General features: G+C 47.9%; 49 protein-coding genes, 1 tRNA gene, 7 pseudogenes and 1 riboswitch (2 of these 58 running past the window's edge). Of the genes and pseudogenes, 34 read left to right on the forward strand and 23 right to left on the reverse strand.

All coding sequences use genetic code 11. From position 1 onward, the window contains the following. Both JCM23214_RS26465 and JCM23214_RS04050 read left to right on the forward strand, forming a co-directional pair. Positions 1-81: pseudogene (locus JCM23214_RS26465) on the forward strand (electron transfer flavoprotein subunit alpha/FixB family protein); it begins 848 nt to the left of the window's first position. A 67-nt stretch (positions 82-148) separates the two neighbouring features. Next, a complete protein-coding gene (locus tag JCM23214_RS04050) occupies positions 149-1,021 on the forward strand; it encodes a 3-hydroxybutyryl-CoA dehydrogenase (protein ID WP_025897704.1) in 873 nt (290 codons plus the stop codon). Between the two features lie 54 nt (positions 1,022-1,075). Here JCM23214_RS04050 and JCM23214_RS04055 read toward each other — a convergent pair whose 3' ends face one another. The 3 genes from JCM23214_RS04055 to arsC form a co-directional block, all read right to left on the reverse strand. Beyond that, positions 1,076-1,996, reverse strand: a complete 921-nt coding sequence (locus JCM23214_RS04055) for a DMT family transporter (protein WP_025897706.1) — start codon at positions 1,994-1,996, stop codon at positions 1,076-1,078. A 169-nt stretch (positions 1,997-2,165) separates the two neighbouring features. Continuing rightward, positions 2,166-3,350, reverse strand: coding sequence for an acetyl-CoA C-acyltransferase (locus tag JCM23214_RS04060; RefSeq protein WP_025897708.1), 1,185 nt, complete (start codon positions 3,348-3,350; stop codon positions 2,166-2,168). 152 nt (positions 3,351-3,502) lie between these two features. After that, entirely contained in the window at positions 3,503-3,850 is a 348-nt protein-coding gene (gene arsC / locus JCM23214_RS04065; RefSeq protein WP_025897710.1) for an arsenate reductase (glutaredoxin), read from the reverse strand. Positions 3,851-4,007: 157 nt separating this feature from the next. On the opposite strand from arsC, the gene JCM23214_RS04070 reads away from it, so the two are divergent. The 9 genes and pseudogenes from JCM23214_RS04070 to JCM23214_RS18970 all read left to right on the forward strand — a co-directional run bounded on the left by JCM23214_RS04070 (position 4,008) and on the right by JCM23214_RS18970 (position 15,298). Continuing rightward, the gene (locus JCM23214_RS04070) at positions 4,008-4,787 is read left to right on the forward strand and encodes an ABC transporter permease (RefSeq protein ID WP_025897711.1); all 780 of its coding nucleotides are present in this window, start codon (positions 4,008-4,010) and stop codon (positions 4,785-4,787) included. A gap of 143 nt (positions 4,788-4,930) precedes the next feature. Further along, complete coding sequence (locus tag JCM23214_RS04075) at positions 4,931-6,100, forward strand: aspartate aminotransferase family protein (RefSeq protein WP_025897712.1); 1,170 nt, start codon at positions 4,931-4,933, stop codon at positions 6,098-6,100. Further along, positions 6,100-7,034 (forward strand): annotated as a pseudogene (gene argF, locus JCM23214_RS18965) (ornithine carbamoyltransferase). Before JCM23214_RS04075 ends, argF begins: the two are co-directional and overlap by 1 nt. Positions 7,035-7,056: 22 nt before the next feature. After that, the gene (locus JCM23214_RS04085; protein WP_025897713.1) at positions 7,057-7,974 is read left to right on the forward strand and encodes an Hsp33 family molecular chaperone HslO; all 918 of its coding nucleotides are present in this window, start codon (positions 7,057-7,059) and stop codon (positions 7,972-7,974) included. A gap of 68 nt (positions 7,975-8,042) precedes the next feature. Then, positions 8,043-8,639 carry a hypothetical protein gene (locus tag JCM23214_RS04090; protein ID WP_025897714.1) on the forward strand — a complete coding sequence of 199 codons (597 nt, stop codon included), beginning with the start codon at positions 8,043-8,045 and terminating at the stop codon, positions 8,637-8,639. 190 nt (positions 8,640-8,829) lie between these two features. Continuing rightward, entirely contained in the window at positions 8,830-10,056 is a 1,227-nt protein-coding gene (locus tag JCM23214_RS04095) for an eCIS core domain-containing protein (RefSeq protein WP_025897715.1), read from the forward strand. Positions 10,057-10,259: 203 nt separating this feature from the next. Continuing rightward, entirely contained in the window at positions 10,260-10,919 is a 660-nt protein-coding gene (locus JCM23214_RS04100) for a TetR/AcrR family transcriptional regulator (RefSeq protein WP_025897716.1), read from the forward strand. Between the two features lies 1 nt (position 10,920). Further along, positions 10,921-12,180: an efflux RND transporter periplasmic adaptor subunit gene (locus tag JCM23214_RS04105; protein ID WP_025897717.1), complete on the forward strand. Its 1,260-nt coding sequence runs from the start codon at positions 10,921-10,923 to the stop codon at positions 12,178-12,180. A gap of 68 nt (positions 12,181-12,248) precedes the next feature. Next, positions 12,249-15,298, forward strand: a pseudogene (locus JCM23214_RS18970) (efflux RND transporter permease subunit). A gap of 10 nt (positions 15,299-15,308) precedes the next feature. Here the strand turns inward: JCM23214_RS18970 and folE are convergent. From folE to JCM23214_RS04145, 7 genes and pseudogenes are all read right to left on the reverse strand, one after another. Beyond that, positions 15,309-15,887 carry a GTP cyclohydrolase I FolE gene (gene folE / locus JCM23214_RS04115; RefSeq protein ID WP_025897718.1) on the reverse strand — a complete coding sequence of 193 codons (579 nt, stop codon included), beginning with the start codon at positions 15,885-15,887 and terminating at the stop codon, positions 15,309-15,311. Positions 15,888-15,930: 43 nt separating this feature from the next. Then, positions 15,931-16,338 carry a Co2+/Mg2+ efflux facilitator ApaG/CorD gene (gene apaG / locus JCM23214_RS04120; protein ID WP_025897719.1) on the reverse strand — a complete coding sequence of 136 codons (408 nt, stop codon included), beginning with the start codon at positions 16,336-16,338 and terminating at the stop codon, positions 15,931-15,933. Positions 16,339-16,451: 113 nt separating this feature from the next. After that, positions 16,452-17,270: an OmpA family protein gene (locus tag JCM23214_RS04125; RefSeq protein ID WP_025897720.1), complete on the reverse strand. Its 819-nt coding sequence runs from the start codon at positions 17,268-17,270 to the stop codon at positions 16,452-16,454. Between the two features lie 113 nt (positions 17,271-17,383). Further along, positions 17,384-18,582 (reverse strand): annotated as a pseudogene (gene metZ / locus JCM23214_RS18975) (O-succinylhomoserine sulfhydrylase). 42 nt (positions 18,583-18,624) lie between these two features. After that, positions 18,625-18,702: riboswitch (SAM riboswitch) on the reverse strand. Between the two features lie 69 nt (positions 18,703-18,771). Continuing rightward, entirely contained in the window at positions 18,772-18,942 is a 171-nt protein-coding gene (locus JCM23214_RS23415; RefSeq protein WP_159104296.1) for a hypothetical protein, read from the reverse strand. A 15-nt stretch (positions 18,943-18,957) separates the two neighbouring features. Beyond that, positions 18,958-20,139: a GGDEF domain-containing protein gene (locus JCM23214_RS04140; protein ID WP_025897721.1), complete on the reverse strand. Its 1,182-nt coding sequence runs from the start codon at positions 20,137-20,139 to the stop codon at positions 18,958-18,960. Between the two features lie 137 nt (positions 20,140-20,276). Next, complete coding sequence (locus JCM23214_RS04145) at positions 20,277-21,047, reverse strand: enoyl-CoA hydratase (protein ID WP_025897722.1); 771 nt, start codon at positions 21,045-21,047, stop codon at positions 20,277-20,279. 109 nt (positions 21,048-21,156) lie between these two features. Between JCM23214_RS04145 and JCM23214_RS22060 the strand changes: the two genes are divergently transcribed. Then, positions 21,157-21,972, forward strand: a complete 816-nt coding sequence (locus JCM23214_RS22060; RefSeq protein WP_025897723.1) for a NifU family protein — start codon at positions 21,157-21,159, stop codon at positions 21,970-21,972. A gap of 25 nt (positions 21,973-21,997) precedes the next feature. On the opposite strand, the gene JCM23214_RS04155 is transcribed toward JCM23214_RS22060, so the two are convergent. After that, a complete protein-coding gene (locus JCM23214_RS04155; protein ID WP_025897724.1) occupies positions 21,998-23,728 on the reverse strand; it encodes an adenylate/guanylate cyclase domain-containing protein in 1,731 nt (576 codons plus the stop codon). Between the two features lie 223 nt (positions 23,729-23,951). On the opposite strand from JCM23214_RS04155, the gene JCM23214_RS22065 reads away from it, so the two are divergent. From JCM23214_RS22065 to sigJ, 6 genes are all read left to right on the forward strand, one after another. Beyond that, entirely contained in the window at positions 23,952-24,530 is a 579-nt protein-coding gene (locus JCM23214_RS22065) for a hypothetical protein (RefSeq protein WP_025897725.1), read from the forward strand. 144 nt (positions 24,531-24,674) lie between these two features. Then, positions 24,675-24,896, forward strand: a complete 222-nt coding sequence (locus tag JCM23214_RS04165) for a DUF4170 domain-containing protein (RefSeq protein WP_025897727.1) — start codon at positions 24,675-24,677, stop codon at positions 24,894-24,896. Positions 24,897-25,021: 125 nt separating this feature from the next. Continuing rightward, on the forward strand, positions 25,022-25,627 hold the full coding sequence (locus JCM23214_RS25835; RefSeq protein WP_199899279.1) for a gamma-glutamyltransferase: 606 nt from the start codon (positions 25,022-25,024) through the stop codon (positions 25,625-25,627). An 8-nt stretch (positions 25,628-25,635) separates the two neighbouring features. Beyond that, a complete protein-coding gene (locus tag JCM23214_RS25840) occupies positions 25,636-26,580 on the forward strand; it encodes a gamma-glutamyltransferase family protein (RefSeq protein ID WP_199899280.1) in 945 nt (314 codons plus the stop codon). 181 nt (positions 26,581-26,761) lie between these two features. Continuing rightward, the gene (locus JCM23214_RS04175) at positions 26,762-27,229 is read left to right on the forward strand and encodes a carboxymuconolactone decarboxylase family protein (protein ID WP_025897728.1); all 468 of its coding nucleotides are present in this window, start codon (positions 26,762-26,764) and stop codon (positions 27,227-27,229) included. After that, a complete protein-coding gene (gene sigJ / locus JCM23214_RS04180) occupies positions 27,219-28,106 on the forward strand; it encodes an RNA polymerase sigma factor SigJ (RefSeq protein WP_025897729.1) in 888 nt (295 codons plus the stop codon). Before JCM23214_RS04175 ends, sigJ begins: the two co-directional genes overlap by 11 nt. 4 nt (positions 28,107-28,110) lie before the next feature. Here the strand turns inward: sigJ and argS are convergent. Further along, positions 28,111-29,879: pseudogene (gene argS / locus JCM23214_RS18995) on the reverse strand (arginine--tRNA ligase). A gap of 282 nt (positions 29,880-30,161) precedes the next feature. Between argS and groES the strand changes: the two are divergent. Next, the gene (gene groES / locus JCM23214_RS04190) at positions 30,162-30,449 is read left to right on the forward strand and encodes a co-chaperone GroES (RefSeq protein ID WP_025897730.1); all 288 of its coding nucleotides are present in this window, start codon (positions 30,162-30,164) and stop codon (positions 30,447-30,449) included. Positions 30,450-30,478: 29 nt separating this feature from the next. Next, positions 30,479-32,134, forward strand: a complete 1,656-nt coding sequence (gene groL / locus JCM23214_RS04195; RefSeq protein WP_025897731.1) for a chaperonin GroEL — start codon at positions 30,479-30,481, stop codon at positions 32,132-32,134. Between the two features lie 55 nt (positions 32,135-32,189). On the opposite strand, the gene JCM23214_RS04200 is transcribed toward groL, so the two are convergent. Genes JCM23214_RS04200 through JCM23214_RS04215 form a run of 4 tightly spaced genes read right to left on the reverse strand, consistent with a single transcriptional unit; the run spans position 32,190 to position 34,299 of the window. Next, entirely contained in the window at positions 32,190-32,813 is a 624-nt protein-coding gene (locus JCM23214_RS04200) for a DUF938 domain-containing protein (RefSeq protein WP_025897732.1), read from the reverse strand. Continuing rightward, entirely contained in the window at positions 32,806-33,291 is a 486-nt protein-coding gene (locus tag JCM23214_RS04205; protein ID WP_025897733.1) for a periplasmic heavy metal sensor, read from the reverse strand. Before JCM23214_RS04205 ends, JCM23214_RS04200 begins: the two co-directional genes overlap by 8 nt. Beyond that, positions 33,284-33,733, reverse strand: a complete 450-nt coding sequence (locus tag JCM23214_RS04210) for a hypothetical protein (protein ID WP_025897734.1) — start codon at positions 33,731-33,733, stop codon at positions 33,284-33,286. The genes JCM23214_RS04205 and JCM23214_RS04210 overlap by 8 nt, the downstream gene beginning before the upstream one ends. After that, positions 33,730-34,299, reverse strand: a complete 570-nt coding sequence (locus tag JCM23214_RS04215) for an RNA polymerase sigma factor (protein WP_037492582.1) — start codon at positions 34,297-34,299, stop codon at positions 33,730-33,732. Before JCM23214_RS04215 ends, JCM23214_RS04210 begins: the two co-directional genes overlap by 4 nt. A gap of 151 nt (positions 34,300-34,450) precedes the next feature. On the opposite strand from JCM23214_RS04215, the gene JCM23214_RS04220 reads away from it, so the two are divergent. Continuing rightward, positions 34,451-34,660 carry a DUF2842 domain-containing protein gene (locus tag JCM23214_RS04220; RefSeq protein ID WP_025897738.1) on the forward strand — a complete coding sequence of 70 codons (210 nt, stop codon included), beginning with the start codon at positions 34,451-34,453 and terminating at the stop codon, positions 34,658-34,660. A gap of 266 nt (positions 34,661-34,926) precedes the next feature. On the opposite strand, the gene JCM23214_RS04225 is transcribed toward JCM23214_RS04220, so the two are convergent. Then, positions 34,927-35,754, reverse strand: coding sequence for an alpha/beta fold hydrolase (locus JCM23214_RS04225; RefSeq protein WP_025897739.1), 828 nt, complete (start codon positions 35,752-35,754; stop codon positions 34,927-34,929). Between JCM23214_RS04225 and JCM23214_RS04230 the strand changes: the two genes are divergently transcribed. From JCM23214_RS04230 to lepA, 10 genes and pseudogenes are all read left to right on the forward strand, one after another. Beyond that, positions 35,743-36,915, forward strand: coding sequence for a glycosyltransferase family 4 protein (locus JCM23214_RS04230; protein ID WP_025897740.1), 1,173 nt, complete (start codon positions 35,743-35,745; stop codon positions 36,913-36,915). The genes JCM23214_RS04225 and JCM23214_RS04230 overlap by 12 nt on opposite strands. A 1-nt stretch (position 36,916) precedes the next feature. Beyond that, the gene (locus JCM23214_RS04235) at positions 36,917-37,855 is read left to right on the forward strand and encodes a glycosyltransferase family 9 protein (RefSeq protein WP_037492584.1); all 939 of its coding nucleotides are present in this window, start codon (positions 36,917-36,919) and stop codon (positions 37,853-37,855) included. Between the two features lie 170 nt (positions 37,856-38,025). Next, positions 38,026-39,941, forward strand: a pseudogene (gene thrS / locus JCM23214_RS26470) (threonine--tRNA ligase). Between the two features lie 135 nt (positions 39,942-40,076). Further along, on the forward strand, positions 40,077-40,595 hold the full coding sequence (gene infC, locus JCM23214_RS04245) for a translation initiation factor IF-3 (protein ID WP_025897742.1): 519 nt from the start codon (positions 40,077-40,079) through the stop codon (positions 40,593-40,595). Positions 40,596-40,909: 314 nt separating this feature from the next. Further along, positions 40,910-41,107 carry a 50S ribosomal protein L35 gene (gene rpmI, locus JCM23214_RS04250; protein ID WP_025897743.1) on the forward strand — a complete coding sequence of 66 codons (198 nt, stop codon included), beginning with the start codon at positions 40,910-40,912 and terminating at the stop codon, positions 41,105-41,107. Between the two features lie 13 nt (positions 41,108-41,120). Beyond that, entirely contained in the window at positions 41,121-41,483 is a 363-nt protein-coding gene (gene rplT / locus JCM23214_RS04255) for a 50S ribosomal protein L20 (protein ID WP_025897744.1), read from the forward strand. Positions 41,484-41,595: 112 nt separating this feature from the next. Further along, positions 41,596-42,672 (forward strand): phenylalanine--tRNA ligase subunit alpha, encoded by a 1,077-nt coding sequence (gene pheS / locus JCM23214_RS04260; RefSeq protein WP_025897745.1) that lies wholly within the window; start codon positions 41,596-41,598, stop codon positions 42,670-42,672. Beyond that, positions 42,669-45,076, forward strand: a pseudogene (pheT, locus tag JCM23214_RS19005) (phenylalanine--tRNA ligase subunit beta). The gene pheS and the pseudogene pheT overlap by 4 nt, the downstream one beginning before the upstream one ends. 81 nt (positions 45,077-45,157) lie before the next feature. Next, entirely contained in the window at positions 45,158-45,610 is a 453-nt protein-coding gene (locus JCM23214_RS22070; protein WP_025897747.1) for a PaaI family thioesterase, read from the forward strand. A 56-nt stretch (positions 45,611-45,666) separates the two neighbouring features. Then, the gene (gene lepA, locus JCM23214_RS04275) at positions 45,667-47,469 is read left to right on the forward strand and encodes a translation elongation factor 4 (RefSeq protein ID WP_025897748.1); all 1,803 of its coding nucleotides are present in this window, start codon (positions 45,667-45,669) and stop codon (positions 47,467-47,469) included. Between the two features lie 22 nt (positions 47,470-47,491). Here the strand turns inward: lepA and JCM23214_RS04280 are convergent, their stop codons facing one another. Continuing rightward, positions 47,492-47,812, reverse strand: coding sequence for a hypothetical protein (locus tag JCM23214_RS04280; protein ID WP_199899284.1), 321 nt, complete (start codon positions 47,810-47,812; stop codon positions 47,492-47,494). Positions 47,813-47,990: 178 nt separating this feature from the next. Here JCM23214_RS04280 and JCM23214_RS04285 point away from each other — a divergent pair. From JCM23214_RS04285 to JCM23214_RS04295, 3 genes are all read left to right on the forward strand, one after another. After that, positions 47,991-48,079, forward strand: a tRNA-Ser gene (locus JCM23214_RS04285). A gap of 460 nt (positions 48,080-48,539) precedes the next feature. Then, positions 48,540-48,983, forward strand: a complete 444-nt coding sequence (locus JCM23214_RS04290) for a hypothetical protein (RefSeq protein ID WP_025897751.1) — start codon at positions 48,540-48,542, stop codon at positions 48,981-48,983. Between the two features lie 313 nt (positions 48,984-49,296). Further along, positions 49,297-50,289 (forward strand): acyltransferase family protein, encoded by a 993-nt coding sequence (locus tag JCM23214_RS04295; RefSeq protein ID WP_025897752.1) that lies wholly within the window; start codon positions 49,297-49,299, stop codon positions 50,287-50,289. On the opposite strand, the gene JCM23214_RS04300 is transcribed toward JCM23214_RS04295, so the two are convergent. From JCM23214_RS04300 to JCM23214_RS04320, 5 genes are all read right to left on the reverse strand, one after another. Next, positions 50,270-51,073, reverse strand: a complete 804-nt coding sequence (locus JCM23214_RS04300) for a substrate-binding periplasmic protein (protein WP_025897753.1) — start codon at positions 51,071-51,073, stop codon at positions 50,270-50,272. The two genes, JCM23214_RS04295 and JCM23214_RS04300, sit on opposite strands and share 20 nt — an antisense overlap. Before the next feature lie 183 nt (positions 51,074-51,256). Continuing rightward, entirely contained in the window at positions 51,257-52,060 is an 804-nt protein-coding gene (locus JCM23214_RS19015) for a GGDEF domain-containing protein (protein ID WP_025897754.1), read from the reverse strand. A 110-nt stretch (positions 52,061-52,170) separates the two neighbouring features. Beyond that, positions 52,171-54,978, reverse strand: coding sequence for a phosphoenolpyruvate carboxylase (locus JCM23214_RS04310; protein WP_025897755.1), 2,808 nt, complete (start codon positions 54,976-54,978; stop codon positions 52,171-52,173). A gap of 170 nt (positions 54,979-55,148) precedes the next feature. Further along, positions 55,149-57,080 (reverse strand): PAS domain-containing hybrid sensor histidine kinase/response regulator, encoded by a 1,932-nt coding sequence (locus tag JCM23214_RS04315; protein ID WP_025897756.1) that lies wholly within the window; start codon positions 57,078-57,080, stop codon positions 55,149-55,151. Positions 57,081-57,201: 121 nt separating this feature from the next. Continuing rightward, positions 57,202-57,671 carry the 3' portion of a sensor histidine kinase gene (locus tag JCM23214_RS04320; protein ID WP_025897758.1) on the reverse strand. 325 nt of this gene lie beyond the right edge of the window, so the window shows 470 of its 795 coding nt (coding positions 326-795); its start codon lies off the right edge, out of view; its stop codon occupies positions 57,202-57,204.

Consider the following 57,671-nt stretch of genomic DNA (forward strand, 5'->3'; position numbering starts at 1 on the left):
GCACCGATTTTCCAGGTTGCGGATTATGGTCTTGTTGCCGATCTCTTTAAAGCGTTGCCAGAACTGGAAGAAGCGCTTTAATGACTTGTGTTTGCGGTAATTGCGAAGCTATGATCCTCTGTCTCACTCCAAGGCAGGATGATAAGTGATGATTAACAAAGTTGGCGTTATTGGTGCCGGTCAGATGGGCAATGGTATTGCTCATGTAATGGCAGTTGCGGGCTATGATGTTTTTTTGAAAGACGTGGGAGAGATTCAGCTCGAGCGGGCTTTGTCCGTTATCGATAATAATCTCAAGCGTCAGGTAGGTCGCGGCAAGCTTGAAGATGCGGACAGAGTTGCAGCTCTCGCTCGAATCAAGCCTGTTTTAACCGATGATTATCTGGCTGAAGTTGATCTTGTGATCGAGGCGGCGACAGAGAATGAGGAAATTAAAAAAGCCATTCTTGCGCCGCTGGGTCCACAGCTTAAGCCTGAGGCAATTATCGCAACAAACACATCTTCGATTTCTGTAACCCGCCTCGCGGCGGTGACGGATCGACCCAGTCAATTCATGGGGATGCACTTCATGAATCCGGTTCCCGTGATGAAGCTGGTAGAGCTCATTCGCGGCATTGCGACCAGTGAAGAGACGTTTAATGCTATTCGTGATCTTTCGGTCAATTTGGGAAAAACTCCTACTCCTGCGGAAGACTTCCCGGCCTTTATCGTGAACCGTATTCTGTTGCCGATGATCAATGAGGCGATTTATACCTTGTACGAAGGTGTGGGTTCGGTTCAGGCGATTGATACAGCGATGCGACTTGGTGCCAACCATCCAATGGGCCCCCTGCAGCTTGCCGATTTTATCGGGCTTGATGTGTGTCTTTCCATCATGCAGGTTCTATATGAAGGCCTCGCAGATACGAAATATCGTCCCTGTCCGCTTTTGGTGAAATATGTAGAAGCAGGTTGGCTTGGTCGCAAGTCCAATCGGGGGTTCTATGATTATTCAACGGATACACCGACACCAACGCGATAACACAGGTTACGTATTAGGCATTAAAACCCGCAAACGATTGTTTTGCGGGTTTTTTTACGACTGTTTAAGCGCGGTAATTATTGGTCTCTTGTATTTTTCCTGACTGAAAACTGCAGTTAGAATAATACCGGGAGTCAACAGCAGCAGGCTGATCCAGACCCATAAATTCACTTCTTCACCCAGTATTAAATATCCCAAAATTGCGGCAATACTGGGCACCCCCGACATGAAGGCAGCAGCCGTCGGAGCACCGATATGCCTCACCGCAAATGCGACCAGCAGCAATCCAACAAGCGTTGCGAGAACACCCTGATAAACCCCTTGAAGCAGAATTTCAGACAACGTCGCTTCATGAACGCCAGTGGGGAGAAAAAAGTACCAGACTGGCACCAGAATAACTGCGTTTACGACTGAGCTGCAAAATAGGATTTGACTGGGCGTCAGTAACCACAATTTGGAAAACACCATGTAGAGTGCGAATAACAGGCCGGAAAAAAGAAATAGCAAGTCACCCAACCACATCAGATTTTCGCCCTCCCCTGATCCACTGCTGCCAAAAAGGGTGAGTGCCGCCCCGGTAATTATCAGCGCAGCGCCACCATATTGAACCCGATTGGGATGTTCTTTAAAACAGACCCAGCCAAGAAGCAGTGTAATCGCTGGCAGCGCCCCGTTCATGAAAATACCGCCATGTGCTGCCGGGGCCAGCTCGAACGCCAGGAAAACGGCAAGGATATAGGGAATACCGGCCAGTTGGCTGGTTATGAGAAGACGGGGCAGACTAAGTGTTTTCCAGGGCTTGTAGCGCAGCAGAAATGGAAAGGTAATCAACGCCGATACGCCATATCGTAAGACCGCGATATCATAAATTGTCAGCGGTGATGTCGCACCGGAACGAGACGTCACTATCCATCCCGACCACATGCAAACGACCACCATAATAGCAATATAACCCAGCGTTTTTTGTGTCGGCATGAAGCGTCTTTCGGTTGGTTTTTCGTTATGCGCCTGTTCCAGATAGGTACCAGTATTTGCCCAAAAGGCGCAAGGTTTATTGGTCTGAACTGCGCGTTGAGCGACCTTTATGCATAAAAAAAACCGGCTTCTTGCGAAACCGGTTTTTATTATCTGGTGTCAGGTTGGGTTATACAACTTCAAATAACGCTGCACCGCCCATACCACCGCCAATACACATGGTGCAAACAACATATTTTGCACCGCGGCGTTTGCCTTCGATAAGCGCATGTCCCGCCATACGGGCACCGGACATACCATAAGGATGGCCGATTGAAATAGCACCGCCATCCACATTTAGCAGTTCATTTGGAATGCCGAGTTTGTCACGGCAGTAGATAACCTGTACAGCGAAGGCCTCGTTCAGTTCCCAAAGCCCGATATCATCCATTTTCAGGCCGTGCCGTTTCAGCAGTTTAGGAACAGCAAACACGGGTCCAATGCCCATCTCATCGGGTTCACAACCGGCAACGACCATACCGCGGTAAATTCCCATCGGCTCGATATTGTTTTTCTCAGCGTATTTGGAATCCATGATCACGCTGGCGGAGGCACCATCTGAAAGCTGACTGGCGTTGCCTGCAGTGATAAAGCAGTCTTCACCCAATACTGGTTTCAGTTTTGCAAGATCTTCCAGTGTGGTCTGTGGGCGGTTGCCTTCATCTTTAGTCAGGGTGACTTCCTCTTCGAGGGTTTCTCCTGTCTCCTTGTTGACCAGTATCTTTGTCGTTGTCATCGGAACAATTTCCTGATCAAATCGCCCGGCTTCCTGCGCTGCGGCTGTGCGCTGCTGGCTTTGCAAGGAATATTCATCCTGCTGTTCGCGGCTGATGCCATAACGGGTGGCAACTGTTTCCGCGGTTTTCAGCATAGGGTCATAAATGGCTGGCTTGTTTTGCTCCAGCCATTCGTTGCGACCCCGAAATACGTTCATATGCTCGTTCTGGACAAGGCTGATGCTTTCAAGACCGCCAGCGACCATTACTGGGACCTGGTCTACAACAACGCGTTGTGCAGCCATTGAAATTGTTTGCAATCCGGAAGAGCAGAAGCGGTTTACAGTGGCAGCAGATGTTGTAACCGGCAGGCCAGCACGCAGAACCGCCTGACGGGCAATGTTGCCACCTGTAGCGCCTTCTGGGTTTGCAACACCAATGAGTGCGTCTTCAACCTCAGCGGGATCAATACCAGCCCGTTCAACAGCATGCTTGATTACATGACCACCCATGTCAGCACCGTGGGTGTTGTTAAACGCCCCGCGATAGGCTTTGCCAATTGGTGTTCTTGCAGTGGATACGATGACGGCTTCAGCCATTTTTGTTTTCTCCTGTTATTTGTTTTTAATTGTGGGGCAGGGCCCGCTTATCGGGTTAGCTTATATAGGGATCTGCTATATGAAAAGCGGGAATTGCCCAGTCTCTTTAATTTAGGCCCATTTTGCCGCTTAAAATCTGTCCCGTTCTGATTTTACAGAATTTCCAATACGGACTCCGGTGGGCGCCCAACGCGAGCTTTCCCATTATTTAGAACAATTGGGCGCTCAATCAGTTTTGGGTGTGCGATCATCGCATCAATGAGCTGATCGTCGCTTAAAGATTCGTCCGCAAGGTTATTTTCTTTATATTCAGCCTCTCCTTTACGCATCAATTCTCTAGGGCTTTTTCCAAGCTTTGCAAGTATATCAACCAGTTCCTCGCGGCTTGGCGGTGTTTTTAGATATTCGATAATTTGCGGCTTTATTCCTTTGTCTTCGATAAGTGCCAGTGTCTGGCGGGATTTGCTGCATCTTGGGTTGTGAAAAATCTGTACGCTCATGTGTGTCTCCCCGATGATTTTATTCTGTCAGGCATGCGTAATCACAATTGTGTGACAACGGTGACTTGCCTGTTGCGGACTAAAGGAATATGTAATGGGCCATGAGCATACAGACAACTGAAAATGATCCATCTACATTAATCTCATCCGGCGCGTCTTGGGTGAGATTAAGCATATTCCGGGACTTGGTTTTTATACTCTTTTGAAAAAAGAGATTTTACGGTTCCTGAAAGTGCCGCTGCAAACGGTATTTGCCCCGATGATGACCACGCTGCTGTTTCTGGCGGTATTCACACTGGCCTTCGGCGGAACCAGCCGGTATGTCGGTGATGTGGCTTTTTCAGCTTTCTTGGCACCGGGTCTCATCATGATGTCGGTGATTCAAAACGCTTTCGCCAACACATCGTCGTCGCTGGTGATCTCCAAGGTGCAAGGGAACATTGTAGACGTGTTAATGCCTCCGTTGAGCGCGCTTGAGCTGACACTGGCTTTCGCACTGTCCGGGTTGGCCCGGGGTATCGTAGTTGCCATAGCTGTGGCGACCTGTATGTATTTCTTTATCGATATTCAGATTCACTCCTGGGCGGCTGTCCTGTTTTTTCTGGTCGGCGCTGGGTTGATGTTAGCGCTGCTCGGTGTCATTGGTGGTATTATCTCAGACAAGTTTGATCATATTGCCGCGGTGACAAATTTTGTGGTTATGCCATTATCATTTCTGTCGGGGACATTTTACTCTGTCGAACGATTAACTGGCATCTGGTACGACATCAGCCACGTAAACCCGTTCTTTTACATGATTGACGGGTTCCGTTATGGCTTTATCGGAACGGCAGACAGCTCGCAAATTACAGGGGCTATTGTTGTCGCCAGTCTCAATCTTGTGCTCTTTGGTGTCGTCTGGTTCCTGTTTTCACGCGGGTACAAGTTAAAAGCCTAGAAAAAGAGGGCATATTTGAAGAGTTTGATTGACAGAAAACCTTCTGCTGTCAATACTTCCGCGCTTTCCCGGATCGTTCCTCCCTTGATGAGGAGCGATCTTCTTAGTTATGGCTTTTATTTTGCAACTTGTGGAGAAGGCACATGATACCCGCATTGTTATCGAACTATGCCCCTGCTGATCTTTCCTTTGAAAAAGGAGAGGGTGCGTACCTGTTCGGAAATGACGGGCGACGATATCTTGATTTTTTTGCCGGTATTGCTGTCACTTCTTTGGGCCATAACAACCCGAAAATTGTCGAGGCTGTAAGTAATCAGGCCTCAAACCTGATGCATATTTCAAACCTGTTCCGTATTCCGGGGCAGGAAGAGCTGGCGAAAAAACTGGTTGATGCCACTTTCGCAGACACCGTGTATTTCTGTAATTCAGGCGCGGAAGCCAACGAATGCGGTCTGAAAATGATCCGTAAATACCATAGCGTTAATGGCCAGCCTGAACGCTACCGGGTTATCGGATTTGAAAATTCCTTTCATGGTCGGACTTTGGCAACCATCGCCGCTGCCGGGCAGGAGAAACTGCTGGAAGGTTTTGGCCCGATGGTCGATGGCTTTGATCACGTAAGCGTCGGAGATATCGATGCAGTGAAGGCGGCAATTACTCCTGAGACAGGTGGCATTATTATCGAGCCAATCCTCGGTGAGGGCGGTATTCAGGTGGTGGACCCCGCATTCCTCAAGCAGTTGCGTGCTCTATGTGATGAACATGGCCTGCTTTTGATGTTTGATGAGATTCAAACGGGCATGGGCCGTACCGGTAAACTTTTTGCTTATGAGCATTCAGGCGTTATTCCTGACATCATGAGTTCGGCAAAAGCGCTCGGTAACGGGTTTCCTGTTGGGGCCTGTCTGGCTGTTGAAAAAGTCGCTCAATGCATGAATGTGGGAAGTCACGGGTCGACCTATGGTGGGAACCCGCTTGCTATGGCGGTTGCGACAGTTGTTGTTGATACAATGACTGAAGATGGTTTTATGGATCGGGTAAATCAATTGGCCAATCATTTGCAACAGGCACTTCACGGCGTTGTAGATCGGTATCCAACAGTTCTTGAAGAATTGCGGGGCGTAGGGCTGCATCTTGGATTGAAATGCAAGGTGGAAAACGGGCAATTGATCGATGCTCTGCGTAAACAGGGCGCCTTGACAGCAAAAGGTGGTGATAATGTGGTCCGTCTCTTGCCGCCATTGATCATCGAAGAAGAGCAGATCAGCGAATTTATTGCAGCGCTGGAAGCGGCGTGTGAGGAGTTGGCCTGATGACACAACCAAAGCATTTTCTGGATTTGCATGAAATTTCGGCTCAAGAGTTGCGCGCCATGATTGACGACGCTTTGCGCGTTAAAACAGCTCGCAAAGGCTTGCCCAAAGGAACCCGGGATGAAGGCCGTCCGCTCGAAGGTCATACGCTCGCAACAATTTTCGAGTTTCCCTCAACCCGTACGCGCGTATCCTTTGATATGGGCATGCGACAACTGGGTGGGGATACAATGGTTCTCAATAGTCAGGACATGCAACTTGGCCGGGGGGAGACCATCGCAGATACTGCGCAGGTTCTCTCGCGGATGGTAGACATGATCATGCTCAGAACCGATAGCCATGACAAGCTTTTGGAACTGGCCAAACATGCGACCATACCTGTTATAAATGGCCTTTCCAACTTCAGTCACCCCTGCCAGCTGATGGCGGATGTCCTGACATTTGAAGAGCATAAAGGCTCTATTGCCAACAAGGTCATCGCATGGAGCGGTGATGGCAACAACATGGTTACGTCATGGATACATGCAGCCGGCCAGTTTGGCTTTGAGTTGCGCGTTGCCTGCCCTGAGGAATTGGCACCAAATCCCGTCGCGCTGGATTGGTCGAAACAGGTTGGTGCAAATGTTCATGTCACACGTGACCCGGTTGAGGCCGCAAGCGGTGCTGATTGTCTTGTGACCGATACATGGGTTTCCATGGGCGACGATGTGGGTGCACGGCACAACATGCTGAAACCCTTTCAGATTGACGAAGCTTGATGGAGAAAGCGTCAAGCGATGCGATCTTCATGCATTGTCTGCCTGCCCATCGGGATGAGGAGGCAACGACCGCTGTTATGGATGGTCCGCAATCTGTCATTTTTGACGAAGCAGAAAACCGGCTTCATGCACAAAAAGCGGTGTTGCGCTGGTGTATGGGCCTTGTGAAATCTTAACTGTTAAAGGTAATTCCCCCAAATGACCGAACAGTCAGAACCTAAAGCAATAGCTGATAATCTTATCCAGCCATTTCAGATGGCTGAGGCAGGTGTTCGTGGGCGTATTGTCCGCCTTGGGAAGGTGGTCGATGATATACTAAATCGCCACAAATATCCAGATAGTGTGGCCAGACTTCTGGGCGAAAGCCTTGTTTTGGCTGCGATGTTGGGTGGTTCTTTGAAATTTGATGGTATTTTCACCGTACAATGCAAAGGTGACGGAGCCATCAATCTGTTGGCGGCGGATATGACGACACCGGGAAGCTTGCGCGGATATGCTGGTTTCGATGAAGCAAAGCTGATGGAAGCTGACAAGGCATCAGGTGATAATCTGGTGAACCGCTATCTGGGGACCGGATATGTAGCTTTTACCATTGATACCACCGATACCGGAAAACGTTATCAGGGGATTGTCGAGCTTGAAGGTGACAGTCTGGCGCAATGTATGGAAAATTACTTCGCCCGGTCTGAGCAGATCGAGACACGCCTTAAAGTCGCCGTTGAAAAACAGGATGGAAAATGGCGGGCCGGGGGATTGATGATCCAGCGGCTCCCTGAAGATAGCAAGCTGGCCGCTGATCTGGATGCAGCGAAAGAAGCCTGGGCTAATGCTGAAGCTCTTGTGAACACAGTGATGGAGACAGAGCTAACTCATTCGCGTCTGCGATCATCGGAATTGCTTTACCGCCTTTTTCACGAAGATGGCGTATGGCTATATGATACTCTGGAGTTGCTGGATAATTGTAGCTGCAGTTCTGAAAGGGTGCTCAAAACGCTGATCTCCTTCTCAGATGACAATCTCGCAGAAATGGCGGATGACGGCGTCATAACCGTTGATTGCCAGTTTTGCAGTGCCCAGTATAAACTAACGGTTCAAGAGATTCAGGAAAACCGCTGAGGCTGGTCACGAACTTGCCATAATGGTATGAGAAATCTCGATAAATTTCTGCAGCGGGGTGGCAAGTAATGATGGAAATCAGAAAATTTATAACCGGATTTTCTCTGGCGGCATTGGTTTTGTTGTTAGCTGCCTGTGCGGAGACCCCGCGTGCTCCTGATTATGCGGAAATTACGTTTAGACATCTGCCGTCCATCAAACTCAATGTCGGTGAAATCAGGTTTGTCAGGGAATATGTCTCTCCCCTCAAGTCACCAAATGTTGAGCATGAAATGCCTGTCAAAATAGACTCTTCTATCGAGGAGTGGGTTCAGCAAAGGTTGGTTGCCGCGGGAACGCCTGCTGCATATGCCGTGGTGACTTTGAAAGATGCCAGTGTCATTGAAACTGATCTGGAAAAGTCAACAGGTCTAAGCGCGCTGTGGAAGACGGATCAATCTGAAAAATATGATTTCCGGGTTGAAGTGGAGGTTCAGGTTGTAACCGTCAACGGCTCAAAAGCTTTTGCAACTGCCAATGCCGTGCAATCGACAACCATGCCAGAGGATCGGACCCTGCTGGAACGGGATCAGATGTTCTACGATAAAACCGAGCGTTTGTTGTGGGACTTTAATCGCGAAATGGAAAAGAATATATACAGTTTTCTAAAACCACACCTCCTATAGGTACTTAGAGTGTTGCGTGGCGTTCAATCAAATAATGAACTGACATTGGGGTCAAATTTCTCTATAGTAGTATAAAGTGGTGATGATCCCGATAAGGATTAACTTGCTACTGGCCTTATCAAGTATTTTTCATGATTTAATTTCGGAATTGCTTTCTTGGTACCATGCTCATCAAGTGTGAGGAGGGGCTATGAGCAATACGATAGTATTCAATAAATTGTGCCTTTTTATTGTATTGGGTTTGTTTGTTGTAACCACCTTGGAATCTGCTGGAGCAGCGAAGAAACTAAGTGGCAGTAGATGTGAAGCCGCGAGTGAGTGTTCATCAGGCTATTGCTATCCATATCCAAACAGCTTGAAATATTGCCTTGATAGAGATTTGAACTGCGCAGCTCCAAACTCTAACGGTTTAACCTTTGGTAGCGTTCGCGAAATAGGAGGTGTGCGCTATCAATGTAAATCGGGTTCGGGCTGGGTATTACTAGGTAATAAAAATGGCTCGCTGTGCCAGAATGGAACGCAATGCGAGTCCGGATATTGTTACGATTATGTTGATGGAAATAGGTATTGTTTGCGCGCTGATCTGAATTGTGCGTTACCCAATGCAGATGGTGTGAGTTTTACCACGCGAATAATGCACAATAACCAAAGGTTCGAATGTAAATCCGGGAAGGGATGGGTTCAATTGGCCAAGGCAGATGGGCTGTCTTGTGTTAAGGGAACAGACTGTGCATCAGGGTATTGTTACCCGTATCTAGATGGAAATAGATATTGTTTAAAAGCAGATTTGAACTGTGCTTTCCCTCAATCAACTGGCGTTAAATTTGGGTATAAAATGCTCTTTGGCAATAAGCATTATATCTGTAAGGCAGCTAAAGGATGGGCCGAAAATATTGCTTACCTTGCTAAAGATTTTACGCGCTGGGATGTCAAAATAGGAAAATTTAGAGATTGCTCCGGCTTGAGTTGGTATAAAAAAGCAGATTGTGAACGTTTGAGGGAAACTCAAAAGCTTACAGCAGAACCATATGAAGCCGCAATTCATCGTGCGAATAGATCTTCACGAAGTGGCGGAGTTCGCCCTATACCAGAGCACATAAGAGAAAAACTAAAGCGTTTCTTTGAGCCGGAATTGTTGAATTTGGTGAGGTTTAGGGTGGGTTTCGTTCCTCTTTCATTGATTGGTAGTTGGCAGCTTTTTTCCGAACAGGCTAGCGCAATGACTTTTGGCAATGTAATCGTTTTTAAAGACTCTACCGTAGAAAGAGATGTGTGTCTCTGGGCTCATGAAATTGAACATGTGAAACAATATAATAAACTTGGAATTGATGGATTCGCCCAAAGATATCTCTATGAGGCAGGCACGCTAGAACGCCCTGGAGAAGCGCAGGCTCGATATGTGTGCTCTTTTCATTGAATCATCAAGTGGTTTGGGGGGCAGGTTTCTTTAACATGTTACACGCCTGTTCGTGTTTAACTGAGAGTTATTTCATCAAACTTCGGCAGTTCGGTGCCTTGGGCCGTAACCTTTATTCTGTGACCTGTGTCGCATAATAGGGGCTTGCTATTGTAGAAGATTCAAATATGCTCGTGAATTAGTTCAAACGATTGACCTAATTCATGACTACTGTAACTCCAACATCGGAAAAAATTCTTGAAGTCGCGATGCCCTTATTCGCGGAGCGGCCTTTTGATGCGGTATCAACCCGGCAGATTGCAAAGCTTGCCGGAGTTAATTTATCCGCGATTTCCTATCATTTCGGTGGCAAGGAAGGGCTTTATCAGGCAATTTTTGAGAAAATCGTCGACGAATTGGAGCCTGTGCGGGTCGGGTTTCAGCTATTCGTGGAAAAATCGATCCAGTCTTTGGCAAGTGAAGTTGCTAGCCAGCATGCTTTTGCAAAGCATATCGTGAATTTGATTTTGGAAACTGTTCTGACGCACAAGGATTCTCGGTGGCGGATGCAGTTGATTTTGAGAGAGATACAGACCCACGGCCCGAATTTTGATTTGGTGGTTAAGGGGCATATCCTGAAAATGCAGAACATGATGTGCCGATGTGTTGGTGCGATAATGGATAAAGAGGCAGCAAGTCCGGAAGTGATCCTGACCAGCCAATCCATATTTAACCTGTGCCTTCAATATAGCATGAACGAGGAGCTGCTCAGGCTGCAGTTGCAGGTCAGTCATCATGAAGATCCGGCGATCAATCTGATTAAAAGGATTACCGTCTCACAGATTTGCGGAATGCTTAAAATTCCAGACATAGTGGATACCTAAAATGCGTAACCGATTTTTTACTGTGCTGCTCAAAATTCTTTTGCCGGTTCTGTTGATCGCGCTTGGATTGATTGGGTTTCAGTATTTTGTGGCAACAAAACCGGTCGAAAAACCCAGAGCTGTGGTCGAAAGAAGCTGGAATGTGTCCTCCCTGACAGTTGAGCCTGGGCAAATCATCTCCCGGGTTCGGGCCTTTGGTGAACTGGTATCTGCACGAAAAGTTGATTTGAGGTCGCTTGTGGGGGGTGAAGTTGTTTTTGTTTCCCCTGAGTTGATGGAGGGGGCAAAAGTCTCCGCTGGAGGGATCTTGCTGGAAGTGGACCCGTTTGATTATGAAGCTGCGGTACGTGAGAGAAAAGCCGCGCTGCTGGAGGCCAAATCGCGACTGGACGAGCTTCTGGCATCTGAACGTGCGGACCAGGTTTTGCTTGAGCAGGATCTGGAGATACTGGAAGTTGAAAAACGAAGCCTCAAGCGGGCAGAAACGCTCAAGAAGAGGGGGAATATTTCGGAAAAGGCGCTTGATGATGCTCGCACAGCTTTGAGCCGGCAGCAGCAGCAGGTGGACCAGCGCAAGGCGCAACTTGATATCGAGCGGGCGCGAATAGGACAGCAGCAGGCAATTGTGGAGCGTCAGAAAATTGCGTTGGAAAGAGCCGAAAGAGATTTGAAAAATGTCAGACTGCTTGCCCCTTTTAATGGGTATATTCAGAATGTAGCCGTTGAGCTTGGTAAGAAAATCGATGTTAAGGATCTTGTTGCGACCCTCATAGACGACACACGACTTGAAGTAAAATTTCAGCTCTCTACTGAGCAGTATGGACGTTTGATATCCAGCGCTGAAGGACTGAACGGGCGACAGGTCCGGATTTTCTGGCAGGTTGGCGCGGAAAAAATCGCGTTTCAAGGACAGCTGGAGCGAATTGGCTCTTCCATTCAGGCAGCATCAGGGGGCGTGGAAGTTTTTGCCAGGTTACAGACAAATGAGAATCTTTCCCGGGTTCGCATCGGTGCGTTTGTCGAAGTCGATCTGGATGGGGTCACTTACACGAATGCAATTCGCATTCCCAATCACGCCCTGTTTGAGGGAGATACAGTTTACCTGATAAAGCAGGGACGATTGCAACCGGTTACTGTCCGGGTTCTGGAAGATGAAGGGAGCTCTTTGATCATCGATGCCAGTGTCTTGCAAACTGGTGATCAGCTCTTAACCACGCGATTTGCGGAAGTTGGCCCGGGAATTAAGGTGGAGGTGCGCTAATGGACCTGCCTCGCTTGGTCTCGCTGTTCGTTCGGCATAAAAACGCAGCCAACCTGCTGATGCTGATGATGATTGTTGTCGGCGCTTTTTCTCTTGCACGCCTCAATACCCAATTTTTTCCCAATTTCGGCACGGAAATTGTGAGCGTGAGTATTGTTTGGCCCGGTGCAAGTGCGAATGATGTGGACAGTAATATTACGACGGCTTTGTTGCCTGAGGTGCGGTTTTTAAACGGGGTTAAAAAAGTTCAGTCTTTTTCTGTCGAGGGGAATAGTGTTGTCGTTGTTGAGTTTGAGGCAGGCACCAACATGCAGGAAGCACTTTCTGATGTGGAGCAGGCTGTCGCCCAAATCACAACTTTTCCTGATACAATTGAAACGCCAGTTACACGTCGGATTGAAATCTATGACCCAATTTCCAGAATTTCGATTTCCGGGCCCTTTTCAGAAATTGCACTGAAGAGTATCGCGAAGACTATCCGCGATGATCTTCTTGAACGTGGCATCGATAAAATCACTTTATTTGGTGCCCGCGATGAAGAGCTGTGGGTTGAGGTGCCGGAGCAGGCGCTCCGGCGCTATGAACTGACACTGAATGACATTGCCAGAGTCATTGGGAATAATTCAAGAGATGTACCTCTTGGCACCATGGGTGGAACTTACGAGCGTCAACTGAGATCGCTGGAGGAAAAGACCGATGCGACTGCAATCGGCCGACTTGAAATAAAAGCACTGCCTGACGGGCAGAAGGTGTATTTACGCGATATTGCAACCTGCGGGATAGTTTTGACGAGAATGGCAAAACGGGCCTCATTGACGGGGAACAGGCAGTTGAGCTTTTTGTTCAGCGTTCCCGTGCGACGGATGCCTTGGAAGCGTCGGCAATTGTCTCGGATTATCTGCAAACGGAAAAACATCGCTGGCCTGAAGGGTTGAAGATTGAGCAGTTTGATGTTCAGGCAGGTCTGATTGAGGATCGTATACGATTACTTTTGAGCAATGGATTGAGCGGGCTGGCGCTGGTTCTGATCATTCTGTTTATATTCCTGAATATTCGGGTTGCCTTTTGGGTGGCGGTTGGCATACCCGTTGCCATTCTGGCGACTGCTGGTGTCATGTTGTTCACTGGACAGTCCATAAACATGATCAGCCTGTTTGCGATCATCATGAGTTTGGGAATTATTGTAGATGATGCGATTGTTGTAGGAGAGCATAGCAGCCATCTGAAATCCAAAGGGTATCGGCCGGTGGAAGCGGCAGAAAAAGGGGCGTTGCGAATGCTTGCTCCGGTATTTGCCTCAAGTTTAACAACCATTGCGGCATTCCTGCCAATTTTTATGATCGGTGACATCATTGGTCAGATTATTGTCGCCATACCGTCAGTGGTCGTTGCGGTACTGATCGCCAGTTTGATCGAATGTTTTCTGGTTCTTCCCGGCCATATGCGTTTTGCCCTGCGCCAGGTGGGAAATAATTCGCGCATGCGTAATTGGTTTGATGAACGGTTTTTCCATTTTCAAAGCCACAACTTTAGAAAACTGGTTGGTTTGGCTGTCAGCTACCGATACGCAACGCTTGCAATGGCGATTACGTTTTTTCTGCTGGCCATGGGTTTGATGGCTGGTGGACGGGTCGGATTTACCTTTTTCCCTTCACCAGAGGCGGATGTGGTCAACGCCAATATTGTCTTCACAGCCGGTTCCGAACGTGAGCAAACGCTGGCCATGATGAGGGAGATGCAACGCTCACTGGATCAGGTGGAGGAAGAACTCACCAATGGACAGGGCGGTCTGATCGCAGCGTCTTTCGGACGGGTTGGGGTGAGTGTCGGCGATCAATTCACATCCATTTCCGGAGATCACCGGGCAGGTATGCAGGTAGAGCTGGTGCCCGCTGATCAGCGCAGCGTCAGAACGAAGGATTTCATCAAAGCATGGGAGGCTGAAATCAGGCCGTTACCCGGACTTGTTCGCGTTGCCCTGACCGAGCGAATTGGGGGACCACCGGGCAAGGAGTTGGACATTCGTCTCAAAGGTCCGGATTTAATGGAATTGAAGTTGGCCGCAGAAGATGTGAAAAACCTCCTTCGCCGCTATGACGGGGTTTCTTCGATTGAGGATGATTTGCCTTTTGGTAAGCAGGAGCTGATTTTGCGCTTAACTCCAAAAGGGCGGGCACTAGGCTTTACAACTGAGGATATTTCAAATCAGGTCAGAGCCGCATTTGAAGGTGTTATTGCCCGAAAATTTGCCCGTGGCGATGAAGAAGTGATTATTCGCGTACAGTATGAACGCGACAAAGCAGATGCCAATGCCTTGCATAATTTTTATCTTCGGAGTCAGGATGGCGCGGATATTCCCTTAAGCGAGGTTGTGAGTATCACACAGGAACAGGGCTTTTCGCGTATTAAACGTGAAGATGGTGTTCGAGAGGTCTCGATTACGGCCGAAATTGATGAGAATGTCACCTCTTCAGATAAAATTTTGGCCGCTCTTCCTCAAAATGGGCTTGCGGAGATTGCCAGCTCTTATGGGTTAAAATACAGGTTTGCGGGAAAATCAGAAGAACAGGCAGATACGCTTGCTGATATGCAGCTTGGAGCCATGATCGGGCTTACAGCTATTTATCTAATTCTGGCTTGGGTCTTTGCTTCATATACCCGGCCCATTGTCGTAATGTCCATAATCCCTTTCGGTGTTGTTGGAGCCATTGTCGGTCATTATCTATTGGGATTTAATCTTACCATTTTGTCATTGATCGCTTTGCTGGGGTTGTCGGGAATACTGGTTAACAACTCAATCATTCTCGTGAGCGTCGTTGATGAAAGAATTGCCAAAGGTGAAGCGTTCCGTGATGCAGTGATAGATGGAACCTGCGATCGGCTGAGAGCAGTTCTTTTGACTTCGCTCACAACAATTGGCGGCTTGTCCCCATTATTGTTTGAGACAAGTCTACAGGCCCAGTTTCTGATCCCGATGGCAATTACGCTGGTATTTGGCTTGATGGTCGCCACATTTCTGGTGCTTTTTCTGGTCCCGGCGCTTTTGGTTGTGCAACAGGATTTCGCCAAGCTTGGCAGGCGAGGGAGACGTTCAGCAAACGAAGTGCCGTCCAGCTAGAGGAGGCACCTCAACGTCCCAGAAACGCCAGCAGTTCCTTGCGGGTGATATCAGATTTGCGAAAGATTCCAAGCATGCTACTTGTAATCATAGTGACACCGTCTTTATGAACCCCGCGTGTGGTCATACATTGGTGAGCACTTTCAATAATGACGGCCACACCCTTGGGTTTCAGGGTCTGATCAATGGTGTCGGCAATTTGCTGTGTAAGCTTTTCCTGAATTTGAAGGCGTTTGGAAAATGCTTCTACGACCCGGGCGAGTTTTGAAATACCAACCACACGGTTGTCAGGCATATAGGCAACATGGGCCACCCCGATGATCGGCACCATGTGATGTTCACAATAGCTCTCAAGCCGGATGTCCTTGAGAATGATCATCTCATCATATCCTTCCACCTCTTCAAAGGTGCGTTCCAGATATTCAGCCGGGTTTTCGTTATAGCCTGCGAAAAATTCCAGATATGACCGGGCGACCCTGTCGGGTGTTCCCTGCAGGCCTTCACGATCAGGGTCATCCCCTGCCCATTTGATCAGGGTTCTAACTGCTTGTTCGGCTTCTTCTTTTGAAGGCCTGTTGTCATTCGTCATCTGGAGTTCCTGATATTCGCCGGATTTTGGTTATCAATCATGTTTAGTTTAATGGCGCACCTTCATGGGGGCTGTCCAGTGAAAAAGCCGGAATCTCGGCAATAATCCATCCACCATCCTCCACTTCCATATCATAGGAGCCGACCATTATGCCTGAAGGAGTCGTTAGTGGTGTTCCGCTGGTATATTCAAACACTTCACCGGGTTTCAGTGTGGGCTGTTCGCCCACCACACCTTCACCGCGTACAGTTTCCGTCATGCCATGAGCGTCGGTAATCTGCCAACTGCGTTGGCGAAGGGTGACAGTAATTTCGCTCAAATTGCGAATACGAACACTGTAAGACCAGATAAACAAACTGTTTTCAGGCTCTGAACGGTTCGCCAGATAGGTGGGGATGACAGAAACTTCTATCCCCTTGGTGATTTTTCTGTAAGCCTTTTCCCAGTCCATAGTTACAAGCTGCCCTGAATGCGCGTTTATTGTTGGTATACGTCTTAAGTTCAAAGACTAAAGTTTCCCTACCGCTTCGACAACCTGAAAATAGGGAGCTGGGAGCCTGTGGGTTACTTGCTGAATTTAAGAATTTCGACGCGCCTGTTGACCTTATTCGATGCAAGTAGGTGAGATTGACGTGAGGAGGAACGGGGGCGGCTTTCTCCCCATACTTCGAAACGAATAGCCTGTTTTGGAACACCAAGTTCGGCCAGTCTTATACCAACTGTTTTCGCCCGTTTATACGAAAGCCTGTAATTATAGTCCGCTGGTCCAAGATTATCTGCATGCCCTTGGATGAGCAAAAACTGACCGGGATTTCGATGCCAGTCCTGAGCGATCCTTCTGAGCTGCGCATTTGCTTGTGCTTTTAGATTAGAGCTATCAAAAGGAAATTGAACCTGCCACATTTGAGGCATGTGAGCCTTTAAACCATCGCGGCAGGTTCGGATATCATCAGCCTGCCAATTTTCCTGTTTCTGTTCGACCCAACAATCATAGTTGCGCTGAGCTTTGGCTGCGCTAAAGGGGGATGTGATTCTGCCATTAGTGTCCAGCCAGTGAATTAGATCAGCGCGCTTTTGATGAAATTCGGGAAGATCCTTGTCTTTAAGGCGCCAGTCTTCAGGGCGTTCTGGTAGTGAACGCTGGCCTGATGCCACTCGTAACCCTTTGTCGGAAAACAGTTTTTGGTCGGGCCAGTCATATTGTCTAATTTCAGATCTGGCGAAATCCCTGTATTCGGTTGCAAGGGCATTGGCAAATTGATCATTTACAGGTGATGCGTTGTTGAGTTCTTCAAATGAAGAGGTGCCACAGGCGCCGAGTGCAATTAGCAAAGTGCTTAAAAGTGACAGATTTATTAGTTTTGGATGTTGACGTTTGAACATGAAAATCTCCTTCGGTTTTGGAGATCATGTCAGTCAAATGTGGGAAAGCAGAGGAAAAGGCGGGGTGAATCAATGGCAGTATTGTGTCCATTGATCCACCCGGTTTTGATTTTTCATCGCTCCAGTGCGGAACCCAGATCGGTCAAGAGATCATCTACTGTTTCCAAGCCAACGGATAAACGAACCAGATTGTCATTGATACCCAACTCAGATTTAAGGGCGGCATCTACGCTGGAGTGGGTTGTGGTGGTGGGATGCGTGATCAGGCTTTTGGCATCCCCCAGATTGTTGCTGATGTCAATCAGTTCTAATGCATTGAGAAACTCAAAGGTATCTTCCTGACTGCCGTTGATTTCAAACGCGATCAGTGTACTTCCACGGCGCATTTGAGCTTTTGCAAGTTGAGCCTGTGGGTGATCGTCCGGCCGGGATATATGACCCGTTTCACTTTGGAGGAATTAGACAGAAATTCTGCAATGTTTTCCGCGTTATCGGTCTGTTTTTCAATGCGAAGGTCAAGTGTTTCCAAGCCCTTGAGCAGGTTCCATGCGTTGAATGGGCTTAAGGCTGGGCCTGTATGTTTTGCATATGGGAACAGTGTTTCTTCGATAAACTCTTCTGATCCCAAGACAATTCCGCCCAGACAACGTCCCTGTCCGTCAATATGTTTGGTCGCTGAATAGACAACAACATCTGCGCCCAATTCCAGTGGTTTTTGGAAAATGGGGGTTGCGAAGACATTGTCTACGATGACGGTTGCACCCACTTTGTGTGCCATGTCAGAAACAGCAGCGATATCGACAATTTCAAGGGTTGGGTTGGAAGGTGTTTCCAAAAAGACGGCGCTGGTTGGCTGCGACAGAGCATTTTTCCACTGATCAAGATCTGTGCCGTTGACAAGGGTAACATTCACGCCAAAACGCGGTAAAACTTCGTCAATGATATATAGGCAGGAACCAAATAGCGCTTTGGGCGCAACGACATGGTCGCCGGCCTTAACAAAGCTCATTAAAGCAGCGTTTACGGCCGCCATTCCGCTTGCTGTGCCCAGAGCACCGCCGGCTCCTTCCAGAAGGCGCATTCTCTCTTCGAATATGCTTAAAGTGGGGTTGGCATAGCGTGAATAAATATAGCCATCATTTTCACCTTTAAAACGACCAGCAGCTTCTTCGGCTGTGTCATAGACAAAACCGGAGTTCATATAGATTGCTTCGGAAGTTTCTTTAAATCGGGACCGGTTCAGTCCGCCGCGGACAAGTTTGGTTGCGGTGCCGTGGGCATCTGTTGATGCTTTTTTGTCAGAATTTGCCATCTCTAACCTCGAGGTATATTAGACCCCGACCTTCAGTCAGGGTTCTCTCGAGCCCCGACCTTTTAGCGTTTCTTTTACGTGGCCGCAAGCCGGTCGGCACAAATCACCACGTGGCGCAAATATACGCTGCCGCTAATTCCTGTCAAGACGTTAGGGTGTGCGGGTCTCTTCAGGCTGATCAGATATGAGCTAGAATGCGTAAAAGAGTGTCGCCTGCAATCCCAGATATATGGCAATTGCGATGAGGCAGAGGTTCAGGGTGCGATCTGCAGCTTTGCCCATTTCCTTTAACTTGCGGGCGAAAAAGATCCGACCGATGAACAGCGCTACGAAGCACAAAAGCATTATTTTTAGCAACAAGGCTTGGTCCCTCGTTCAAGCTGTTTTGGAGGTAACAGGTTTAGGCATCTGATAAACCCTGAAATCGTTTTTACCAGCGGTTTTCGCTTTGTACATTTCAGCATCGGCAAGGTCCACCAAATCCCGCCAACAAGTGGTTTGTGCACTGGTCAGTTCGGCGATGCCGATACTGGCGGTAAGCGGAGATCCGTCAGGGCGATTGCCAAGGCCGGATGCCCGAAGACGCCTTACAGCGCGAGTTGCACCGTCAGCATCTGTGTGGGGTAAAACCATGACAAATTCTTCGCCTCCCCAGCGGATGGAGATATCGGAATCGCGCAGGTTGTGACGAATACTGCTCGCGGCTGTTGAGAGCACCCGATCGCCCGTCTCATGTCCATATCGGTCATTGATGATTTTAAAATCGTCAATATCCAGAAAAACGATAGAGAGATAGGCCTGCTGGCGTGTCGCAATTCGATACTGTACGTCCAGAATTTCCTCACCACTATTGCGACTGTAACAATTGGTCAGGCTGTCAACAGAGGCCTGCTCAACCAGTGAGACCATATAGCTCATCTGGCTGATCGCTGAATAGGAACATAAGGCGCACGCACTCAGCAGTGAGATCAGGACCCCAAGTCCCGGTTGCGGGTTGAGTTCTGTCGTTGCGAGCGTAACGATCAAAAGTTCAGCGGTCAGGAATAAGACAACCGCCAGAAAGATTTCTTTGATGCTGAGTGGAAAAATTGCGAGACAGGCTGCAATCAGGAAGGGGTAGATCGCGTATCCTGCGGTTGGTAAGTCTGTGATTGATTGGAAATAATCAGGGAGTACAAGCGGTTGAAAGAACGCCTGAAATACAATGTTGATCCCCATGAATATAAAAATGGCGCGGTGCGCGGAATTAAGACTGTCCGCTTTGCGAATTCCAAACATCAACATCAGCATCATCGCCGCTGCCGTGCAGCGATAAATGGCAAGTTTGTTGAAAATTTCTTCTTCAAAATTCAGTGCGTCAAGGAATATGCCCAACAGATACAAAATGGCGGCGGCAAATGATAACAGCCGAATTCTGGATAGAATGACAAGAGCCCGCCGCCTCGTCAGCAAGGGAGAATGGGAGGACGCGGTTAGCAATCTTCCCATTCTTTCTATGGTCAGGTTATCGCTGCTCACCCCTGTAACTGTTTTAAGCAGGGAGCGAAGAAACTGCATAATGGCTCCTTTGCCAATTGCTGATTTCAGAATTAATGGCTTTTTAACAAATTATTAACCAATGGGATAAGCACTATTTACGCAAATCAGTCATTGATTGAAGACAGGTGTGCCTTAATTGATTCAGGTCTTTTGGACTAACGCTTTCGATTGACGAATGCGCCGAGCAATTTTTTCGGCTCTTCAGTCTCGAATGACTTTGCAAATATATCTATTCCCATTTGGATGGAAGTCGACATGTTTTCTTCTTCCCAGGCATTGCAAAGGAGTTTTTGCAGGCGGATTGCCTCTCGGCCACCTTTGAGGATCTGCTCGATGGCTTCTTCGACACTGTTATCAAGTTGACCAGGTTCTGCCAGTCGTTGAACGAAGCCTGCTTCTTTTGCTTCTGCTGCAGTTAAGGTGCGCCCGGTCATGACCAGATCACGGGCAAGCCCTACGCCCAAAATACGGGGAAGGACTGCCGCCTCCACCACTGATGGTATTCCCACATGGACTTCAGGCATTGCAAAAGTGGCGTTTGCATCTGCAATTACCAGATCACACACTGCCGAAAGCTCCATTCCGGCCCCAAAACAAACACCGTTGATACGCGCAATTACAGGGACATGCAGTTCCCGAATAGCTGTGCACAAATCATGAATGCGGGTGATGAACTCCCGGGCGGTGGAAGGTGTTAATTCGGCCATTTCATAGATATTGGCACCTCCTATGAAAGCCTTGGTGCCTGCGCCGGTAAAGATGACAGCTGCGAGCTCCTTATTGGTTTTCAGATCCCTGAATATGGCGATGAGTTCCTCAAAAGCAGTCGAGTTTAGAGAGTTGTATTTTGCTTCGTTGTTGATTGTAACAGTGCAGATCGTACCGTTTTCTGTGTGTCTGTTATCGGTGATCACATATTTTGCCATTCAAGGACTCCTTTTTTTATTATTTTTCTCATTATATAAAGGGTAGAGCAATTGCGGTAGAAAATCCGCAGAAATACCGATTTTAGTGTTGGAAAGTTGAGAAGAACAGATGTTCATTCAGACCAAAGCAGGCAAGCTTGATACGTTACTGGAGTTTTTTCCGGGCAAAGCCGTTTATGAAGGCGGGCCATTGACAGTTGACAAAGCTGAAGCTGCAGAGCGGTCCAAACTTGCCGAAAAGCTCTATCAGATTGATGGTATCGAGCAGGTGACACTGAAAGAAGACAGCATTGAACTGGAACGGTCGAGCAATGTGCAATGGGATGACATAAGAGTAGAGGCTCTATCAACCATTGCTGCTTACTTCCAATCAGGAGAGAAGATAGTGGAAAACGAAACTACGGATCAGGACGATTTCAGTGAAGAAATTATTGAGCAGATCAAAGATCTGTTGGAGACCCGTATTGTACCTGCTGTTACCCAGTCGGGCGGCGATGTGGCGTTTCACAGCTTTGAAAATGGAAACCTTTATCTGAAGCTACAGGGTTCCGCGTTTTCCATGCTGACCGGAATTACGAACATGCTTCGCCATTATGTGCCCGAGGTGAAAGCTGTTCTGGATCACCGCGAAGCCCTGCCCCGCCCGGGCCTGCAATCAAAAACGGGATTGGCCATTCGCGATTTGCTTCACGAGAGGATTAATCCCTCAATCGCCGCGCATGGCGGTCACATCACGCTGGTTGATGTGAAAGAAGACAAGGCGTATGTGCGCCTCGAAGGTGGCTGTCAGGGCTGCGGTATGGCTGATGTTACGCTCAAGCAGGGTGTTGCAAAAGAAATCATGTCTTTGGTGCCCGAGATTACCGAAGTGCTGGACGTGACGGATCATGCGGGAGGGACAAACCCTTATTATCAGCCAGCCTGATTTTTAGGAATGTCGATGGGGCGTATCAGTTGAGTTGGTAAATACTGATTTTGCTGTCGCGCCCTTTTACCGCAAACTCGCCGCTATGTGTCAGTTTGAACATATCCTTGACTTCGTCATGAACGTTGTCGGAAACCAGTGTCAGGATATCAGTATGGGCGCTGATGTTCAGAGATTTTCCCAATTGTTCAATCCGCTGGGCCACATTCACTGTGTCCCCGACCACTGTATAATTCAGTCGGCCAGTTGAGCCGATATTACCCACGACAAGCTGTCCAGTGTGAATGCCGATGCGCATATGGATGGGGGATTTTCCTGCGCTTTGGCGGATTTCGTTATTCTCTCTGATGCCTTGGGCAATTGAAATGGCCGCTCGGCAAGCTCTGGCAGGGTGGTCGATCTGATGATCGGGCGCTCCCCAAAATGCCATGACGGCATCCCCGATATATTTGTCGATTGTCCCGCCTTCCTTTTCGATTGCGCGAGCCAGAATTTCAAAATGCTCGTTAAGCAGGTTGGCAACCTCTTCTGAAGGCATGTTTTCCGCCTGCGGTGTAAAGCCAACGATGTCAGTGAACATGACAGTCACATTTCGGGTTTCCGAATGAGCGTCGCCTGATATCATCAATTTTTTTACGAGGCTTTTTGGGACATAATTTTCAAACCATCCAAGCCCGCGCAGCATTGTGTTATAGGCGGTGGCCGCGTCATCCAGCTCTTTGAGCCGACTGCGTTTAAGGGGTTCGACGGATTTAAAATCCAACCGTGAAATTTGCTGCGAAGCATCGGCGAGCGCACGTATGGGCTGCGAGATTTTCCTGCCAATAAAGAAGGCGAGAAATATGCTGATGACCAGAATTAAGAGCCCCACCAGCCCAGCCGACGCGAGGCGACTGAGTTGCCGGGTGGCATCTTCGAAGGGGAGCTGGTAGCCGATGATCAGCGGTTTGTCGGTATATCCTTCCAGTGTCGTGTAAATAAACTGGAATTTTTCACCGCCAACTTCCGTGAAATGACCATCGAAGTTGCGATCTCCCTTGATCATGCGAAAGGGGGTGCGAGGGGCACTCCAGATCGAGGAGAGAACCGGATCCCCGATTTGAGTGAGTTTTGGCGCGACACCATCAAGTGTTATGCGCTCGGACGCTATGGTGTAGCCCTGATGAAAGAGGACGTGGTCATCGCCATAAAGAACAAAGCGTCGCTGGTCAGGGTCCAGCCCGTTGAGCTTTACTGCCTGACTAACTGCAGCCACGGGTATTGCGATAATTACGACACCGATGAAGTGATTATCTTTGAGGACGGGCTGGCGATAATTCATCACAGTCTCGCCCGCCTCGGGCACATAAACAAGGGGTCCCCATGAGCCCACCGGTGATACATCCATATCCCGCATTACCCGCTCACTGACCGGATCCCTATCATGACTGGAGCGCAGCAGTCGTCCAGTTTTCCGGTCGACCATATTGACTCGAAAATCAGGATAGAGAAAACCCATTGCCTTGATGTTTTTATCTCCAGCCATGCTGGCAAACAGCACTTTGCGTAACCCTTCTTCATCAGCCGGGTCTATTTTCCCTTCATATATCTGCTGAGCAACGTCCTGTGCTCTGTTCTCCAGAGGGTCGAGGGTATGGGCCAGGCTCCTCTGCATTGCAGCCATCTGATTCGTTGCATTGCCAATCAGCAGTTCACGCGTATTTTCAAGCCCGGTATAGAGACTTATGACCAGCACGACGAGAATAGCAATTGTCACAAGGGAGCCAAAGCTGAGCGCAAGGATGGTTGCAATGGATGCCCTGCGTGTTGTACTGCTGTTTTTCGCTTCGATGGTGTTTCTCCGCCGGTGTCAGGGTAAAGCGTTATTATAAATAACAGTTTTTGTTTTACCAAACCAGAAAGACACGCCTGTGAGCTTCGTCAAGTTCCGGCGCGTGATGACGTTAGACTTGAGCCAATTTTACGGGTAAGAGAGATTTATGAATATGCTTGTTATTTTTGAATTGGTGCTGGCTGCTAGCTCCGCTGGAGCGCTTATGTTAATGCGCCGAACATACTTTCCCATGAATCTCGTGTGGGCCTTTGGGGTCACAACCATCGGTGTCGCGGCGGTATTGGGCGCCTTCGTTTATGGAGGCTTTTCGGGCTTAAAAGGATACCATAACCTGGCCACAGATTTTGCAGGTTCGGTCGGGTTGATCAGTTTTGCATTGGCGGCGGTGGGAGGCATATTTGCACACCAGTTCCATCAGGCGGGATGGTGGATCACATTGATTGCGGTAGTCGTATTGAGTGTCGCTTTGTTGGGTGACGCCTGGCGGGCGCCACGTGAAGTTCAATATGCGATGGTCGGAATTCTGGTGCTCTGTGCGCTTGTTCGATTGTTTGGTAATCCGGCATCAGGTCTGTTTCTGATGGGCGGAGTGATCTTGTTAGTTGCGGCTAGTCTCGCCAGTGAGTGGGTTGCAAGCCAGTTTGGCTGGCCGCGCGTGAATGTGTATCACGCGTTGCTTGCAGCGAGTGTGATTTCGTTTGGTCTGTTTGCCGCGCGTGAGTAAGAGTGATGAGCCGATGAATTCTCTTGCATATGGATTGCATCACTCCTAAAAGTCTCTGTAACTCATAATAATAATTTAAGTTTTTTGTGTTGGACTGACGAAAATTCAGTTTGGACGTTCTGTTATTATGGAAGAGCATTGGATATGACTGATGTAAATGGGGCGCAAGCCGCTGAAAAATCACTCTTCGCCGTATTTGGCGGTAAAGTTACCGACACTCGCGGCAAAGATTTTGTAGACCCGGACAAAATCGACATGCGCGGCTTTTTTACGAGCCACGAGGCTGCGGTTGGGGCCTGGCGGGCGGCTAGTCAGATGAATGTTGATGACGCTTTTACAAAATACGTGATCGTGCGTCTTTGGTAGAAATTCCCAACATGTGGAAACATGTGAAAAGTTGTTTTACGTAAAGCAACCTGAGGGGTAGACTAAAGGCCTCACATTTAACAGGTAGGTATGTTTTGCGGAATTTCTTTTATCCGGGTCGTTCAGTGACCTACGGGCTTAACGGTGCGATTGCAACGTCAAGCGCCCATGCTTCACAAGTTGGTCTTGGTATTCTGAAAAGTGGCGGAAACGCAATGGATGCAGCAATTGCAGCCTGCGCGGTGCAATGTGTTGTTGATCCCATGCAGACTGGTATTGGCGGAGATTGTTTCGCGCTTGTTTCTCCTAAAGGGTCAGCTGAAATCGACGGACTGAACGGATCCGGACGGGCCCCTTCCGGTTTGAGCGCCGATTTGTTGCTGGAGCAGGGCATCGATGAAATCAGCCTGACCAGCCCTCATGCCATTACCACGCCGGGTGCCATTGATGCCTGGGTTCGGTTGCACGAAAAATATGGTTCCATGGAATTTGCTGACATTCTTGCCCCGGCTATTGACGCTGCGGAAAACGGCTTTGTCGTCACTCAAAGAACGTCAGTAGACTGGCAGCTTGCGACTGAAAAACTCCTGCAGAATGAAGCAGCAAGCGCTCTGTTTTTGAAAAATGGTGAACCTCCCAAAGCAGGGACCAAATGGCAATTGCCCAAGCTGGCCGCAACATTGAAAGCGGTCGCCAAATCAGGGCGAGCAGCTTTTTATGAAGCGAGATAGCCGAGAAAATGGTTGCCGCGCTATCAGCCGTAGGAGCGACTCACACAGCGGATGATTTTGCGCAAACAAATTGTGATTATGTGGATCTGATCAGTACGGATTTCAGAGGGTATGATGTGCATCAAATCCCGCCAAACGGGCAGGGGATTACAGCGCTGATCATGCTAAATATTCTAAAAGGATATGATCTTGCAGATCTGGATCCAACGGGTGCCAAACGCTACCACCTGCAGGCTGAGGCCGCACGGCTGGCGTATCTAGCTCGTGATAAGTATGTTGCTGACATGTCAAAAGCTGATGTCCCTGTTGATATGCTGCTGTCAGAAGAATTTGCAGCGCATCTTCGGGGCTATATTGAAGTTGGCAAAGCTGGTGATCCCACAGGTGCTGATGCGTTGGACAAGCATAAAGACACAGTATATGTGAGCGTGGTCGACAAGGATGGCACGGCGGTATCCTTTATCAATTCGCTGTTTCATCCATTTGGATCGGGTATCGCATGTGCAGAAACCGGGGTTATGTTCCAAAATCGCGGCGCCGGGTTTGTCGTGGAAAAAGGACATCCAAATTGCGTGGAACCCAATAAGCGGCCCATGCATACTATTATCCCAGGAATGGTTACTCAGGGTGGCAAGGCAACCCATTGCTATGGTGTTATGGGTGGTGGTTATCAGCCGGTTGGACATGCGCATGTCCTATCCAATATGTGGGATTATGGCATGGATGTTCAGGAGGCGATTGACTGCCCACGCACCTTTTACAATGCGGGTGTTCTTGAGCTTGAGGAAACAATCGATCCCGCCGTTCGCCAGGAATTGGTGGATATGGGCTATGAGGTTACAACGCCGGAATTGCCGCATGGGGGTGGTCAGATCATCCATATTGACCATGAAAATGGTGTCTTGGCGGCTGGTACAGAAAGCCGAAAAGACGGGCACGCGCTGGCCTATTAAATTTTTGAATAATGGTGATTTAAAAAAAAAGCGGTTACAGGGCCGCTTTTTTTTATGCCCATGTCACTTTTATAGAAGCTGTCCCGTCTCCTTATCGAAAAGGAGATAAAGACATGATGAAACATCTATATAAAAAGAAAATGCAGGATTTCGGCGATGAGTATAATTACGACGTGTCTACATGACCGAGCTGGTCGACATTTATTATGAAAAAGCCACACTGCTGGCAAAAGCGATGGAACTCGGTGGTCATAACGGGCATTTGCCACAAGAGTTGTATCATTCCATTAAATTGCGATCCATGCAGGTTGCCGATTGCGGTCCATGTCTGCAGTTGAGTATTACAATGGCAGGACGTGCAGGGCTTTCGAAGGAAATGATCGCTGCCATTTTGAAGGGTGACTTGCAGGATATGCCACGTTTTGTGCAGTTGGGGTGGAATTATGCGGATGCGATCTTAAACCGTACCGATAAAATTGATGAATATTGCCGAGAAATTGAGATTGAATTTGGCAAACGCGGTTTGTGGGATGCATCACTTGCGGTCGTTTACGGGCAGTTTTATCCTATCCTGAAGCGGGGACTTGGTATTGCGCAATCCTGTTCACCGGTTTCAGTGTTGCTGGAGGATTTGGCCGTTGCGGGATGATATACGAACAGAAGATCGCGTTTATCTGGAAGTGCGGGGCAAGCTGTTGCGGCTTGCCTATCGCATGCTGGGCTCGGCGAGTGAGGCTGAGGATGTGGTACAGGAAGCGTGGATCCGGTGGCAGTCAGCGGGTAAACCAGCGCCCGATGCACCGATGGCCTATTTTTCAAAAATTGTGACGCGTATCTGTCTGGACCATCTTCGAAAGGTATCCACCAAGCGGGAAAAATATGTCGGTACCTGGTTGCCAGAGCCGGTCGTTGCCGAATGGAGTCTTCAATCGCAAGAGGCGGAGGAATTAGAGGAGTTGGATATTTCCTATGCCCTGATGATGGTTATGGAACGGCTCACACCTTTGGAGAGGGCTGCTTTTTTGCTGCATGATTTGTTTGAAGTTTCATTTAAAGATATAGCTGAAATATTGGAACGGACCCCTGCGACATGCCGAAAACTGGCAACGCGTGCCCGTGAAAATGTTGAGCGGGCGGAGAAACGTCATTCTGCTGATGAGGCCGAGCTTGGGAAATTGCTTTCCGTTTTTTTGTCTGCACGTCAATCAGGTGATATTACGCCGCTTGCGTCTTTGCTGTCAGAGACAGTAATTTTCTATAGTGATGGTGGCGGCAAAATACCGGCAGCACTTAACCCCATATATGGCCGTGATAAGGTGATCAGGTTTTTACAAGGAATTGCGCAAAAATTTGACTTTCCCGGCAGAACCGAAATTACATTGTCTCAAATTAACGGGAGCGCTGCACTCATATTCCACGAAGAAACAGGTGAAGTGCAATCGCTCGTTTTTGATCTGGATGAAAAGGGTAAAATTGCCACTTTTTATACCGTGCGTAATCCGGACAAATTGCAGGCGTTAATGTGATCACTTACATGCGTTCGGGTACATCAATGCCCAGAATGTTGAGCACCGTTTCAATTTGACGCAATGTCACTTCGCACAAAGTCAATCGAGAGGCGCGAATACTTTCATCTTCTTCACCCAAAACATGACAGTCATGATAGAAGCTATTGAACTCCTGGGTCAGGTGATAAACATGATCACAAAGGATGTTCGGCGTATTTTTCTCTGCTGCACTGAAGACAGCTTCGGGAAGAGCAGATAGCGCCAAAATAAGATTGCGTTCCGCATCAGCAGTCATTTTCAGGGGACCTGATTTGAAACCTTGTTCCGCAGCTTTTCTAAGCATGGATTTAATACGGACTGCGGCATACATCTGATACGGGCCTGTGCGTCCCTCGAATTTTGTAAAACGCTCAAGATCGAACACATAGTTGGACATGCGCTGATTAGACAGATCTGCATATTTTATCGCAGCGATGCCTACTTTTGTCGCGATATCATCCAGCTCATTCGCTTCAAATTTCTTATCAAGTCCAGCTTCAGTAACGACTTTGCGTGCTTCTTCAATCGCGTCATTGATAAGGCTCCGCAGACGCACCACACCGCCGTCTCTGGTTTTCAGGGGTTTGCCATCCTTCCCATTAACCGTTCCAAAGCCAACATGCTCCAGCTTGACTTCAGGGCGAACGCTTCGCCCTTTCAGAGCCGCTCGAAATACCTGTTCAAAATGCAGGCTCTGACGGGCATCCACCACATAGAGAATCTGGTCAGGTCTATGTTCTTCTTCACGCTGTTCTATAGTGGCAAGATCTGTTGTGCCGTACATGACCGCGCCATCTGATTTTTGCAGAATGAGCGGGGGGACTTCTTTTTTATCATCTTCCTGTGCAACGCGCATGATGACCGCACCGTCAGATATTTCTGACAGCTTTTCATCCTCGAGCCGTTTCAGCATTTGTGGAATATGGTCGTTGGTGTCGGCCTCACCTTTCCATTCAGTGAAATGGGCCCCTAACAGATCGAAATCGATTTTGGTTTCCGCAATTGAAATATCAAGCATGTGCTGCCAAAGCGCTTTGTAACCGATGCGTCCCTGCTGCAATTGATAAGTCGCATTACGAGCCGCTTCCAGAAACTCCGGATCTTCTTTGCTTCGGCTGGAGGCTTGAGGATACAGGACTTGCAGTTCATCCACTGTTACAGGTGATGTTTGCGGGTAGGGGCCTGAGAAATTCTCATCAAAATAGGGAAGGTCTGGCATTGCCAGTTCGATTTCCTTGATAAGCAATCCCATGGGGAGGCCCCAATCTCCGAAATGAACGTCACTGATTGTCTCGTCGCCTAAAAAGACATGGAGCGACGCAGGCTTTCACCAATAATAGTGGCGCGCAGATGCCCAACATGCATCGCTTTTGCGACATTTGGGCCGCCAAAATCGAGAATGACTTTTTGGGGGGTGTGATTGCTGCGGACGCCAAAGCTGTCGTCATCAGCAAGTTCATTAAAATGACCAATAAGGAAATCATCGCTGAGTGTCAGGTTGATGAAGCCGGGCCCCGCAAGTGACAGGTCTGCAAAAAGGCCGGTTGCAGTTAGCTCATCAACGATTGCCTGTGCGATTTCACGAGGGTTGCGTTTCGCCTGTTTGGCTGCAGCCAAGGCTCCATTGCATTGAAACTGGCCCAGTTCCCGACGTTGGGAGATAACGACTTTGCCCAAAGTGGGATCAAGTTCCTGTTTTGAAAACGCCTGTCCCACCACGGAGCTGAGCTGGTTCAGTAATGATGTCGTCACGAGTAGTCACCTTGAATTGAAACATTGCCGTGGTGAGCAAACTTAACTGCAGTCACCGGGCTTATTTAGTTAGGCGATCTTCTACTGGAAAATATACTCTGCGCCAAGGAATTAAGCCATTTTAGAAGAAATAATCCGGCATTGCTCAAAAAATTTGCCCAGCTCGCCTTGACTCTCCGGAACGAAGAGCATACATCGGGAAGGCAATTGTTAGCACTCTCAAGCGTTGAGTGCTAATGAATATCTAATTTAATCATTAGAACTCATATTTGGGAGAGTTTTATGTCATTTCGTCCATTACACGATCGTGTGCTGGTAAAGCGCGTTGAAAGCGAAGAAAAAACAGCAGGCGGCATTATTCTTGTCGACAGTGCACAGGAAAAGCCTTCTGAAGGTGAAGTTATCGCAGTTGGTGGCGGTGCAATTAAAGAAGACGGTTCAGTCCGCGCGCTTGACGTGAAGGTTGGCGATAAAGTTCTGTTCGGCAAATGGTCTGGCACAGAAGTCAAACTCAATGGCGAAGAGCTGTTGATCATGAAAGAGTCCGACATCATGGGCATTCTGGGCTAATCCACGAAAATCGAAATTAAGGATCCATTATTATGGCTAAAATCGTAAAATTCGGTACTGACGCACGTGCCGAAATTCTCAAAGGTGTAAATACACTCGCCGACGCAGTTAAAGTTACTCTCGGCCCTAAAGGCCGCAACGTAGTACTTGATAAATCTTTTGGCGCACCTCGTGTAACCAAAGATGGTGTTTCTGTTGCTAAAGAGATTGAACTTGAAGATAAGCTGCAGAACATGGGCGCACAGATGGTCCGTGAAGTTGCTTCCAAAACCAACGATATCGCGGGTGATGGTACAACAACTGCGACAGTTCTCGCCCAGTCAATCGTTCAGGAAGGCCTGAAAGCGGTTGCTGCGGGCATGAACCCAATGGACCTCAAGCGCGGAATTGATCTGGCTGTTTCAAAAGCAGTGGAAAGCATTAAAGCGGGTGCAAAACCAGTTTCTGGCGGCGAAGAAGTTGCTCAGGTTGGTACAATTTCTGCCAACGGTGAAAAAGAAATCGGTTCCATCATCGCAGAAGCCATGCAGCGCGTTGGCAACGAAGGTGTTATCACAGTTGAAGAGGCCAAAGGTCTTGAAACTGAACTGGACGTTGTTGAAGGTATGCAGTTCGACCGCGGTTACCTGTCACCATACTTCGTGACAAATGCTGAAAAAATGCTGACAGAGATGGAAAGCCCATACATTCTGCTGCATGAGAAAAAGCTGACAAATCTGCAGCCAATGCTTCCAATTCTTGAAGCTGTTGTTCAGGCAGGCAAGCCGCTTCTGATTATCGCAGAAGATATCGAAGGTGAAGCGCTGGCAACTTTGGTTGTGAACAAATTGCGCGGTGGACTGAAAATTGCTGCTGTTAAAGCTCCTGGTTTTGGTGATCGCCGTAAAGCTATGCTTGAAGACATCGCGGTTCTGACAAATGGTCAGCTGATCTCTGAAGAGCTGGGCATCAAGCTTGAAAATGTAACTCTGGATATGCTGGGTACAGCTAAGACTGTAACCATCTCCAAAGAAGAAACAACAATCGTTGATGGCGCTGGTTCAAAAGAAGAAATTGAAGCACGTGTTGGTCAGATCAAAGCACAGATTGAAGAAACTACCTCCGATTACGATCGTGAAAAACTTCAGGAACGTCTGGCTAAATTGGCCGGTGGTGTTGCCCTGATCAAAGTTGGTGGTGCAACTGAAGTTGAAGTGAAAGAACGTAAAGATCGCGTTGACGATGCATTGCATGCAACACGTGCTGCTGTTGAAGAAGGCATCGTACCAGGCGGCGGAACAGCGCTTCTGTACGCGTCTGCTGCTCTTAAAGGCCTTGAAGGTGAAAATAACGACCAGTCAGTTGGCGTTAAGATCATTGCTCGTGCGCTTCAGGCTCCAGTTCGCCAGATCGCAGAAAATGCAGGTCATGACGGTGCGGTAGTTGCTGGCAAACTGCTTGAGCAGACTGATGCGACATACGGTTTCAACGCACAGACAGGTCAGTATGGCAACCTGCTGAACGACGGTGTTGTTGATCCAGCTAAAGTTGTTCGCACAGCGCTTGAAGATGCTGCATCTATCGCAGGTCTGCTGATCACAACAGAAGCAACAGTTACAGATGCTCCTGCCAAAGAAGGCGCTGCTGGTCCAGCAATGCCAGACATGGGTGGCATGGGCGGTATGGGTGGTGGCATGGGCTTCTAAGCCTGCCATTGCACATCGCAAATCTGAAAAGGGCCGCTCTTTTGCGGCCCTTTTTTTACGACTTTTCGAAGAGCTGAATAAAATTATTGGCGGGCATGGGGATGGATTGTTTATGCACCAGTCCGTTATTTTCGGCCACTGCGGATATGTCGGCCAGATCCCGAACGCCAAAGCGTTCATCTTTTTCTTTGAGCCAATTATCGAATTCAATATTACTTGGCGCTGTATGTTTGCCGTCAATTTTATAAGGACCGTAAAGAATCAGGCGCCCGCCCGATTGCAAGACACGCCCGGCCCCATGCATCAAGCCTTCGGTTACGAACCAAGGGGATATATGGATCATATTCGCGTTGAAAATGGCACTAAAAGGTCCGTATTGATAATCAGCCTCTTCAACTGGCCAATGGGTGGATGTGGCATCCAGCCCCAGCACAGGAAGCAGGTTTTCAAGGCCCGCATGCTTCTGCCAAGCAGATGCACTTCGTAAATGATCAGGCTCCAGATTGGTTGGTTGCCAGATGATTTCAGGCAGGTGCTGGCTAAAATACACGCCGTGTTCGCCCGTTCCTGAGGCGATTTCCATAACTCTATCACCTGAATGAAGTAGTTTCGTGAGCTGCTGCAGAATGGGCCCCTGGTTGCGAGCGACAGCAGGCGCGAATTGTCGATCATCATTCATTTATGCCCGCTCCTCCTTCTTGTTTACGGTGGGGTCTATTATGGCGCCAATTTTGAAAACCGCGCTTGAAAAATTTTTGTCTTTCTTCCTCGGTCATGATTTGTGCGGATTGCAGTACAAGTTCAAATAACAACTTTTCAGCGTTGGCCCGGTGGGTAGTCATTTGAGTGTGGGCTATGCGAATTTCACTGTCATCCAGTTCGCCCCGAAACAATAACCGTGCAAGCTTGCGATTGTTTTTGCGGTAGGATTTCAGCTCTTCGCGGATTTCGTCGCGTTTGGACCTCCAAATTCCTGCGACCTCGCTCCGGCGATCATTTTCCAGTGCGGATAGAGCCGCATGGCGATTAAACAGCATGCCAGAATTTTCACGCACATGGCTATGACGCACCCATTGCGTTGTCACAAAAGCAATTGCCGCAATGTTAAGTGCGAGGGAGAGGATAAATATCATTTTCAGAATACGGCGCTTATTCATTTTCTAAGCTTCCCTCCCATTCTATGAAAGTCTCTTGCAAAATTAGGTCATCAAATGTATCCGCGGTTTGATCAAGCAGAAATTGGGGCAGATAGGCACCGAGCAGAATTCCCATAAATGCAGCGGCAACAAATGGGGCGAGTGCCTGGGCGCGCAGACCTTTTTTGTGCTTGATAAAGGTCGTTTGGGCGTTTTCCTGCCGAGGAGTATCCTGCAGAATTTTTTGCATCAAGCCTTCGGGTGCTTTTATTTGCTCCAACGACTGTGTGAGCAGGAAATCGAGCTCTTTTTCTTCCTCAAGCGCTTGTTGAATTTCCTCAGTCTGGCGCAGCCACCGGGACGCATCTGCAAGGTCGACATCTGGCCATTTCAATATGTCAGCGCCATAAATGGACAGATATTCCTGATAGCGCCTGTATCGCTGCATTTTTTCATCTGTCATTTTAAATCTCCACGTAGGTCGGTATTGGGAAGCAATTGCTCTTTGAGTTTGCGTCTGGCTCTGGCCAGCAGGGATTCAAGTGCTTCAATGGATATGCCCATTCGCCGGGCGGCTTCTTTTTGTCCCGTTTCTTCAAAATGGATCATGACAAGCGCCTGTCGCTGTCTCACTGGTAATTGTTCAATTGCATTTTGTACCTGAGTGCTTCGATCCCGTTCAATCTGTTTGTCAATGGGGCTTGGGGTTGGGTCAATCTGTTCAGGAACTTCTTCGTTGCTCAGATGTCTGGACTGACGCAGCCGGTCGATACAAAGATTGTGAATAACCCTGTGAAGCCAAGTGCTAACTTGCGCATTATCTTTCCATTTGGGGGCCTGTTGCCAAAGTCTGATGAAGGCCTCTTGAGCAATATCCTCGGCAAGAGATTGATCGTGCAAGAGGATAAACGCAGTTTGATAGGCTCGCTGCATATGCGCCTCGACAAGCTCCTTGTATGCGGTTTCATCCCGCTTGGCCACACGGGTCATGAGCCGTGCGTCTTGCTCTATCCTGTCTATGTTACGCATAAACACTCTATGGGCGCCTGTTGGTTATGTATTCATAGTCTGCATTAAACGTAAGCGGCGGGAAAATCCGTCGCTTTTAATTTCAGAAAAAATGTCATCTACCTTTTCTTGACAGAGAAAAAAGAGTATTTGAGGGCAAGGAGTTGACGGAATGACCAGTAAAAAAGTTTTGGGCCTGATTTTATTTCTGGGCTTTATTGTGATTTATTCTTTCGCCGCAATGTTGCTGGCGGTTCATATTTTGCCTGACAATCGTTGGGTGGATCTTCTGTTTTATCCAGTGGTCGGAATTCTTTGGATCTTTCCTGCAATGAAAATACTGCGCTTTATGCTTCCCGGTGATCCATCCGATCAGGAGTAGCAGGCAAAAAGAAGCCGGATCGAGAGGGGGGAAGTCGACCCGGCTGAAGCTATATCAGTGGGAGAGGGGAGTTTCTCACTGATTAGCCAAGAATTTTATTTCCTTTTGCTTACTCACTCTTTCAACCTGATATAGGTATTTGCAGGGAAATTTCCAGTCCTTGTCAAGTAAAATATTTTAAAAATCTAATGTTATACCGGATTCTCTCCGGTAAGTAGTTAGAATCGCTGTGAGTTTGCCCTGTAGTTATACTCTGGAATGGCTTTCTAGCCGAGCCGCTGACGCTGAATTCGGCTACAAACACTTTCAACTGCAAGGATCAGTCGATTGATGTCATCCGCATCTGAAAGTCGATGATCCCCCTCCTTTACCAAAGTCACAACGACATCTGTACTGGTCAGCTTTTCCTGTATATCCAGCGCGGTTTTCCAGGGAACACTGTCATCTTTCATTCCTTGCAGTAGATGAACGGGGCCATCAAAAGGAATGGGTGACTGCATGACGAGATTGCGATCCCCATCATCGAGAAGTTTTTTGGTAATCGTGTATGGCTCATCCGAATATTCAGTTGGCTCTTTCCAAAATCCCTGACGCTCAATATCGGCAAGAGCGCTTTCACTCATAGTTGCGCGCATACGCAGCGTGAAATCCGGGGCGGCCGCTATTCCAACAAAGCCAGCAATACGGTCCGGTCGCAGCAAAGCCATGCGAAGGCCGATCCATCCGCCCATTGAAGAGCCAACAATGACTTGTGGTCCTGCCGTGCAGTCATCCAAAATGGCCAGAGCATCGTCGGTCCAGCGACTGATGCAGCCGTCTTCAAAATTTCCTGTCGATTGTCCGTGCCCAAGATAGTCAAAACGTGTATAGCTTCGCCCGATGGTTTTCATTGCCTTTTCCAGCGCGAGTGCTTTGGTGCCCTGCATGTCAGACATAAAGCCCGAGCAGAAAATAACACCGGGCCCCTCGCCTGCGCTGTGATGATAGGCTATAGATTGTCCATCTGGACGCTGAAGCATTTCGGGTTGAGATAATTCAGTTTGAGCCATCGGTTTCACTTTTGCCGTTAGAGATTTAAGAACGTGACTGACCATAGCATTTCTGAGCCTTCAAATGAAAGCCGCTCTCCTGTCATTTTGCAGGTTTTACCAAATATGGACGGGGGTGGTGTGGAAAGGGGTACTGTTGAAGTTGCCACAGCCATTGTTGCACAAGGCTGGAGGTCGGTTGTTGTATCAGCGGGCGGCAAGATGGTGTATGAGCTTGAGAAGGCTGGTGCCAAACACATTACTTTACCGGTGCATTCTAAAAACCCAATTGTAATGTGGAAGAACATCAACCGTTTGCAGCAGGTGATTGCAAACGAGGGCGTTCAGATCGTTCACGCCAGAAGCCGGGCTCCGGCGTGGAGCGCCCTTGCGGCTGCGCGTAGATCGGGCACCCCGTTTTTGACCACATTCCACGCAGCCTATACCCGCGGCGGGTTCCTTAAAAACAGCTATAATTCTGTGATGGCGAAGGGTGATCGCGTTATCGCAATTTCGGACTTCATTGCGCAGCATATTCAGGAAAATTATACGGTTGATCCGCAGAAAATAATAAAAATTGCACGAGGTGTTGATTGTCGGCGGTTTAATCCGGGCGCTGTTAGTGCTGAGCGGATAATTAAAATGGCGACTGACTGGGCACTACCTGACGGTGTTCCGGTGATTATGATGCCCGGCAGATTGACGCGCCTGAAAGGGCACGAAGATCTGATTGAAGCCCTTGCTCTTTTACCTGACAAGAATTTTCTGGCGTTGTTCGTCGGCGCTGGTTCGGGACGCGAATCCTATCGCGCGGAGCTGAATAAACTGGTTGTAGAGAGAGGACTGCAGGGTAAAGTTCAGATTAAAGACTATTGCAATGACATGTCAGCCGCACTGATGTTGGCAGATGTTGTTGTCTCCGCAACAACAGTGCCAGAAGGGTTTGGCAGAGTGGCCGTTGAAGCGCAGGCAATGGGGCGGCCGGTTGTCGCGACAGCGCATGGTGGATCTTTGGAGACAGTCAAAGATGGAGAAACGGGGTGGCTGGTACCTGTTGGGGACAGGCAGGCGATGGCACGGGCCATTGATGGTGCGCTCAAATTATCACCCGCCGAGCGTGAAGCCATTGCGGAGAAAACAAGGCAGTTTGTGATGCAGAATTTCACGGTAGAGAAAATGTGTAATTCAACACTGGATGTTTATCGGTCACTATTGGCGGCAGTTTGAGATGCGTGACCTTCAATCCTATCAGCGTATTCTGGTTATCAAGCATGGAGCGCTGGGTGATGTTGTTCTTGCCCAAGGGCCATTTCAGGCGATCAGACAGGCCCACCCAAATGCACGTATAACCTTGCTTACCACAGCGGCGTTTGAGGGGTTTTTGCGAAATTCGGGTTTGTTTGATGAGGTCTGGATTGATGAAAAACCAAAGCTTTGGCAGCTTGGTACCATTTTGAAGTTGAAATCACGCCTGCGAAAAGGTGACTTTGAGCGGGTTTATGATTTGCAGACGTCATCGCGCACAAATTCCTATTTCAAAGGCTTTGCAAAGCCAAAGCCGGAATGGTCTGGTATCGCACCAGGTTGCAGTCATCCTCATAGCAATCCGGGGAGAGGTGCGCTGCACACGATTGAAAGGCAAGCAGAACAGTTGCAAATGGCGGGAATTGACAACATTCCTGCACCGGATTTCAGTTGGGCGTACCGTGATATTACAAAGTATGATCTGGCATCATCTTTCGCTTTGTTGGTTCCAGGCGGTTCCGCACACCGACCTGAAAAGCGCTGGCCAGCCAAGAAATACGCTGAACTTGCCAATTACTTGGCAGCAAATAAAGTGCAACCAGTTCTTTTGGGCGGTGCGGCTGAAGCGGATGTGATTGGGGAAATCATGTCTTCCTGCGTACAGGCAGTGGATCTAAGCGGGAAAACCACTCTTGAGGAGATTGCCAGTCTGGGGCGTTTAGCCCGTTTGAGTGTTGGAAATGATACCGGCCCACTTCATTTGATAGCCGCCGTAAACTGTCCAGTAACCGTTCTTTTTTCATCGGCGTCGGATCCTGCGAGGGCGCGTCCAAGAGGGAGGGATGTGACGGTGTTGCGGAAAAGTTCACTGGAGGAATTGCCGCTTGAAGAGGTAATCAAGACGTTGCAGATCGAAAAATAGCGCTTCTTTAGTAACAAATAGTGTCTTTATGGCAGAATGTTGGGTTATTGAAGGGGTGGCGGCTTGACATCGCAGGTTAAATTTTTACAGTCGCCACTCTTATAACTTGGTTCAGCTCAGGGTATTGATCGGAACCCAACCCATTGGTGACAACAGTGCAAAACGCAAATGTGAATATTACACTTCCAGACGGAAGTGTTCGTGTCTTTGACAAACCCGTATCAGGATTGGAACTCGCAGCAGACATTGGCCCTGGTTTGGCCAAGGCGGCGCTGGCGCTTCGTATCGACGGAGAGATGCGGGACCTTAAGACGGTTTTAAACGAAGATGTTGCAGTTGAAATCGTAACGGCGAAGGAAGAGGGCGATGATGTCCTTGAGCTTATTCGTCATGATGCCGCTCATGTGATGGCGGAAGCTGTAAAAGAGCTATATCCAGAGACACAAGTGACCATTGGTCCGGCGATTGAGGACGGGTTCTACTATGATTTTGCTCGGGAAAAGCCGTTCACACCAGAAGATCTGGAAAAGATCGAACAGCGGATGCACGAAATTGTAGACCGTGACGAAAGCATTGATCGCGAAGAGTGGGATCGTGACGAAGCGGTTAAATTTTTTGAAAATCAGGGCGAGAAATATAAAGCAGAGATAATTGCATCCATACCTGATGATCAGCCAATTGGTATTTACAAGCAGGGTGAATTTCAGGACCTTTGCCGTGGCCCCCATTTGCCATCTACAAAGAAGCTGGGGCATGCCTTCAAGCTGATGAAGCTGGCTGGTGCCTATTGGCGTGGTGATTCGAAAAATGAAATGCTGCAACGGGTATACGGAACTGCCTGGCGGACAGAAAAAGAGCTTAAAGCCTATCTGAACCGTCTGGAGGAAGCAGAGCGGCGTGACCATCGTAAGCTTGGCCGTGAAATGGATCTGTTCCATATGCAAGAAGAAGCCGTGGGAATGGTTTTCTGGCACAAGCATGGTTGGACATTATACCGGACTTTGGAGAATTATATTCGAAACAAGCTGGAGAAAGCTGACTATCAGGAAGTCAAGACGCCTCAGCTCGTGGATCGAAAATTGTGGGAAGCATCCGGTCACTGGGAAAAATTCCGCGAGAATATGTATACGACTGATTCAGAGGATCGTACATTCGCACTGAAACCTATGAACTGTCCGTGCCATGTCCAGATTTTCAATCAGGGTATTACAAGTTACCGTGATCTGCCTTTGCGTATGGCGGAATTCGGCTCCTGTCATCGGTATGAGCCTCTGGGGCATTGCATGGTATCATGCGTGTAAGAGGCTTCACGCAGGATGATGCCCATATTTTCTGTACAGAAGATCAGATCACATCGGAGACAGAAATTTTCTGTGAGCTATTGTTGGATATTTACAAGGATTTTGGCTTTACAGAGGTCCGCGTAAAATTTTCTGATCGTCCTGAGACTCGTGCCGGTGATGACGCTATTTGGGATAAAGCAGAAGGTTCACTGAAAGATGCCATCGAGGCAACTGGACTGAGCTACAGCATGAATCCGGGTGAAGGTGCTTTTTATGGCCCCAAGTTGGAATTTGTGCTGACTGATGCGATTGGTCGTGACTGGCAATGTGGTACATTGCAGGTGGACTTTGTTCTGCCCGAGCGATTGAATGCGTCATACATTGGTGAGGATGGCGCAAAACATCGTCCGGTAATGCTTCATCGCGCCATTTTCGGGTCCATGGAGCGTTTCATTGGTATATTGATCGAAGAATATGCTGGTCGTTTTCCGCTGTGGCTGGCGCCTCAGCAGATTGTCATTGCAACCATTACAGACGAAGCCGATGAGTATGCCCATCGGGTGCTGGCGGAGGCTAATAAACGGGGCTTGAGAGCAAGTCTTGATCTTCGAAACGAGAAGATTAACTATAAGGTCCGTGAACATAGCCTTGCAAAGGTTCCAGCGCTATTGGTAGCAGGCAAGCGCGAAGCAGAGGAAGATACAATTTCTGTCAGACGTCTTGGTGAAAAGCACCAGAAGGTCATGAGTTTGACAGAAGCCTTGGACGCACTTGCCGAAGAAGCGCGTGTTCCCGGAACATGATTAAAATTGCAATGCGTTGAATCTGTTGGAACAAGTCTTGGAAAGATGTAATATAGGCGAGGTTGCTGGTCTGCACTGGCAGCCGCGTCATAACTGCGAAGGAGAAGGTAAATAGCTCGTCCATCAAGAAATACGATGCCGGCCAAGGAAGGCCCTCGTATGAACGAAGATATCGAAAGTTCCGAAGTCCGTCTGATCACAGAGGATGGAAATAATATTGGTCTGGTTTCTGTAGAGGTGGCCGCAGGTCTGGCTGATGAAGCTGGTCTGGATCTTGTCGAGGTGTCGCCTGGGCAGATACCGGTTTGCAAGGTCATGGATTACGGCCGCGCCAAATTTGAGGCGCAGAAAAAAGCTGCCAAGGCCCGCAAAAAACAGAAGACTGTTGATATTAAAGAACTGAAATTGCGCCCTGGTATTGAGGAGCATGATTATCAGGTGAAGATGCGGAATATGGTGCGGTTTATTGAAGCGGGTGACAAGGTCAAGCTCACCATTCGATTCCGTGGCCGTGAAATGGCGCATCCTGAAAATGGTATGAAATTGCTGAATCGGGTTCGTGATGAATATGCAGAGTCTATCAAAGTAGAGCTGAACCCCAAAATGGAAGGGCGCATGATGACCATGATTGTCGCCCCGGCAGGCGCGAAATAACAGTTTTTTGCATCTGATTTCACAGAATTTAAAAAGGGATTCTAAAGCATGATTTCTGGATCCCTTTTTTAACGCATTGAAAATATTTATTTTTTTCGTTTTTTGTGCTTTATGCAGAATTGAGTTTATTCTGCTGACTGGTGTGAAGACGGCGATACGTTAATTGTAAATTGAGCTTGGCAAAATCCCTGAAAACAGGGGCTTGCTATCTTTGAGCGTTGCGGATATAACGCTCGCTTCGTCGAACATTCCGGCCAAGAAGGGCTGCCGAGTCTGTTCAGTCGCTTAAACTCTTAAACTTAAGGGAAGCCAAAATGCCCAAGTTGAAAACAAAGAGCGGTGTGAAGAAACGTTTCTCTCTCACTGCCAAAGGTAAAGTTCGCAGTGCGCAGGCTGGAAAACAGCACGGCATGATCAAGCGGACAAACAAGCAGATCCGTAACCAGCGCGGTACAACCATCCTCTCTGAAGCGGATGCCCGGATCGTCAAGAAATTTTTACCTTACGGCTAAAGGAGAGTAGACCATGGCACGTGTAAAACGCGGTGTGACTACTCACGCCCGCCACAGAAAAGTTATCAAGGCTGCAAAAGGGTATTACGGTCGCCGTAAGAACACCTTCCGCACAGCAGTACAAGCCGTTGAAAAAGCAGGTCAGTACGCCTATCGCGATCGTCGCGTCAAGAAACGCAATTTCCGTTCACTTTGGATCCAGCGGATCAATGCTGCATCTCGTGAACTTGGAATGACTTACGGAAACTTTATGCACGGCCTCAAGCTGGCTGGCATAGATCTGGACCGTAAGGTTCTTGCTGATATTGCCGTTCGCGAGCCTGAGGCCTTCAAGGCATTGGTTGAAGCTGCTGAGAAAGCATCTGCCAAAGCCTGATTTTGTCGGGCCCCTCGAAAACTTCAGTTAAGAACACTAGACTTTTTCGAAGACCACTTTATTAAAAAGGGGGCCCGATGCTTTGGGTCCCCTTTTTTTGTTGAAAGAGACGATGCAGGATATAAACAAGCTTGAAAGCGAGTTGCTGGAAGAAATCGGCAACGCACGGGATCTCGACGCGCTGGAAGCCGTCAGAATTTCCGCTATGGGTAAAAAGGGGCGTGTCAGCCTGATGATGCGTGGCCTCGGTCAAATGGCACCGGAAGAACGTAAAGAAATTGCCCCAAAACTCAACCAGCTCAAGAAAGTGATTGGTGATGCAATCGACAATGCCAAGGCAGAGCTGAACCGGGCGGCAATGGAGGCTCGTCTGGCGTCGGAGCGTGTGGATGTCACCTTGCCAGTGCGTCCAGAAAATAAGGGAAGAATTCATCCGATTAGTCAGGTAACTGACGAAATTATCGAAATTTTCGCTGATATGGGATTTTCGATCGCTGAGGGGCCGGATATTGAGGATGATTTTCACAACTTCACGGCGTTGAATATCCCGCCTGAACATCCTGCACGGCAAATGCATGACACATTCTATCTTCCGCAAAAAGAGGATGGGAGTCGTCAACTTCTGCGGACGCATACATCTTCTGTTCAGATACGGACCATGGAAAACAAACAGCCGCCACATCGAATTGTGGTGCCAGGAAGAACATACAGAAGTGATTCCGATCAGACTCATACGCCGATGTTCAACCAGATCGAAGGACTGGTCATCGACAAGACAAGCCATATGGGTCACCTGAAAGGCGTGCTCAAAGAATTCTGCCGGGCCTTTTTCGAGGTCGATGATGTCGAAATGCGGTTTCGCCCGTCCTATTTTCCGTTCACTGAACCCTCTGCCGAGATGGATATTCGGTGCACATTTGCTGGTGATCACATCAAGATTGGTGAAGGTGATGACTGGATGGAGATTCTCGGTTGCGGCATGGTGAACCCGAAGGTACTGGCGCATTGCGGCATTGATCCAAATGAATATCAGGGTTTTGCCTGGGGGATGGGAATTGACCGGATTGCGATGCTGAAATATGGCATCCCTGATTTGCGGGCCTTTTTCGATTGTGACCTACGCTGGCTGAAACATTACGGATTTGTACCTTTGGATGTACCAACGCTTGGGGGAGGGCTGTCTCGATGAAATTTACAGTCTCCTGGTTAAGAGAATATCTGGAGTTTGACGCTTCATTGGACGAACTGTCTGAGAAGCTGACTTCAATTGGTCTGGAAGTTGAAGAAATCGTTGATCGCGCGAAGGAGTTGGAGGCTTTCAAGGTCTGTCATGTGATCAAGGCGGAGCAACATCCAAATGCGGATCGCTTGCGTGTCTGTCAGGTAGATACCGGTGAAGGTGTTGTTCAGGTCGTGTGCGGTGCGCCAAATGCGAAAACCGGTATGAAGGCAGTTTTTGCGCCATCCGGCGTGTATGTTCCAGGTACTGATCTGTTGCTCAAACCATCAAAAATCAGAGGGGTTGAGAGCAACGGTATGCTTGTATCAGAACGCGAAATGGGTGTTTCTGATGAACATGATGGCATTATTGAAATGCCTGAAAACACCGAAATTGGTCTTCAATACGCCAAGCTGGCGGGCCTTGATGATCCGGTTGTGGAAATTGCGATCACCCCAAATCATCAGGATGCACTTGGGGTGTACGGAATTGCCCGTGACCTTGCGGCCAGTGGATTTGGTACCTTAAAAGAGCCAGATTTGACACCAGTAAAGGGTCAGTTTGACAGCCCCATTGGTGTGAAACTGTCCTTTGAAGGCGACGCAGACCCGCTTCCTTGTTCAAAGTTTTTGGGCCGATATGTGCGCGGTGTGAAAAACGGGCCGAGCCCGAAATGGCTACAGGATCGATTGATCTCGATTGGACTGCGCCCGATCTCAGCGTTGGTGGATATTACCAATTTTGTTACTTTTGATCTGGGTCGCCCTCTGCACGTATTTGATGCTGACAAGCTCAAAGGAGATATTCAGCCGCGCTTTGCCCGTGCAGGTGAGAAGTTGCTGGCCTTGGACGGTGAAGAATATGACCTTGTTGAAAGCGATTGCGTAATAGCTGACGATGTCGCTCCTCAGGGGCTTGGCGGTATTATGGGCGGTGAGCTGAGCGGGTGCACGGAAGAGACAACAAACGTCTTTATTGAAGCCGCGCTTTTTGATCCGATCGCCATTGCGACAACAGGTCGCCGTCTGGGTATTGAATCCGACGCCCGCTATCGCTTCGAAAGAGGTGTGGACCCCGCTTTCGTGGAAAATGGTATGGAGGTCGCGACACGTCTGGTAATGGAGCTTTGCGGCGGAGAGCCCAGCCATGTGGTTGCAGATGGGGAAGGTCCCGATTGGCAGAAAAGTGTCAGTTTACGCAAAACCCGCGTTAAAGAACTTGGCGGGGTAGATGTTGAGCCGTCTGAAATGATTGAAATTCTGGATCGGCTGGGTTTCAAACCCGTTGATAAGGGAGATGTCATCGAAACGCAGGTTCCCTCTTGGCGTATGGACATTGATGCAGAGGCTGATCTTGTCGAAGAAGTGATGCGAATGCACGGCTTTGATAAGATTGAGGCTGTGGCCCTGCCACGGTTGTCTGTCGTCGCACAGCCATCTGTCAGTCCAAAACAACGCCGGGTTCGAACAGCGAAACGGGCCTTGGCGGGCCGGGGAATGATTGAAGCGGTAACCTATTCGTTTTTGCCGCGGGCTCATGCGGAACTCTTTGGCGGTGTGAATGAGGATATTGTTCTATCCAATCCTATTAGCTCCGATCTTGACGTTATGCGCCCCTCGCTTTTGCCAAATCTGGTGGCGGCTGCGGGGCGTAATCAGGCGCGTGGATTTAATGACATAAATCTGTTTGAGGTGGCTGGCGAATATCACAGTGATCAGCCAGATGGCCAAAGAACGGTTGCAGCGGGTATTCGCACCGGTTTGACTTCCGGGCGCCATTGGGATGGCGCCGGGCGTGCCTGGGATGTATTCGATGTGAAAGCAGATGTTCTTGATCTGCTTGAAGCCATCGGCGGTCCTGCGGCAACTGCTCAAATCGTTACCGGGGCACCGCAGTGGTATCATCCGGGAAGATCCGGAGTCATACAGCTCGGTCCAAAAATGCGCCTTGCCGCTTTTGGAGAGCTGCACCCATCAGTTCTTGAAGCCATGAAGGTTAAAGGGCCGATCATGGGATTTGAGTTGTATCTGGATAATGTTCCCCTGCCCAAAGCAACAGGCAAAACAGCCCGTGATCCGCTAAAAGTTTCAGATTATCAGGCGGTGGAGCGTGATTTTGCTTTTGTAGTTGATCAGGACGTGACCGCAGACAAAATTTTACGTGCCGCACGTGGTGCTGATAAAAAACTGATCACAGATGCGACAATTTTCGACATCTATGAAGGCGAACGTATTGGAGAGGGTAAAAAATCGATTGCACTTTCCATCCGGCTTGAGCATCTGACAAAACATTGACTGATGAAGAAATTGATGCGGTTGCAGCCAAGGTTGTTGCCAATGTGGAGAAATCCACAGGTGGTATATTGCGCCGCTAGAATTTCTGCTCAGAAATAAATCAGTGAGGGCCGGAGAATGCGGATGTATTCTTCGGCCCGAATGTTCAAAAGGACTGCATAATGACAAATAAGATACCGGAAGGGTTTGTCCCATTTCCGGAATTTCCGGGGTTTCTGGAGACAACAGGTCCGCTTTATGTGAACTATACCGACACAGAGGCGCGCCTTGGAATTCTTGTTGAGAAGAAACATGTTAATATTGCCAATATCTGTCATGGTGGCATGATCATGACATTGGCGGATATGCAATTGGGTATCGGCGCACAAGCCGCGTTGAAAATGCGTAAATTTCTCCCAACCATGCATATGAGTGGTGATTTTGTAGCCCCAACACCGCTTGGGGCCTGGTTGGAAGGCCGCACCGAAGTGATTAAGGCAACCCGTAAAAGTATTTTTGCGACCTGTATTCTGAAAGCTGACGGTGAAACAGTATTCAGTGGCTCGGGAATAATGAAAATACCCGGCGACAATGGTGGTCAGTTTGCCGATATTATGATATCGGATCGGGGTTAGTATCAAAAGCTGCTGATAAATGCTTCTGCAGAGATAAAGCGTTAGATTGAGTTGAAATGACAGACCTCAGTAAAATCAGGAATTTCTCGATCATTGCCCATATTGATCATGGGAAATCTACACTGGCCGACCGCCTGATTCAGGATTGCGGTGGGCTGGATACCCGCGAGATGCAGCAGCAGGTTCTCGACAATATGGATATTGAGCGAGAACGCGGAATTACGATCAAGTCGCAGACCGTCAGGTTGCTCTACAAAGCCAAAGATGGGGAGACTTATACGCTTAATCTTATTGATACGCCGGGCCATGTGGACTTTGCCTATGAGGTGAACCGCTCACTCTCCGCTTGTGAAGGCTCTTTATTGGTTGTTGATGCCAGTCAGGGTGTTGAGGCGCAAACGCTCGCAAATGTGTATCAGGCAATCGAAGTTGACCATGAAATCGTACCTGTTCTGAATAAGGTTGATCTGCCGGCTGCTGATGTGGACAGGGTTTCCGAGCAGATCGAGGATGTGATCGGAATTGATGCCACGGACGCTATTGCAGTATCTGCTAAAACCGGTCTGGGCATTGAAGAGGTTCTGGAAGCTGTCGTTGCAAAAATTCCACCGCCTGAAGGAGATCGGAACAAGCCATTGCGGGCGCTTCTGATTGATAGCTGGTATGATGCCTATCTCGGTGTTGTCGTGCTCTTTCGGGTGCGGGAGGGAAGTATCCGCAAGGGGCAGAAAATCCGCCTTATGGAAACCGGGGCTTCCTATTTGGTGGATCGCGTCGGTGTTTTTACCCCAAAGGGCCTTATTGTTGATGAGCTGGGTCCGGGCGAGATCGGATTTATGACGGCCGCCATCAAGGAAGTTGCCGACACTAATGTGGGTGATACCATTACCGATGATCGCAATCCGGCAGCAGAACCTTTGCCCGGCTTTAAACCCAATCAGCCGGTTGTATTCTGTGGCCTGTTTCCAGTGGATTCAGCTGATTTTACGGAACTGAAAGCCAGCCTTGCAAAATTGCGGCTCAATGACGCCAGCTTTTCGTTTGAAGCGGAAACATCCGCGGCGCTCGGATTTGGTTTCAGATGCGGATTTTTGGGTCTTTTGCATCTGGAGATCATTCAGGAACGTCTGGAGAGGGAATTCGATCTGGATCTGATCACAACGGCACCATCAGTGGTCTATCACATCTATAAAACCGACGGGGAAATGGAAATGCTACATAATCCGGCGGATATGCCCGATGTGATGAAAATTGATCATATCGAAGAGCCGTGGATCAAAGCGACTATCATGGTTCCCGACGATTATCTGGGGCAGGTTCTGAAATTATGTGAAGACAAGCGCGGTGTACAACTGGACCTGACTTATGCAGGTAACCGGGCCATGGTTGTCTATAAATTGCCTCTCAATGAGGTGGTGTTTGATTTTTACGATCGCCTTAAATCTGTCAGCCGGGGATATGCCAGCTTTGACTATGAAATGTATGCCTATGAAGAAAGTGATCTGGTCAAGCTCAGCATTCTGGTGAACGCTGAGCCAGTAGACGCTCTTGCCATGCTGGTTCACCGCTCTCAGGCGGAAGCCCGCGGTCGTCACTTGTGTGAGCGGCTGAAAGATCTTATTCCGCGCCAGCTATTCAAAATTGCATTGCAGGCCGCAATCGGCGGTAAGGTTATTGCCCGTGAAACCATCAGCGCCATGCGCAAAGACGTTACCGCCAAATGTTATGGCGGTGATATCACGCGTAAGAAAAAGCTCTTGGAGAAGCAGAAAAAGGGTAAAAAACGCATGCGCAGCGTTGGCAATGTGGAAATTCCGCAAAGCGCCTTTGTCGCTGCCTTGAAAATGAGCGACGACTGATCTGGCTCCTGTTGTTCGCGGGTCAGTTTAGATATTTGCGCGGCGCAAATCGGTTGCGCCGATCGCGAAAGAGGATCAGAAACAATACTCCCGGGACCACGAAGATGATCCATGCGGGCCAAAGCAGCAATTCGACAATGATCGGATCCCATAGTTGCGCAAACAGATAGCGTTGCACCACCGCCTGCACAAGGTTGAGGCTTTTGGCGTCGAGATCGAACCAGAGCTGACCAAGGAGCTGCGGTGCCCACTCGCCAGCCTTTAGCGATGCCAGCAGTTCATTGCCCAGCAACATAATGCCGAGCATGAGACATAACCAGCCTAATATGCGTCCGATAATCACAATTGCCCCGCCCTTCTGACACGCCCTGATCGTGCCTCATCGTCCTGACAGCTTAAGAGGAACTGAAGGCAAGTGCAATATCCCGCTTGCTCAGGGAAAATCGCCCGATTTTGTTTTGCAGGCTTGCATTCTGTGTCTTGTTGGGTATAGTCCCCCGGTCCCGTCCGTGGACCTATGTGGAGAGGTGGCCGAGTGGCTTAAGGCGCACGCCTGGAAAGTGTGTATACGGGAGACCGTATCGGGGGTTCGAATCCCCTCTCTCCGCCAGAACCCTGTTTTTCAGCATCCCCTAAAATTCGCTAATGTCCTTCTAATCCCCAGTAATCCTAGGGTGTTTAGTCCGTAATTGTTCATTGATATTTTCTAATGTTTATAGGTGACGTCTGATTAAGTATGGGTAGGAAGATTGGTAGAGAATGCGTTAAATGTCCTACCAGCCGGGCTGCAAGCCTATATTTATTTAGAATAAAAAGAAAAAATACATAAGGCATTCTCTTAACGGATGTGTATTGTGACATGAAATTTTGCTTTGTTTTCGGACGTTTAGTTGTTTGTTTTTTTGCACACTATTTACCCGAATTTCGAAAATTCAATAGTCCTGATGTTTACTTGAGCAGACCATTGGTGTTTCATATTCGAAAATAAAATCGAATTGGAAGAGCGAGCAATATGCACAAAATGCTGTTGATATTCGTATTGGCTATTTTTTGTCGTCGGTTGTCAAACGATGACAAAAAAAGAGGCAGCTTTTCAGCAGGCATTAGACGCTAAAAGCCCTAATACTCTGAAAGAGTATGTCAACGATAAAACCATACTGAGAAACTTGTATCAGTTCGAAAACGCTGTTCTCTATTTTTCACCTAAAGGTCATGGTTATCTGTGGGTAGAAGGTACGTATGTTCCGGAGTACTTCACATGGAGGATAGAAAAACTAGAAGCTATGTATGAGCTGTGTTTGTCACATCCTGATTTATTTGCAGCACTCCAATCTAGCCGTAGAGTTTATGGTAATAAGGACCAGTACTGTAGGCCTATGAGTGTCTTTCTCTCTAGGGTGAAGGAGTTTCGTGAAACTGACATTTTTAAACTGTCTTCTGGTCGTATCCCATTTATTAGAAAGACACCCCACCACAATCTGGGTGAGTTATTGGAATTATCATACGGTAAATAGTCTATGTTCCTGTAGTAGTGGAGTAAGTCATGCAAGGATTGCGATTCTGTTAGGTATTCCCTGTACGATTTGAACGTGTGACTATCTGATTAGAAAAGTCATTTTTGGATTCCCTAATTGATAGGGCACCTGTTTTTTATAAGTTAAACTTTCACAAAATCCTAAATTTTCCGTCTGAAATTACTACGATTAAAGGGGGCAATCATATTTTGGTTGGGAAATTTATTATTTGGTTATTTAAACAATACTGCTTTACCAATGGGGTGCTTCTATCTAATCTGCTGAGGAAAATTGCCCTACTCATAAGAATATTATGCTTCTTTGCGAATTCTCCAATACGCGTGACAACAATTTCAACTTAATTCGAATACTTGCTGCCTGGCTTGTGTTATTTTCACATTCATATGCCATCGTTTTTGGGGGGGGGGAATTTGAACCGTTAAGGTGGCTTGGCGTGACCTGGGGTGGCATCGCTGTCGATGTATTTTTTGTTACCAGTGGGTTCCTGATTACGCAAAGCCTCACTCGTTCGAGTTTACTTTCCTTCGCGTTAAAACGGGCACTGAGAATATTTCCGGCCCTCATCGTTGCTGTATGCCTCATGGTTGTGCTGCTGTCGGATGATCTTTTCTCATTCGAAACGCTGAAATTCTTCGTTAAAAATACTACCCTGTTTTTAGGCGTGTCTTATACGCTACCCGGTGCGTTTATTGACACCCCTTTAGGTCCTGCAGTGAACGGGTCTTTGTGGACACTTCCTTGGGAAGTTCGCTGCTATGCTGCAGTGATATTGGTGACAGCCTTCAGGCCCAAGTTGATGACGCCTGTTGTCGCTATTGGCCTGATGCTATTTGCCCATCAGAGCGAAGCGGCACGTATTTGTGGGTTTTTCTTTGTTGGTGCCTCAATATTCCATTTCAGAGATAAAATTGTAATTACCCATTGGCTTGCAGCGGGATTTTTGGTCGCTTTGCTCGTGTCCTTGAGCGATCCAAATATATTCAGGTTCGTTTATCCTTTTGCGCTCCCATATTTTGTATTTTATCTGGCATATGTTCCGGAAGGTTCGATCAGAAAATTTAATAAGTTCGGTGATTATTCATATGGAATGTACATCTATGCATTTCCTATTCAGCAGGCACTCACACATGTAACGCAGGATGTGTATCTGCATATCATTCTCGCAACTGTGATGACATTCGTTCCCGCCTTCCTGTCATGGCATTTGATTGAAAAACACGCTATCAATCCAGACTTTAGGGCCAGATTAGTATTGCCGCTAAAAGCTATTCGGAAGGGCGGTTGAGGTGACGGTCTACGATTGTATCATAAACGCCCGTCTCTTTTAGCGTTTTAAGGCCGGTGTTGACGGTCTGAATGATTGCTTCTGCGTTGGGATGTTGTTTACTGATCAGGAAATGCATGGTTGAGGGAGCCCATTCAATGGGTAGCCGTTTGAGCTTTTCCTCGCTCCCTTTTTCTCTTCTGAACATATCCGCGGAAACAATATTATTCCAAACCACGAAATCGCATCGCTTTATCAGAAGCATTCTCAGGCTATAAGTATTTTCCAGTGTTCGGATGACGTTAATTTTTCCGCTATTCACCTGATCCCTTAATTCTTCGGGGATGGAATATCCCTCCGCCCTGCAAAAGCGCAGCCCATCAAGCTCTGCTTCTGATGAGGGGGTTTGCAGTAAATCCCGAGATACGAAAATGCTGGCTTTTGTGGCATATAGCGGGTCGGAAAACAAAAAACTCTTTTTGCGTTTTTCTGTCTCGTAATAAGGAAATATACCATCGTGCACACCGACCCGGGCTTCTTGATAGGTTCGTTTCCATGGCAAATGAATAACGGTGTGTGGAATATTGGATAATTTAAAAATTTCGGTGATGATTTCAGTTACCATACCACCTGAAGGCAGGTTTTCATCGGCAAATGGGGGGAAATTGTTCCCTGTCGCAAGCGAGAGAGGTTTTTCTGTCGCACTCGCTGTGTTGTAGAAAAGGAAAATTGTGAGAGATAAAATCAGGCATTTGTAAGTAAGCAGCCGTAACTTGGCAGGGAATGCAACTGAATTTTCTGACATGGTTACCTCTCTTAATAGGATACCTGAATGACATCCCGTCTTGATTAGGGGTTTTGGCGGTCCTGTATTTTGAAACTCTGAAAAGTCAGATAGAACGTGTTGGTCAAAAGGCAATTTGTCAAAATGAACTTTGCGAGCATTTTGTTGGCAGTTCTTTGACCCTCTAGTGTCATTGAAGGTAGCTTAATTGGCAACAACAACTCGGTTACGGCCTTGATCTTTAGCATCGTAGAGTGCTTTGTCGGTTAAGCGTAGGATATCGAGGCTGGACCGGGCCCCGTTCAAGCATTCTGCAACTCCGATACTGGTGGTTATTGAAAAGGCAGTTCCTTGATCTTCCAGCTTAAGTTGAGCAATTTTTTGTCTTAGCATTTCAGCGAATTCAAGTGCCATCTTCAAAGAGTAGCCGCGCAACAGAATTGCAAATTCTTCTCCGCCCAGTCTGCCAAAAAATCCGTTTTTAGGGAGAATTTCTTGACAGAGGTTCGCAAATTCGATCAGCGCATTGTCACCGGCTTCATGCCCGTATGTATCGTTCACTTTTTTAAAATGGTCTATATCCAGCATTAGCATGGCATAGTTCGCGGCCTTTTTATTGTCGAGAAGGGCCAGATTATCCATGATAAATCTGCGATTGTAGGCACCGGTCAGGGTGTCGGTAATTGAAAGCTTGTGAAGTTCTTCCTTTTGGCGGGTAAGTGTTTCATTAGCCTTATTCAAGGCTTCCCTCGTAAAATAAATTTCTTCGGCCAGATCCACATTATCCATAGCAACGCTTTCCAAGCGTTCCTTTTCATCGCGGCAATTGGCGAGATCACCCTTGAGTATGAGATTTTGTTCCTCATGCTGGGCAATTTCCTGTTTGAGGAAGCAAACTTCTTCGCTGTCGCCATCGGAAATTTCAAGGCTGAATTTTTTGCGCGTCTGCTTTTCATTATGCGCGGCAAAAATTGCTTTTACTTTTTCGACACTGAGTTCACTACTCATGAGATAATCCGCCCCCTCTTGGCGCCAAGTGGGGCGACTATAGGGAGTTTAGGTAAGTGAAAGGTTAATAAATAACATTTTTCAATAAAAATGTTACAGAAAGAGGACAATCAACCAATCGCTTCTGCCTTGTTGGCGATACCAACAGTAATTTTTTTGAAGAGTTGATCTGCGCTGTGAAGCATATGGAACGTAGTTGTGTGAAGTTCGTCATAAGAAATATCTTCATCAAGAATCCGATTGCCGGCATCTTCACGTGAGTGAGGGAAGGCTTCCTCAAGCGTTTGTAACGCTGGCTGCATGTTAAAATGCAAAAGATCCGAATATACTGCTTCCATGGAAATATGGGGGCGATTACTGAAACGAGGGATCGTCATGAAGAGTTGCAGGCAATGGTACATCACCCCAATACGGATCGCGTGTAACAACCTAAGGCAACTGTGATCTTCATCAGTTGAGGAAAGGGGTGTTTTGGAATCATTTTCGCGGATGTTCTGGATGCAGCGTTTGAAATCCAGATTGTCTCTTAGCAACAGCCGCTCCACGGATCTGAGGGCATCGCATCGGTTTTCATTTTCCAGATGACGAACGATCCGGCGCATTCGGCTGCGGCTGTTCCGGTTTTCTTCCACGACAGCTCTTTTCAGCCAGATCATGGGATCAAGAACGCTGATGTAGGCGCCCAGAATGTCAATATCACTATAACTTTCAGCCTTACTTGCAACCTCGATAAGTGATTGAAGGCGGTGAGAGCGACTGTGCATTTTGACCAACTGGTCCATGTTTTTCTTGAACGAGCATCCGACGCCGCCGACCGAATTTGCCAGATATCCTATCTGCTGCAAAATCGCGTTATTGGGGATTGCCCGGATTTGGGACGGGTGATCCAGCTGGCGATCGGCCTGACCTTCATGCTGCCGTTTTACCGCGCGTGAGCCAGTGGGATATAGAAAATTCTGTGCAAACATACCCAGAAGCTTCGCGTAGTTGGGATTATCCACCAGATCACTATTAAAAGTTTTCAAATTCAGGAAAAATTCCAGCGTGGCATCTTCTTCCTGATAAAAGACATCATCGCTTGGAAAGTTTTCTTGCCAAAGCGTTTCCAGTATTCGGGTAAATGTGGCGAGGGCGAAATCCGGATTTTCGAAGAATAGAAAACCGTCCCCGCCTTGAAAACTGGTTTCCTGAAGGAAGGAAATGCCTTTTTCCTGTGCCAGTTTGCGCACTTGCGGCGGGGTGAAATAATTGATCCGTTCAGCCAATGTCGAATGACCGCCCCCACGGCCTACAGATTCACCATGGGTGTCAAAAAAGACCACTTCGATATGGTTAAGTCCCTCGTTCGCCATCAAATTAATCAGTTTGATTTTCAGACGCTCAATAGCCATAGAGGCGGAAACCTGACCAACAAAACGCCCGGCATCTGAGTAGCCAACCTGGACACACAGACGACCTGTTTTTTCAACATAGTCGCGATAGTGTCGGTTTTCGAGAAGTTCGGCGATGACTTTATCAGCCTTCAACAGGGCAACATCCGTCTCAAACAACGGAGAGATGTCGACATTTGCCTCTACATTGAAGAAGCGAGCGAAATACAGCGCACTGAGCTGCGTGAAAGAGCTTTCTGTTTCGGCAATCAAAAACCGCACACGGTCTTTGGGTGCAATGAATTTCTTCATCAGTGAAATGAGCATGAATAACCGCCGGGCTGTTGTTGGCTCATGCTCAATATTGAGGACTGTGACTTCGTGGGGTTTAACGGTGTCGAGTTTTTCAGAAATCCGCTGAAGGTAGTTTCTACGGACCAGGCTTTCATCCGGATCGCGGTCCATATCAATGAGACTGCGAACGGCATTATGTATTTGCGTACTGTTCAGGCGAACATGGATACGGGCATTCCCCTCGTCAAAAATAACCATCATGGATTGCAGGATCTGCACGGATCTTAACAAATCGTCTGGCAAGTCCTGTTCGCGCAAACTCGCCAGATATGGGCCAAGATCTTCAAGCACTGAAAGATCAAGTTTTTCCAGCTCGTCATGAACGTTGTTTATGTCATCGTTGCAGTTAAAAATAGCGATTTGCTGCGCAAATAGATCCCGTTTTCGGCTGATCACTTCAAAAAGATGCGCGTGGCTTTTGGGGGCAATTATTTTAAGATCTGCAAGGTCAGACTGCAAATAGTCCAAATAATAAATCTGCTGATCTTCAGCCATCTTCAAACGTTTGATAAAACTGGACTGCCAGGTAATGTCACTACGACCATCCAGATCAAAACCAACCCAGTTTGCAATATTTACCGGTTGGGGAGTGAAGCTATGTGTGGCGTCGGGCCAGTGCTCTTCTGCTACTTCATAAATAATCTGCAGGATTGTTTTTAGAGCGTCGCGCGCAGAATGAATTGCATGGACGGCAAAATCGAACTCTTCGTCCAGCGTGACGCCCTCTGGGACTGTCAAATCATCCGGTGCAATGTCACCGTGAATAAGGGCGCAAAGCTGACTGTATCCTTGCTCGGTCAAGGTGAAGGTTGGGTGGGCCGTAAAGACAACACCGTAAGTCAGCCGTTGCATTTTCTGAGCGAAAGTCTCGTAGTCTGAGTTGGCGGCAATGGCAGTTAATAGGGTGCGAAGCTGCTTCCTGTTTCTGGCGCTGTCCAGTTCTCCAATTTTGGTTTTGAATTTTTCTGCCCGAACTTTCAGGCTGCGGGCATTCAGAACATTCACTGCGCCATGCAATTCGTTCAATGTGATTTCAGAAGTCTGCAGGTCTTTTGCAACGGCAAGACTGAGTGTCAGAATGGGGTTTGTAAAACTGTCAGGCTGTTTTGCTAGTTCTTCGGCATGAGAAAGCCTCTCATGCAGTTTTTGAAGGTAGGGGTTGCTAAACGGCTGAATGTGTTTTGGTTCTGACATAAAGTTTTCCACTGTTTGACGCCGGAATACCAACATTTAGGAATTGAACTAAATCAGTACAAGCTGTTGGGGATCCATATGGGGCATTTATGACATGGCTTCGATCTTCTGCCAAGAAACCATCAGAGAGATTGAAACAAATTAATCCGGTTTATGACGGTAAGTAATAATCATTGGTTCTGCTGGGGATTGGTATATTTGTCGACGACTTGAAGGATCTGTTCTTCGGTAAACGGTTTAGTGACCACGTCGTTCATTCCCGCGTCCAGGAATTGCTTTCTACTATGATCAAAGGCGTCTGCGGTGAGTGAAATAATGGGGAGTGACTGCAACCCATCCAGATTGCGAATATGGTGCGTCGCTTCCATTCCATCCATTTTTGGCATGTGTATGTCCATCAGGATAATGTCTGCCCAGTGCTTTTTAGCTTCCTGGAGTGCCAATTCACCATTGGTGACGTGAATTACATGATGACCGGCATTTTCCAAAAAGGCGACGATAATAGCTGCATTTACTGGATTGTCTTCTGCGACGAGGACTTTTACGCAGGTAGAGGCGGTTTTTTCTGTTGATATCTCTCTGCCACTGAGGCTGCTATGAGTGATGTTTTCCTCGCTAATTTTGAAGGGGAGGATGACTGAGAACTCAGAGCCGATGTCTAGCGTGCTCCTTACAGCGATCTGCCCGCCCATGAATTCGGTCAATTGTTTGACGATGGAAAGACCAAGTCCGGTGCCCCCAAATTTTCGAGTGATTGAATTGTCAGCCTGATTAAATGGTTCGAATATGCTATCGATCTTATCTTCAGCTATGCCAAGGCCTGTATCTGATACAGTAAATTTATAAGCCAATCTGGCTTTCGATACCTCAAAATCTTCGAATTTTTCGATCCTGACGCTCACACTGCCCTTGTCGGTAAATTTAATCGCGTTCGTTACCAAATTGGTGAGTATTTGCCTGAGTTTTACAGTATCTGCTTTCAGCGGAATGTCATCAAACTTGGGAAATTCAGTTGAGAAGGTCAGGTGCTTCTCTCTTGCGAGTGTTTGAAAGGGCGTCAGAATGTGATCGAGGAACTCAGTGGGGTCAAAAGTCACTTCTTCCAGTTCCAACCGGCCGGTTTCAATTTTGCTCATATCCAGAACGTCATTTACGATCGAGAGCAGGGATGACCCGGATTCAAGTATTGTCTTTACGTGTTGCCGCTGGTCTTTATCAAGTTCAGTTTTTTGCAGGACTTGCGCAATGCCAAGAACACCATTGAGAGGCGTGCGGATTTCGTGGCTCATGGTTGCCAGAAAATCAGATTTTGCGCGGGTCGCCGCCTCTGCCTGTTCCTTGGCTATGGATAATGCCGCTTCGTTTTTTTTCTGCTCATCAATGTTATAGATCCAGAAGAGATGGCAGGGTTCACCCTTATATTCAAATGGTTTCCAGCTAATTGAGACCCATATTTCATGTCCTTGCCTATGTTTGCCGACTGCTTCCATCTGCTCGACATAGCCCTGCTGTCGATAGATTTCCATAAATCTCTCGCGGTCTTTGGGGCGGGCCCACATGTCAGCAGCTTTGTGCCCTAATATTTCTTCATGGGTATAACCGAGCAAATTGGAGTATTTGGAATTCGCATATTGAATGGTTGAGTCCGCTTCACGGGTAATGCCGATTGCTACAGGGCTTGCTTCAAAAATTTGTTTGAGGCGTTGTTCGTTTTCATGAGTAAGTTTCGCTGCCCGTTTTCTTTCCGTAATATCTGAGAGCCAAAAAAGTTCTGCATCAAGATCATTGAATCTGACAGCTTGAGAATTGATCAGCGCCCACAGGTGTGAACCATCAAAGCTTTTCAGTTCAACTTCCGCATCAGCAAAGAACTCTCGTTTCCTGAATTTTTCCAGTAGTTGCTGATAATGAGATTTATCCAACCAAATATCGGAAAGATTCAGATCACTGCTTCGAAAATTATCGGGAACGGCCAGCATTTTCAGGAGGGATCTGTTGCAGTAAATGACTCTGGCGGATTGGTGACTGACAATGAAAGCCCCTAATGGACTATTGTCCAGAACCTCTTGAATACCCGTTACTTTATTTTCTGGAGCCAGCAAAAACTTTAACCTGATAGTTCGATATAGTTCCCAAGCAAGAAACAATAGTGCACCATCGAAGTTGATAAATATTTAAGAAATTCCTGAATAACTTTGGTCGGTTGCCGGGTTTCAATCAGTGTTAAGCGGCGTGATTGGAAAGCCCCACTCTTTCGGCTGAAAAAATCAAGCTTGCCATTGTCCCCTGGCCTACGTGGCTTTTAATCTGAAAATCGCAGTCATGCAGTTTGGCGAGCGCTTTTACAATCGCAAGGCCAAGTCCCGTCCCTTCGGATTTGTTGTGGTGTGCCTGAGCAACTTGCATGAAAGGTTCGGTGATTTTTTCAATCTGATCTTCGGCGATCCCAATACCCGTATCTTTTACACAAATACAGAGTTTGTGTTTTGCGCATTCCGAAATAATGAGTGTTACCTCACCACCAGCCTGAGTGTATTTAATCCCGTTTGATACCAGGTTGAGCATCATTTGCTTCACCGCCCGTTCATCAGCCTTGATCACAGAAGTGTTGGCAGGAAGTCTCAGCTTGAGTGAGATGTCTTTTTTCATGGCTAGGACCGAGCAAATCTTGATCACGTTTCGAGCCACCGAAC

Origin of the sequence: Sneathiella glossodoripedis JCM 23214 (assembly GCF_000616095.1) — a bacterium.
Classification (GTDB): domain Bacteria; phylum Pseudomonadota; class Alphaproteobacteria; order Sneathiellales; family Sneathiellaceae; genus Sneathiella; species Sneathiella glossodoripedis.

What these genes read in the sequence shown, in the direction of transcription:
- JCM23214_RS04085 (WP_025897713.1), top strand. Translation starts at nt 7,057, where the DNA reads ATGACCGAACAGTCAGAACCTAAAGCAATAGCTGATAATCTTATCCAG.
- JCM23214_RS04165 (WP_025897727.1), top strand. Translation starts at nt 24,675, where the DNA reads ATGACTGATGTAAATGGGGCGCAAGCCGCTGAAAAATCACTCTTCGCC.
- pheS (WP_025897745.1), top strand. Translation starts at nt 41,596, where the DNA reads ATGCAGGATATAAACAAGCTTGAAAGCGAGTTGCTGGAAGAAATCGGC.
- JCM23214_RS04095 (WP_025897715.1), top strand. Translation starts at nt 8,830, where the DNA reads ATGAGCAATACGATAGTATTCAATAAATTGTGCCTTTTTATTGTATTG.
- JCM23214_RS04235 (WP_037492584.1), top strand. Translation starts at nt 36,917, where the DNA reads ATGCGTGACCTTCAATCCTATCAGCGTATTCTGGTTATCAAGCATGGA.
- JCM23214_RS04100 (WP_025897716.1), top strand. Translation starts at nt 10,260, where the DNA reads ATGACTACTGTAACTCCAACATCGGAAAAAATTCTTGAAGTCGCGATG.
- JCM23214_RS04295 (WP_025897752.1), top strand. Translation starts at nt 49,297, where the DNA reads ATGCTTCTTTGCGAATTCTCCAATACGCGTGACAACAATTTCAACTTA.
- JCM23214_RS22065 (WP_025897725.1), top strand. Translation starts at nt 23,952, where the DNA reads ATGAATATGCTTGTTATTTTTGAATTGGTGCTGGCTGCTAGCTCCGCT.
- JCM23214_RS04290 (WP_025897751.1), top strand. Translation starts at nt 48,540, where the DNA reads ATGACAAAAAAAGAGGCAGCTTTTCAGCAGGCATTAGACGCTAAAAGC.
- JCM23214_RS04060 (WP_025897708.1), bottom strand. Translation starts at nt 3,350, where the DNA reads ATGGCTGAAGCCGTCATCGTATCCACTGCAAGAACACCAATTGGCAAA.
- JCM23214_RS04055 (WP_025897706.1), bottom strand. Translation starts at nt 1,996, where the DNA reads ATGCCGACACAAAAAACGCTGGGTTATATTGCTATTATGGTGGTCGTT.
- JCM23214_RS04210 (WP_025897734.1), bottom strand. Translation starts at nt 33,733, where the DNA reads ATGACAGATGAAAAAATGCAGCGATACAGGCGCTATCAGGAATATCTG.
- JCM23214_RS04140 (WP_025897721.1), bottom strand. Translation starts at nt 20,139, where the DNA reads ATGCAGTTTCTTCGCTCCCTGCTTAAAACAGTTACAGGGGTGAGCAGC.
- JCM23214_RS22070 (WP_025897747.1), top strand. Translation starts at nt 45,158, where the DNA reads ATGACAAATAAGATACCGGAAGGGTTTGTCCCATTTCCGGAATTTCCG.
- JCM23214_RS04075 (WP_025897712.1), top strand. Translation starts at nt 4,931, where the DNA reads ATGATACCCGCATTGTTATCGAACTATGCCCCTGCTGATCTTTCCTTT.
- lepA (WP_025897748.1), top strand. Translation starts at nt 45,667, where the DNA reads ATGACAGACCTCAGTAAAATCAGGAATTTCTCGATCATTGCCCATATT.
- JCM23214_RS04310 (WP_025897755.1), bottom strand. Translation starts at nt 54,978, where the DNA reads ATGTCAGAACCAAAACACATTCAGCCGTTTAGCAACCCCTACCTTCAA.
- JCM23214_RS22060 (WP_025897723.1), top strand. Translation starts at nt 21,157, where the DNA reads ATGTTCATTCAGACCAAAGCAGGCAAGCTTGATACGTTACTGGAGTTT.
- rplT (WP_025897744.1), top strand. Translation starts at nt 41,121, where the DNA reads ATGGCACGTGTAAAACGCGGTGTGACTACTCACGCCCGCCACAGAAAA.
- groES (WP_025897730.1), top strand. Translation starts at nt 30,162, where the DNA reads ATGTCATTTCGTCCATTACACGATCGTGTGCTGGTAAAGCGCGTTGAA.
- JCM23214_RS04205 (WP_025897733.1), bottom strand. Translation starts at nt 33,291, where the DNA reads ATGAATAAGCGCCGTATTCTGAAAATGATATTTATCCTCTCCCTCGCA.
- folE (WP_025897718.1), bottom strand. Translation starts at nt 15,887, where the DNA reads ATGACGAATGACAACAGGCCTTCAAAAGAAGAAGCCGAACAAGCAGTT.
- JCM23214_RS04175 (WP_025897728.1), top strand. Translation starts at nt 26,762, where the DNA reads ATGACCGAGCTGGTCGACATTTATTATGAAAAAGCCACACTGCTGGCA.
- JCM23214_RS04090 (WP_025897714.1), top strand. Translation starts at nt 8,043, where the DNA reads ATGATGGAAATCAGAAAATTTATAACCGGATTTTCTCTGGCGGCATTG.
- JCM23214_RS19015 (WP_025897754.1), bottom strand. Translation starts at nt 52,060, where the DNA reads ATGAGTAGTGAACTCAGTGTCGAAAAAGTAAAAGCAATTTTTGCCGCG.
- JCM23214_RS04200 (WP_025897732.1), bottom strand. Translation starts at nt 32,813, where the DNA reads ATGAATGATGATCGACAATTCGCGCCTGCTGTCGCTCGCAACCAGGGG.
- JCM23214_RS04220 (WP_025897738.1), top strand. Translation starts at nt 34,451, where the DNA reads ATGACCAGTAAAAAAGTTTTGGGCCTGATTTTATTTCTGGGCTTTATT.
- JCM23214_RS04105 (WP_025897717.1), top strand. Translation starts at nt 10,921, where the DNA reads ATGCGTAACCGATTTTTTACTGTGCTGCTCAAAATTCTTTTGCCGGTT.
- apaG (WP_025897719.1), bottom strand. Translation starts at nt 16,338, where the DNA reads ATGGACTGGGAAAAGGCTTACAGAAAAATCACCAAGGGGATAGAAGTT.
- JCM23214_RS25840 (WP_199899280.1), top strand. Translation starts at nt 25,636, where the DNA reads ATGGTTGCCGCGCTATCAGCCGTAGGAGCGACTCACACAGCGGATGAT.
- JCM23214_RS04050 (WP_025897704.1), top strand. Translation starts at nt 149, where the DNA reads ATGATTAACAAAGTTGGCGTTATTGGTGCCGGTCAGATGGGCAATGGT.
- rpmI (WP_025897743.1), top strand. Translation starts at nt 40,910, where the DNA reads ATGCCCAAGTTGAAAACAAAGAGCGGTGTGAAGAAACGTTTCTCTCTC.
- JCM23214_RS04145 (WP_025897722.1), bottom strand. Translation starts at nt 21,047, where the DNA reads ATGGCAAAATATGTGATCACCGATAACAGACACACAGAAAACGGTACG.
- JCM23214_RS04215 (WP_037492582.1), bottom strand. Translation starts at nt 34,299, where the DNA reads ATGCGTAACATAGACAGGATAGAGCAAGACGCACGGCTCATGACCCGT.
- infC (WP_025897742.1), top strand. Translation starts at nt 40,077, where the DNA reads ATGCCGGCCAAGGAAGGCCCTCGTATGAACGAAGATATCGAAAGTTCC.
- arsC (WP_025897710.1), bottom strand. Translation starts at nt 3,850, where the DNA reads ATGAGCGTACAGATTTTTCACAACCCAAGATGCAGCAAATCCCGCCAG.
- JCM23214_RS04225 (WP_025897739.1), bottom strand. Translation starts at nt 35,754, where the DNA reads ATGGTCAGTCACGTTCTTAAATCTCTAACGGCAAAAGTGAAACCGATG.
- JCM23214_RS04125 (WP_025897720.1), bottom strand. Translation starts at nt 17,270, where the DNA reads ATGTTCAAACGTCAACATCCAAAACTAATAAATCTGTCACTTTTAAGC.
- JCM23214_RS04300 (WP_025897753.1), bottom strand. Translation starts at nt 51,073, where the DNA reads ATGTCAGAAAATTCAGTTGCATTCCCTGCCAAGTTACGGCTGCTTACT.